The following is a 57,092-nucleotide window of genomic DNA, read 5'->3' on the forward strand; positions in this document are numbered from 1 at the left end:
AGGCTCACCGGCGTCCATAAGAACGGCGCAGTACCTGTGGAAGCGGGCTTGCCCCGCGATGGCCGCGACACGGTCTGGATATCAGCGACCAGTAACAGGCGCCAACCGCTCCAGCGCCTGGTTCAACGCCAACACATTGACCACCGGCGGGCCGACCAATGGCCGCAGAGTGGCCTCATCTACCAGCGCTTGCAAGCGCTCGATGGAGATCTGCCGCGCCGCCGCCACGCGCGGCAACTGGTAGGCGATCGCCTCCGGCGGCAATTGCGGGTCGAGCCCGCTGCCGGAGGTGGTCAACAGGGCCTGCGGCACCGGCCCAAGCTCAGGCTGGTACAGGGCGGCGGCATCACTCCTGACCCGCTCTGCCAGCGCCGGATTGCTCGGTGCCAGGTTGCTCGCGCTGCTGGACACCGTCGCGAAGGCGCCGGCCGAAGGGCGCGACTGGAACCAGCCGTCGCCCTTGAATTCCTGGGCGATCAACGCCGAGCCGCGAACCTGCCCCTGCTCATCGCGCACCAGGCTGCCATTGGCCTGTTCGGGGAAGGCGACCTGGGCGATACCGGTCACCGCCAGCGGGTACAACGCGCCGGTGACCAGGGTCATCAGCAGGACCAGGCTCACGGCCGGGCGTACGTAGGTGCTCATGTTCGTCTCTCCTTCAGACCAGGTGCAGTGCAGTGAGCAGCATGTCGATCAGCTTGATCCCGGCGAACGGCACGAGGATGCCGCCTACGCCGTAGATCAGCAGGTTGCGCCGCAGCAGGTGCGCGGCACTTGCCGCCTGCACGCGCACACCGCGCAAGGCCAGGGGGATCAATACGATGATGATCAGCGCGTTGAAGACGATCGCCGAAAGGATCGCGCTTTGCGGACTGCTCAGGCGCATCAGGTTGAGCACACCCAGTTGTGGGTAGATCGAAGCGAACAGCGCCGGCAGGATGGCGAAGTACTTGGCCACGTCGTTGGCAATGGAGAACGTTGTCAGTGCACCACGGGTCACCAGCAGTTCCTTGCCGACCTGGACCACATCCAGCAGCTTGGTCGGATCGCTGTCCAGGTCGACCATGTTGGCCGCCTCGCGCGCCGCCTGGGTACCGTCGTTCATGGCCATGCCGACATCCGCCTGGGCCAAGGCCGGGGCATCGTTGGCACCGTCACCGCACATGGCGACCAGGCGGCCGTCATTCTGCTCCTGGCGAATGCGCGCCAGCTTCTTCTCGGGGGTGGCCTCGGCAAGCACGTCATCGACACCGGCCTCGGCGGCGATGGCCGCAGCGGTCAGCGGGTTGTCGCCGGTCACCATCACGGTGCGGATACCCAGTTTGCGCAACTCGGCGAAACGCTCACGGATGCCGGGCTTGACCACGTCCTTGAGGTGAATCACCCCCAGCAGGTGGCGGTCGACGCATACCAGCAAGGGGGTGCCGCCGCTCTGGGCGATGCGTTCGACTTCACGGGCCAGCGAAGCCGGCATTTCCAGGCGTTGCAGGCCGACGAACGCCAGCACCGCGTCCACCGCGCCCTTGCGGTAGTGACGTTGCCCGAAGTCGATACCCGAAAGGCGCGTCTCGGCGCTGAAGGCGATGGCGCTGTACTGCGCGGCAGCCGGCTCGTCGAAGTCGTGCAACTGGCGCAGGTAGTCGACGATGGACTTGCCCTCGGCCGTGTCGTCGGCCAGCGAGGCAAGCAAGGCTCCCTCCCCCAGCTCCTTGGCGGTAACACCCGGCGCGGCGTGCAGGGCACTGCAGCGGCGGTTGCCGAAGGTGATGGTGCCAGTCTTGTCGAGCATCAACGTGTGCACGTCGCCCGCAGCCTCCACCGCACGCCCGGAGCGGGCGATGACGTTAAGGCGCACCAGGCGATCCATACCCGCGATACCGATGGCCGACAGCAGGCCACCAATGGTCGTCGGGATCAGCGTCACCAGCAGCGCGGCAAGGAAGATCAGCGGCAGGCTGCCACCCACGAAATGGGCGAACGGCTGCAAGGTCACCACCACGATCAGGAAAATCAGGGTCAGGCCGATCAGCAGGATATCCAGGGCAATCTCGTTGGGGGTCTTCTGGCGCTTGGCGCCTTCGACCAGGGCGATCATGCGGTCCAGGGTCGACTCACCGGGGTTGCTGGTGATGCGAATCAGCAGCCAGTCGGAAACCAGCCGGGTATTGCCGGTCACCGCCGAACGATCGCCACCGGACTCACGGATCACCGGCGCCGACTCGCCGGTGATCGCTGCCTCGTTGACGGCGGCGATGCCTTCGAGCACCTCGCCATCACCCGGGATCAGTTCACCGGCCACCACGCGCACCACATCGTCCTTGCGCAATGCGGTGGCAGCGACGGTTTCGAAGCTGCCATTGGCCAGACGGCGCTGAGCGGTCAGGCCCTGGCTGCCGGCCTTGAGGCTATCGGCACGGGCCTTGCCCCGGCCTTCCGCCAAGGCTTCGGCAAAGTTGGCAAAGAGTACGGTGAACCACAGCCACAGGGCGATCTGCACCGCCACGCCGGTGCTCACACCGCTGCCGGGCACCAGGCACAGGACCGTGGTCAGCACAGCCGTCAGGGCGACCACCAGCATCACCGGCGAGCGCTTGAGCTGGCGCGGATCGAGCTTGACGAAGGCCTGCACCAGGGCCGGGCGCCAGAGCGCGGCGAAGCGGGTCTGGTCGACGGCGCGGGGAGCTTTCACTTCAGAAATGGGCATGTTCATGTTCGGATCCTCAGAAACCCAGGCTCAGCTGTTCGGCGATCGGCCCCAGGGCCAGGGTCGGCAGGAAGGTCAGTCCACCGACCAGCAGGATGGTCACCAACAGCAGGCCGGCGAACAGCGGGCCATGGGTGGGGAAGCTGTTCTGGCCCTGCGGCGCGCTTTTCTTGGCGGCCAGGCTGCCTGCAAGGGCCAGCACTGGCAGGATGTAGCCGAAGCGCCCGATCAGCATGGCCAGGCCGATCATCAGGTTGTGGAACACCGTGTTGGCACTGAACCCGCCGAAAGCCGAGCCGTTGTTGGCGGTGCCGGAGGTGTAGGCATACAGCAACTGGCTGAAACCATGCGGCCCCGGATTGCTCACCGCACCTGCCGGCCCCGGCAGGCTGGCGGCGATGGCGCCGAGCACCAGCACGCCAACCGGCATCACCAGCAGTGTCGCGACCAACAATTGCACTTCACGGGCCTGCAACTTCTTGCCCAGGTATTCCGGCGTGCGACCGATCATCAACCCGGCCAGGAATACCGCGATCAGCACGAACAGCAGCATGCCGTAGAGGCCCGCACCGACGCCGCCGAAGATCACCTCGCCGACCATCATGTTGACCATCGCCACCATGCCGGTCAGCGGGTTGAGGCTGTCGTGCATGGCGTTGACCGAGCCGTTGGAGGCGGAGGTCGTCGTCACGGCCCACAGCACGCTAGCGGTGGTGCCGAAGCGGCTTTCCTTGCCTTCCATCGGCGCACTTTGCTGCACCTGAGCGCTGTCCAGGGCCGGGTTGGGCTGGTACTCGGCCCACAGGCCGACCGCACCGCCGATCAGGAACAGGCCCAACATGCATGCCAGGATCGCCCGGCTCTGGCGCAGGTCCTTGACGTAATGGCCGAAGGTGAACACCAGTGCCACCGGAATCAGAATGATCGAAGCCACCTCGAACAGGTTGCTCCAGGCCGTGGGGTTCTCGAACGGATGCGCCGAGTTGACGCCGAAGAAGCCGCCGCCGTTGGTGCCCAGTTGCTTGATCGCGATCTGGCTGGCGGCAGGGCCCAGTGGGATGCTCTGGTCGGCACCTTGCAGGGTGACGGCATGGGCGTAGTCGGCGAAGGTCTGTGGCACACCCTGCCACACCAGCAGCAACGCCAGCACGATGCACAGTGGCAGCAGGCCATAGAGGGTGGCACGGGTCATGTCGACCCAGAAGTTACCCAGGTTGTGGGTGGAGCGCCGGCCGATACCACGGCACAGGGCGACCAGCACGGCAAGGCCGGTGGCAGCGCTGACGAAGTTCTGCACGGTCAGGCCGATCATCTGGCTCAGGTAGCTGAGCGAGGCCTCACCGCTATAGGCCTGCCAGTTGGTGTTGGTCATGAAGCTGACAGCGGTGTTGAATGCCAGCGACCATTCCTGGCCCGGCAGGTGCTGCGGGTTGAGCGGCAGCGAGCCCTGCAGCAGGAGCACGGCGAACAGCACCAGGAAGCCCACCAGGTTGAAGGCCAGCAGCGCCAGGGTGTATTGCTTCCAGTTCTGCTCCTGCTCGGCGCGCACCCCGGACAACCGGTAACAACCCTGCTCTACCGGGCCGAGGACCGGCGACAGCCAGGTGCGCTGACCCTCCATGACCTTGTAGTAGAACCGCCCAAGCCAGGGTGCTGGTAGCAGCACAAGGGCTAGAAACGCCAGCAGCAATGCGAAGTCGTAGCTGTGCATGGCCGCTCCCTAGCTGCGATCGGCGCGCAGCAGCGCCACCAGCAGGTAAATGGACAACGCCACTGCCAGCAGCAGTGACACTCCGTCGAGCATGTTCATCGGTGGATCTCCCCGTCTTGCGGCGTCGGCCGCTTTGGGGAAATTGTCGGGGCGGGGGGCGTAAAGGGACGAGATCGGGGGGGCGGGATGGGAATAAAGAATGCGTAAAGTTTGGCTTCTGGATCATCAATACCGGCCTCTTCGCGGGCAAGCCCGCTCCCACAGGGATTGGGCTGGTCTTTAAATTTTGAGCAAGACAGAATCTCCTACAGCAGATCGCGGTGCCTGTAGGAGCGGGCTTGCCCGCGAAGAGAACGCTGCAGGTCAGCGCTGAACCTGCCCCGAATGCCGGCTCCAGTCCAGCAGCAGGCTGTAGCCGACGGCAAGCAGGGTCGGCCCGATGAACAGCCCGATGAAGCCAAACGCGATCAACCCGCCAAACACGCCGAGCAGCACGATCACCAGCGGCAGGTTGCCCCCCCGGCTGATCAGATACGGCTTGAGCACGTTGTCCACGCCACTGATGATGAAGGTGCCCCATATCCCGAGGAACACCGCCATCCCATACTCGCCCTTCCACACCAGCCAGCCGGTGGCAGGAATCCAGGCCAGTGGCGGCCCCATCGGGATCAGGCTGAGCATGAAGGTCACCAGGCCCAGCACGATTGCCCCGGGCACGCCGGCGATCAGGAAGCCGATCAACGCCAGCAGCCCTTGCGCTGCAGCAGTACCTATCACACCGTTGACCACCCGCTGTACGGTACCGGCCACCAGGTCGATGTAGTACTCGGCGCGCTCGCCCACCAGGCGCTGCAGCAAGCGTTGCACGAACGCGGCCAGGCGTGGGCCGTCGCGGTAGAAGAAGAACACGAAGACGATACTGAGCGTAAGCTCCAGCACGCCGCTGCCGATCTGGGCGCTACGCGCCAGGAACCAATTGCCGACCTGGCCGAGGTACGGTTTGGCCGAGGCAATCAGGGCCGCACCCTGCTGGTCGAGGGACTCCCACCAGTTGACCAGGCGCTCGCCGATGAAGGGAATGCCACGCACCCACTCCGGCGCATCCGGCAAACCCTCCAACTGCACGTCACGCACGAAGTTGGTGGCGTCACGCACATGGTCGGCCAGGTTGAAGCCCAGCCACACCAGCGGCAGGGCAACCACCAGGATCCACACCGTCGTGAGGATGCTGGCCGCGAGGGTTTCGCGCCCACCCAGCAGGCGCGTCAACAAGCGCATCAGCGGCCAGCTGGCAAAGGCCAGAATCGCCCCCCAGAGTAGCGCCGAGATGAACGGTGCCATGACCCACAAGGCGGCGCCCAACAGCGCCAGCAACAGAATCTGGACCAGCAGACGGTCATTGTTGGCCATGATGGCCCTCGTTCAACGAATCAGTTCCAGATGCAGGCCATCGGTAGGCGCCGTACCCACTTCGAGACGGGCACTGCGTACACCGGCCTTGACCAGTTGCTCGCGCCAGGCTTCGGCCGCCTGGCCGCTGAGGCTGGCACGCAGGGTGCTGTCCAGGTTCAGGCTGCGGGCCAGCAGCGAAACCCACGCAGGCTGTGGTGCGCTCAGGTCAGGGTAGTCGAGCTTGCCGGTATCGCGCATCTCACGCAGCACCGTGGCGGGTGTCGGCAGCACTTCGCCCAGCGGGCTGTCAGCGACGAATTCCTCGACATGCAGGTAGGCGCGGCGATTGCCGCGAGTGACGCTGTACAGGGCGACCAGCGTGTCGGCCTCTTCGGCCGAGCGGCGCAAAAGAATGAAGGCCTGCTGCTCGTCGCCACCATTGAGACGGGCGTTGTTGAACACATCGTTGGCCCAGATGCTGGCCTCGCCGCAGTCACGGCCCTGGCACCAGAACAGCGGATAGCCACCGTCACGCTGCAGCTCCTCACGCGCGCTGGTAAAGGCCTCGCGGGCAGTGCGCTCCACCGGCAGTTCGTAGGTGACCGAGCTGACCTGGCCACGGCTCTCGACCTTGCCCTCGACGCGCAGGCGACCGCTGATCTTGCGTACCGGGCCCATGGGGTAGACCCTCTCCCCCTCCACGACCGGACGCTGGTCGACCACCTTGGCGTCGGCCGGCACCGGCAGGCTCCCGGCCCACAGCAGCGGGCTGGCGAGTGTGAGGCAGGCGGCGATGGCACTGCGAACGAGGAACGGCGCGCTCATCGGCCGTCCTTGCGGCGCCGGGCGCCGTGGCGAAGATCGTGAATGTCTGGCATGTATGGTTGTCTCCCTGTTCAACCCGCCAAGCCTCGACACTTGTCCAGTGCAAGTCAAGCAAAGCCAAAGAAGCGATTGAAACAGTCTGCGACAAGGGCCGCGCCCTGCGCATCGTTCAAGTGCAGATGATGACCACCGGGCAAGGCCACCTGCTCGAAGGGTAGCTGCTCCAGCAGACTTGTGTGGCGCGCCAGCATGCCGTCCTCGGCGATCACCAGGCAGGTCGGGCAGCTCACCCGGTGCACAAAGGCCATGGCCTGCGCCTCGTTCAGGCGCACTGGCGACGGCAAGGTCAGGCGAATGTCGCTGCGCCAACTGAAACCGCCAGGCACTGGCATGAGCCCACGCTGGGCGAGCAGTTCGGCAGCTTCGCGGCTAACTGCGACCATGCCCTTCATCCGCGCCTGCACGCCCGCCTCCTGAGTCGGGTACACCGACTTGCGCTTGCCATCCAGGCGCAGTTGCGCCTGCAGTGCCATACCCAGGCGCTCGGCGGCATTCTGCTCGGCGACCGTAGGCGGGATGACGCCATCGATCAACGCCAGATGGCTGATCCGTTCAGGCAGTGCGCCCGCCAGCTGCACCGAGATGATCGCCCCCAGCGAATGCCCAAGCAGGCCAAAGCGCTCCCAGCCCAGTTGCTCGGCTACTCGCAGCACGTCATGGGCATAATCGGCAAGGTTGTAGCTCGCCCCGGCCGGACGATGCTGTGAATAGCCGTGCCCGGCCAGGTCGAGCGCGACAATGCGCAGGCCTTTCAGGCGCGGGGCCAGATGGGCGAAGCTGTTGGCGTTATCGAGCCAGCCGTGCAGAGCGATCACCGGCAGGCCGTCGGCAGGGCCGAACAGGTGTGCAGCCAGTTCGATATGGCCCAGGCTCAGGCGAATCTCCTCGACCTGAGCGCTCATGTCTGGCTCCAGCGATCGAACAGGCCCTTGATCAGGCTGGCAGTATCGGTGGGCCGCTCCAGTGGAAACATGTGCCCGCCCGGAACGCTGTGATACTCCCCCTGCGGCATCGCACGTACCGCCATGGCGTGGTGCTTGCGGATCACCCGACTGCGATCGCCACGCACCATGGCCAGTGGCACCTGCAGTTGACGCGCAGGGGCCGGGCTGACATGCGGAATGCTGCGGTAGATGCGCATCTCGGTGCTGGGGTCGAAGCGCAGACGCACGCCCTCCTCCACCGTTTGCAACCCGTGCTCGAGATAGGCTTCGAGGCAATCGGGATCGAACTGGCGGAACAGCGTCTTGCTGGCGAAATAACTGCGCGCGCTGTCGCGATCAGGAAACGCCTCGCGCCGTCCTTCGGTTCGCCCGGCTGGCGTGATGCGATCGATGAAACCGAAGCGCTTGGCGGTGCGGATCAGCCACTGGTCAGCGCGGGTCAGCACCGGCGAATCGAGCATCACCACACCGCGGTAGAGCTCGGGTCGGCGCAGGGCGGCGTGCAGGTGCAGCACACCACCGAGGGAATGACCGACACCCCAGACCGGTGCCGCCTGCTGCGCCAGATGGTGCAGCAGTTCGTCGACCAGGTTCTGCCAGTTGTCATCCACTGGAAAGCGCGGGTCGTGGGCATGCTGCTCCAGGTGACAGACCTGGTAGTCCGGGGCCAGGGCCGCGAACAGCTTGCCGTAGGTGGCTGAAGGGAAACCGTTGGCATGGGCGAAGAAGATCTGCTGCGACATGACCGCCTGGTCCGACTGGAGAGTGATAGCCCATTGTCAGCAACCTGCCGGTTGGCGGCAACGTTCTGAAAGGTCATCGGCAAGGGCTATCAGGTCACGGCGCGCTATCGAGGCGACGCAACACCACGCTGCGCCAGAGCGATACCTGGTATTTCTGTCAGTTTCACCCGTTTCTTGCCTGGTTCACACTGAGCCATAAACCCCGGGAAACCTGAGGAGTCGACGATGTCAACCGCTGAGGGCAAGCAGCAACTGCATACGCGCAACCCGGTCTCGCGGCCTCTGACTTTCAAGGTCACACGCAGCGCCGAGACAGACTACCCCAAACCTTCCGTACTGCAGGCAACGGGCGACAGGCTCGATCCCATCGACGTGCTCAACGGCGCTACCGTAAGGGCACAGTATCCGGCCATGCTACCCAGTGACATCCTGGCAGTGAACTGGTCCGGGAGCACTGCTGCAGACAGTTGGCAGAGCGACCAGCAACCCGGAAGTCTATTGGGTTATGTCGATTTCCAGGCGCCTGTCAGCGTGGTGGCTGCCAGCCAGGGCAAGACGGTCACCCTGCGCTACGCAGTAGTACGCAGTGGTCAGGCCGCGAAATTATCCTCGCCACTGCTGCTGGCGGTAGGAACCCTGGCGCAAACCCATTTGCCTGCCCCTGTGATCCCCCAGGCCAACGCAACCACCAAGGTACTCGACCTCAACAACTTCACCGGTAATGCACAGGTCAAGGTTGAACCATGGCCATTGATCGCGGTGGGTCAACGGGTATGGGTCCGCTTGGACGGGACCCTCGAAAATGGCTCGACCCATACCTTTTACCTGACCCGAGGCGTAGAGGTCATCGCGGACCAGGTAGCCGCAAGACTGGACCTGATCTTGCAACGCAGCGAACTGGAGGCGCTCAAGCATGGCTCCAGCCTCACGGCAACGGTGTCGGTAACATTCGACGCCACCAACAACGAGGGACAGGCCCGAGTTTTCCCGGACGTGCTCTACACGCTCGAGAAGATCATCGCGGTCAGGCCCACCATCGTTTCCGTGAAAGACAACAACGGATTAGAGGTGCCGCACGGCAGCTCGACGACCTCGCCGAACCTGGTATTGAGCGGTCAGGCATCAGCCAACCAGCAGGTCGAAGTGCTCGACGGCGCCAGCGTGATAAGCACCGAGCCTGTCGCAGCGAACGGCAGTTGGACAAGCACACTGACAAGCTTGGGCGTGAAGACCTATGACTTCAAAGTCCGGGGCCTATACGCAGGCAATCCTGAGTCTGATGTATGGACCGTACACAGGATCCAGGAGCTGGTCCTTGCAAGACCGGTCATCCCCCTGGCCCCAGGCGATGTACTACCACCTCAAGCCGTCCCCTCCACTGGCCTGCCCGTCCTGGTCGAAGTCTACGGTGGCATGGCCATCGGCGATGCGGTGTCGGTGACTTTTGCGGGGATCGCTGGCACCCCGCAGACTGTTGGCAGCGTAAGTCGGCTCACGTTTTCTGTTCCCAAGGCTCAGGTAGACGGCAATGCGGGCAGAACGGTGGCTGTTCAGTACCTGGTCACCCGAGTCTCTGGAGGGGCGGCGGTCCCCTCGCCTGCCGTGAACCTGCGGATCAACGCGCTAACTCCGCCCCTGACCATCGACACAAGCCCCGTAACACTCAACGGCACCATTATCCGCGACTCGTCCATACCCACCAATCCTCCTGCTGGATCGCATGTGACTCGTACGGCCACCGGAGGGAAACCGCCATACCGCTACGCTGCCGAAAATCCAGCAATTGCTGATGTCAATCAGAGCTCAGGTAAGGTGATCTCTCTCAAAAGCGGAACCACCAGGATCATGGTTACGGATCAAGCAGGAGATACCGTCAGCTATTCAGTGACCTGTTCGAACATTCAGCTCCTGTTTGGGCTCGGCTCGTTCGGTTCATACGATAACGCTGTGCGACATGCTGCTAATCAAGGAGGGCGTTTACCAAGCGCCAACGAATGGAATAGTGCCAGGACTAACGGTGCCGCCAGCAGTGACCGATGGTGCTGGACAGCCGACGCCTCCGGCCTCTTGCGGATCGCAATCATTCCCGTCACCGGACAGCAACAGGCCCGAAACAAGAACACATCGACCGATGGATGGGGGATCAAGGCCAACTGACGTGCTCGACGCCAGGGCTATGCTTGCGGATCACCCCGCTGTGATCGCCACGCACCGTGGCCAGTGGTACCTGCAGGCCGGACTGACATGGGAATGCTGCGGTAGGTGCGCATCTCGGTGCTGGGGTCGAAGCGCAACACACACGCTTCTCCACCGTTTCATCGAAAACGCATCGAAACTGGCAAACAAACGCCAAGTGCAAAGCCGTTAAAGACCCAACGGCTTTCGTCCCTCTCCCCTTGCCAAAATGGGCGGACTATTAGCCGCAGAAGGCATGATGCAAAGTGCGCAGGGTCATCAGCCCCGCCAACGGCCAATCCCCTTCCAGCTCCGCCAAGCTGGCAGTACCCAGCGGCGCAGGCTGCTGAGCATGGCCATGCTCAAGCATACCCACCAAAGAACCCACCAGCGGCTGGTGGCTGACCAGCAACACATGTTCCAGCCCCAGGCGCTCAAGCTGCCCGATCACCTGCTGTACATTGCTCTCCGGCGTCAGCCAGGGCACGGTGCGCACCGATTCGGCGAAGCCCAGGGTGTCGTGTACCAGGGTGGCCGTCTGCTGGGCGCGCACGAAGGGGCTTGCGTAGATCGCCTGCAGTGGTTGGCCTAGCAAGCGCGCAGCACTGTGCAGCACTTGCTCGCGACCATGGGCCGTGAGGCGACGCTCGGCGTCGGTGTTGGCCCGTGGCTCTGCCTCGCCATGCCGCAGGATCCACAGCTTCACAGCTTGGGCTCCTCGTCGCGCACCGGGTGCGGTGCCGGGGCAACCGCATGCGGCGCCTCGCCTTCAGGGGCACGGGGGCCAGGCCAGTCGGCAAACGGCCAGGGTTTCTGGTCGGTGTGGAAGGTGCCGAAGCGACCGATCTGCGCCAGATACTGGCTGAGGCTGTCGCCGAAGTTCATCAGGCTGGCACTCGGCGCGCCATACACCAGACGGTAGATCAGTTGCACCAGCACCAGCCCGCCCAGCAGCAGCTCGGCCAGTTGCCAGACCACCAGGAACACCAGCATCCACAGCACCCGCAGGATGATCGACTCGCGCTGGGCGCGCTCGGGCGTATCGTTCATGTGTCGCTCCTTGCTCTGATTTGGAGCCGCTGACGGCTCAGTTGAAACCGCTGGTGGAAATGAAATCGACGTCGGTCTTGGGCTCTGCACGCATCAGGTGTTCGATCACCTGGGCCAGGGTTCGCCCCTCGAACAGAATCGCGTGCAGCCCGGCCACCAGCGGCATGTAGACCTGCACTTCCTGAGCCTTGGCCTTGAGCACTTTCAGGGTATTCACCCCTTCGGCCACTTCGCCCAGGCGGCTGACTGCCTCATCCAGGCTCAACCCCTGCCCCAGGGCATGTCCGACCTGGTAGTTGCGGCTCTTGGGCGAGGAGCAGGTGACGATCAGGTCACCCACCCCTGCCAGCCCCAGGAAGGTCATGGGGTTGGCGCCCTGGCTCACGGCGAAGCGGGTCATTTCGGCCAGCGCCCGGGTGATCAGCATGCTCTTGGTGTTCTCGCCCATCTCCAGCGCCACGGCCATGCCGGCGATGATCGCGTAGACGTTCTTCAGCGCGCCTCCAAGCTCCACACCGAAGCGGTCGGCGCTGGCATAGACGCGGAAGGTGCGCCCGTGCAGGACATCCTGCACGCGCTGGCACAGCGCCTCGTCCTCACTGGCAACCACAGTGGCGGTCAAGGCATGCTCGGCGATCTCACGGGCCAGGTTCGGCCCGGACAGCACGCCGATACGCGCCTGGGGGGCGATCTCTTCGAGAATCTGGCTCATCAGCTTGAAGGTCTGCGCCTCGATGCCCTTGGTCAGGCTGACCAGGCACTTGCCGCGCAGCAGCTCGGCATGTGGCGCGAGTACGCTGCGCAAGGCGCTCGACGGCAGCGCGACGAACACCAGGTCGCTCGATTGCAGGGTCGCCAGCAGGTCATTGACCGGCTCGACGCCGTCATGCAGGCGAATGCCTTTGAGGTAACGAGGATTCTCGCGGTTGGCGCGCATGGCCTCGGCCTGCTCCGGGTCGCGCATCCATTGACGCACCGGATTGCCGTTTTCCGCCAGCAGGTTCGCCACGGCGGTACCGAAGCTCCCGCCTCCCAGAACTGCAACAGGTTGCTGTTCAGTCATATTCAATCCGTTAAAGCCATTAAGTTGAGTGGCGACGCGGGCATTATACGGCTCGTCTGCTACAGAACCAGTGTCGGCACCAGCCTCTTCACAGGCAAAGCCGCCTGCACGGCGCGCGTACGCATGCCCTGCCGGAGGGGATTTATCCGAAAGAGGGTGGCAAATCCAGCGCAGATCACTGGAAAAACCCCCACGGTCGGTTACCATGCCTGGTTTATCCCGCACACAAGGCCGTCACGTGTTCCCAGGCACGCCTCCTGCCCCTCGCCTGCTGTTGCTGACCGCCCTGCTCGGGGGTTCGGCCATGGCCGATGACCTGTTCATCGACAACCAGGACCTGCCGCAGGTTCTGACCGCCACACGCCTGAAACAATCCCCGGCCGCGGTGCCCGGCAGCATGACCGTGCTCGACAGCGAACTGATCCGCGCCAGCGGTGCACGAGACATCCCCGAGCTCTTGCGCCTGGTGCCCGGCATGATGATCGGCTACGGCGCCGGTAACCAGCCGACCGTCAACTACCATGGCAGCAACGTCAACGACGCCCGGCGCATGCAGGTGCTGATCGACGGCCGTTCGGTGTACCGCGCAGGCCTCGCCACCGTGGACTGGAGCGACATCCCGCTGGCGATCGAGGATATCCAACGCATCGAAGTGTTCCGCGGCCCCAATACCGTCAGCTATGGCGCCAACGCCCTGATGGCCGTGGTCAACATCCTCACCCGCAGCCCCGCCGACAGCCACGGCACGCGATTGAAGATCACCCAGGGCCAGGATGGCATCAACGATTTCTATGCCAGCCAGGGCTTCGGCTGGGAAGGCGGCGATCTGCGCCTGTCGATGTCCGGCATGCAGGACGATGGCTTCGACAAGAACCAGTACGGCCAGGACTACCGCGACAGCCGCCGGCTGACCCGCTTCAACCTCAGCGCCAGCCACACCCTGGCGCCCGACCAGACCCTCGAATGGCAACTGGCGGCCAAGGAAGGCAGCAACCAACGCCCCTACACCTATACCCCGGTGTTCCCCTTCATCACCGGACGTGGCGACAACGCCGACCTCAACGCCAAGGATTACGCAGGCTCGGTGCGCTGGAACATCGACTTCAGCCCCGAGCACAGCCTGTACGTACAAGGCTCGGCGCAGCAGTTCGACCGCCAGCAGGTATGGCGTGCCTGCGATGCGACGCTGGCCTTCAGCCCCGAGTTGACCCGGCTGTGGCAACTCAATCCAGACTACGCCGAACAAGTGGCGCGCAACGCCAACAACCCGCCCAACAACAACGACCCGGTATTGCAGAGCCTGCGCAACCAGATCAAGAGCCAGTGGGACAACGGCGGTAACCGTGAAGTCTGCGGTGATGTCGACCAGAGCACCCGCGAAACCCGCTACGACCTGGAAATCCAGGATACCCTGAGCCTCACCGACACCCTGCGCCTGCTCAGCGGCTTCAACTACCGCTATGACCGTGCCGACTCGCAGACCTACTTCAACGGCAGCCTCGACGACCGCACCTGGCGCTTGTTCGGACAGCTCGAATGGCGTGCCGACGAACACTGGATCCTCCAGGGTGGGGCCATGTTCGAGGACAGCGAGTTGTCCGGCAGCTCGCTGACTCCGCGCGTGGCGGTCAACTACCTGATCACTCCGCGCCACGGCCTGCGTGCGGTGTACTCCGAGGCCGTACGTTCGCCGGACATGTTCGAGAACAACGTCAACTGGAGCTACACCGTCAAGAACCTCACGCCCAATGCGCTGGGTTTGCAGAACGGTGAATACTTCGTCAAGACCCGTGGCCCGGGCAACCTCGACCAGGAGCGTATGCGCTCGCGCGAGCTGGGCTACAACGGCTACTTCGCGGACATCGACCTGAGCCTGGACGTCAAGCTGTTCTACGACGAAATCACCGGGATGATCAGCGAGCCACTGAAGAACAACCAGTACATCGCCAGCAATGCCAACAAGGCCCGCTTCAGCGGCACCGAGACACAATTGGACTGGCGCCTGAGCATGCGCGACCGTCTGCGCCTGACCTATGCCTACGTTGACGCCTGGGCCAGCAACCCCGACGACCGCCGCCTCAGCGCACGCAACAGCGGCTCGGCCGGCTGGATGCGCGACTGGGGCCAGGGATGGTCGAGTGCCCTCTTCTATTATGGCGACGACGCTCTCAACCAATACCGCTACGAGCGTATAGACCTGCGTGTGGCCAAGCGCCTGCGGGTGTATGGCAGCTCGCTGGAGCTCGCCGCGCTGTGGCAACAGCGCCTGGACGACCAGCCCACCACCATCGAGCAGAACCGCTACGACAGCCGCCATCGCCTGAGCTTCAGCGCGGAGCTGGAGTTCTGATGCTGCGCCTGCTGCGCCTGTTGCTGCTATGCCTGTGGCCGATGGGCGCGCTTTCGGCCAGCGAAATCTTGCTGGTGGGCGGCGAAGACCAGCCCGGAGTGCGCAGTTTCGTCGCCGCACTGGAGGCGCGCCGCCCTCACGACCACGTGCGCTTTCAGACCGTGGCGCAGCTGCCCCGCCCAGCGTTGCTCAAACCCGAGACCCGCTTGATCCTGCTGGACAACGTCGCACTCGACTGGCGCATGGGCGAAACCGCAGGTCCTGCGGCGCTGGCCCTGCGGGTCAGCCGCGTGCAGGCCGAACAGCGCCTGGGAAAGTCGCGCCCCTCCTACCTGAGCCTTCTGTGGAGCGACCCGCCACTGCCACGGCAACTACGCCTGACCCGCTACCTGCTACCGCAAGCGCGACGCATTGGCGTACTGTACGGCCCCGGCAGCCGCTTTCTGATCGATGAGCTGCGCCAGGCTGCGCGTGGACTGGGTCTGGAGATCGTCGCCCAGGACTGGGCCGACCTGCGTGACAGCCGCCCGTTGCAGCACCTGCTGGGCAACAGCGACGTTCTGCTGGGAATCGACGATCCCGAGTTGTACAACTCCAAGACCGCCAAGAACGTCCTGCTCAGCAGCTATGGCCGACAGATGGCGCTGATCGGCCCCAACGCCGGCTTCGTTCGCGCTGGCGCCCTGGCGAGCACCTACAGCGACCAGGACGACTGGCTGGCAGTACTCGACGACTTGCTCGACCAGCCACCGGCACACTGGCCCCGTAGCCTCTACCCCGAACACTACGGGGTCAGCGGCAACCAGCAGGTCGCCCGCGCCCTGGGCCTGGAGCCCATCGATCCGAACGCCGCCGCCCTGGCCCTGGCCGAAGGAGAACCCACCCCATGACCAAGCGCCTGAGCTGGGACATCCACACACGCACCCAGATCATCAGCCTGGGGCCCGCGCTGCTGCTCACCCTGCTGTTGATCAGCTTCTTTACCTTCGTGCGTATCCAGGACTTGCGGCAGGAGCTCAACCACACCGGTCAACTGATCGCCAACCAACTGGCGCCAGCCTCCGAATACGGGGTGATCTCAGGCAACAACGAGGTGCTCGAAAGCTTGATGCGGGCGACCCTGAGCATCCCTCACGTGCGTTTTCTCGAGGTGCAGGACAGCCGCAACCACATCCTGGTCTACGTCGAGCAGTCGGGTGAAAGCGTCAGCCGCGCCCAGCGCGTCGAGGTGTTCCAGGCGCCCATTCGCCTGCAACAGATCCGCCTGGACAACGACTTCCTGCAGGAAGGCAAGACGCCCCCCAGCATTGGCGACGATTACCTGGGGCGAGTGATCGTCGGCATGTCCGACGACGCCTTCAGCGAACGCCAGCAGGAGATCGTGATCAAGGCCGGCATTCCCGCGCTGTTCGCCTTGCTGTTTACCTTCCTCCTCGCCCGGCGCTTGGCCAGGAGCCTGTCCAAGCCGATCAGTGACATGGGGCATGCGGTCGAGGCCATCCAGCAGGGCGAGTTCAACGCCCCATTGCCAGTGGTCGACGATAGCGAACTGGGCCATCTGGCACGCCACATCAACAACCTTGCCAGCGCCCTGGACCAGGCCAGCCACGAGCAGAGCCAGGCCATTGCCCAGTTGACCCAGGCCCGCGAGGAGGCCGAGCAGGCCAACCGCGCCAAGTCCGACTTCCTGGCGATGATGAGCCACGAGCTGCGGACCCCGATGAACGGCGTACTCGGCATGCTGCAGTTGCTGGAAACCACCCCGCTGACCGGTGAGCAAGCCGAATACACGGCCGTGGCCAGCGAGTCTACCGGCCACCTGCTCAAGGTGATCAACGACATCCTCGACTTCTCGCGTATCGAACGCACCAGCCTGGAACTGGAGCACATCGATTTCAACCTTGGCGAGCTGATTGCCAGCAGCGTGCAATCGTTCCAGCACAGCGCCCAACAGCGCAACCTGGCCCTGCACCTGCACCTGCCGCCGGGCATGGACCGCCTGCAAGTGATCGGCGATCCGACACGCATCCGCCAGATCCTGTTGAACCTGGTAGGCAATGCGTTGAAGTTCACCGAGCGCGGCGAAGTGGAGATCGAGGCCCGCTGGCAAATGCTCGACCGTCAGCTGCTCTGGCTGACCTGCGCGGTCCGCGATACCGGCATCGGTATCGACAGCGATCGCCTGGAAACGATGTTCGTCGCCTTCCAGCAAGCCGACAGTTCTATTTCAAGGCGTTACGGCGGCACCGGCTTGGGCCTGTCCATCGCCCGTACCCTGGCCGAGCGCATGGGCGGCAAGTTGCGCGGCGAAAGCCGCGAGGGCATGGGTTCGACCTTCACCCTGGAAGTCCCTCTGATGCTGTCGAGCAGGCCAGCAGCGCGCCTGCTCGGTCACGAGCATGACGCACTGCTGGGTGGCGACGGCCAGCGCGTCCTGCTGGTGGAAGACAATCCGGTCAACCAGAGCGTCATCGAAGCCATGCTGCGCAGCCTGGGCTTCGAGGTCAGCGTGGCACTGGACGGCGCGCAAGCGGTGGAAATGGCGGGCCAGCAAAGTTTTGCGGCGATCCTGATGGACTGTCGCCTGCCCCAGATGGACGGCTACGAAGCCACACGCCGCATCCGCCAGCACGGCGCGCAACTGCCGATCATCGCCTTGACCGCCAATGCCCTGCAGGGCGATCGTGAACGCTGCCTGGCTGCAGGAATGAACGATTACCTGAGCAAACCGTTCAAACGTACCGATCTGCAACGCATTCTGCAGCGCTGGTTGCCCGGCCGGACAGCCGCGACTGGCGATTAATGATAAAGTGCGGCAGTCTTAAAGACTGGACAGGGCCGTCGTTGGCCCTGAAAATAAAACTTTCAGTGCACACCTGTACTTCTTTTGCCAGGTGCGCTGTGACTTTCACCACAACGCAATAGTCTACCTGTAGGCTGCCGCCCGGACTCTCTAGGATTTCGGGTCGGCCGGGAAGATTCATCCCCTGCCACAGGGGGTTATTGAGGAGCTCGCATGACCAAACAACACGCCTTTACTCGGGAAGACCTGCTGCGCTGCAGTCGCGGTGAGCTGTTCGGCCCCGGTAATGCGCAACTGCCCGCCCCGAACATGCTGATGGTAGACCGCATCACCCACATCAGTGAGGAAGGCGGCAAGTTCGGCAAAGGTGAATTGGTCGCCGAGCTGGATATCACTCCAGACCTGTGGTTCTTCGCCTGCCACTTCGAAGGCGATCCGGTGATGCCGGGCTGCCTGGGCCTCGACGCCATGTGGCAGCTGGTTGGCTTTTTCCTCGGCTGGCAGGGCCTGCCGGGCCGCGGTCGCGCACTGGGTTCGGGCGAAGTGAAGTTCTTCGGCCAGGTGCTGCCTACCGCCAAGAAAGTCACCTACAACATCCATATCAAGCGCGTCCTGAAAGGTAAGCTGAACATGGCCATCGCCGATGGCTCGGTCAGCGTCGACGGTCGCGAGATCTACACCGCCGAAGGCCTGCGGGTCGGCGTGTTCACCTCCACTGACAATTTCTAAGGGTTATTCGCATGCGCCGCGTCGTTATCACTGGTCTGGGCATCGTTTCGTGCCTGGGCAATGACAAAGCTACCGTCACCGAAAACCTGCGCAACAGCCGTCCGGGTATCCGTTACAACCCGGAATACAAGGAAATGGGGCTGCGTAGCCAGGTTTCCGGCTCTATCGACCTGAACCTTGAAGAGCTGATCGACCGCAAGGTCTATCGCTTCGTTGGTCACGCCGCCGCCTACGCCTACCTGGCGATGCAGGACGCGATCAAGGACGCAGGCCTGACCGAAGAGCAGGTGTCCAGCCCACGCACCGGCCTGGTTGCAGGTTCCGGCGGCGCTTCGACCCTGAACCAGATGGAAGCACTGGACACCCTGCGCGAGAAAGGCGTCAAGCGTGTCGGCCCGTACCGTGTCACCCGTACCATGGGCAGCACCGTATCGGCGTGCCTGGCTACCCCGTTCAAGATCAAGGGCATCAACTACTCGATCTCGTCGGCCTGTGCCACCTCCGCACACTGCATCGGCACCGCGCTGGAGCAGATCCAGTGGGGCAAACAGGACATCGTCTTCGCCGGCGGCGGTGAAGAAGAGCACTGGAGCCAGTCGTTCCTGTTCGATGCCATGGGCGCCCTGTCGACCAAGCGCAACGAAACCCCTGAGCTGGCCTCGCGCGCCTACGACGCTGACCGTGATGGCTTTGTCATCGCTGGCGGTGGCGGCATGGTGGTGGTCGAGGAGCTGGAACACGCCCTGGCCCGTGGCGCCAAGATCTACGCCGAAATCGTCGGCTACGGCGCGACTTCCGATGGTTACGACATGGTTGCCCCAAGTGGCGAAGGCGCGATCCGCTGCATGCAGCAGGCGCTGTCCACCGTCGACACCCCGATCGACTACCTGAACACCCACGGCACCTCGACGCCGGTCGGCGACGTCGCTGAAATGAAAGGCGTGCGCGAAGTGTTCGGCGACAAGGCACCCAAGATCAGCTCGACCAAGAGCCTGTCCGGCCACTCACTGGGCGCCGCTGGCGTGCACGAGGCGATCTACTGCCTGCTGATGATGGAAAACAACTTCATCGCCGGCTCCGCCAACATCGACGAGCTGGACCCAGAGGTCGCCGACCTGCCGGTACTGCGTCAGACCGAAGAAAACGCCAAGATCGACACGGTCATGAGCAACAGCTTCGGCTTCGGCGGCACCAACGCCACCCTGGTGCTCAAGCGCTGGACTGGCAAGTAAGACGCTGCTGCGACAACGAAAACGCCCCGACTGGTTCGGGGCGTTTTCATTTGTGTTGCCTGCGAAAGGGTCGGAAGCTCAACGCTGCCTGGGCAGCACCGCAAGGAAATTATCCCTCGCCACCTTGCGCGCCACGGCTTCAGGCAACGCATCCAGAAAAGGCGCGAATCCGTGCATCTGCTCGCCGACACTGCCGAACTTGCCCACCACATCCGAACCCAGCATGAATCGATCGGGGAAGCGCTCGACCAGCGCCAGCCACGCCTTGCGGGGCTGGCCCTGCTCATCCAGCAGATAGGGCTTCAGTACACTCCACGACAGGTCGATGTACAGATTCGGATAAGCCTCGAGCATGCGCGCAAGCGTTGGCAGGATGAAGTCCATCTGCGTCTGGTGACGATGGATCTCCATGCTGGTACCGGCATGGGCCCAGATGAAACGCGTATGGGGGTGATTGCGCAGCGGCTCCTCGATCTCCGCCAGGTACAACGGGTTACGCTCACGCTTGGAGGTGATGTTCGAATGCACCAGCACCGGCAAGTCACGCTCGGCTGCCAGGTGATAGATGCGGGTCATCGCTTCGTTGTTGGCTCTCGGCGTGTCACCGCTGGTCAGTGCAGTGAGGTCATCATGCCGGGTGAACACCTCTCCGATGCCCTGCCAGAACCCCGGATGCAAGTCGAGCATGCGCTCGATGTGGCTGACCGCGTTCTTGTCCACCGGGTTGAAACCCGACAGGAATGGATGAAAGCGTTTCTGCTGCTCGGCCGGCAACTTCTGCACCGCTGCCACTACATGGATATCGGTAGCGCTGAACCAGTAGGCATCAGCGTCGTCGCCCGCGTAATAGCGTGGGCGCTTGGGTTCATCCTCATGCCATTTCTTCGCCACCGGGATACCGGAAATCATTGCGTGCTCGACGCCGGCCTCGTCCATGGCTTTCAGCAGTGCAGGCATGCCTTCGGTTTCCTGGAAGAAGTCGACGTAATGCAGATGGGCGTCACTGTAGCGGTAGTCGCGCGCTTGCGCCGCCTGGCACAGGCACCCGGATAACACGATGCAGGCCAGCACTCTGGCAATCATGGAGCAGCTTCCTTGTTCCAGTCAGGAACAGGGTAGACCCGCGCGCCTGCAAGACGGTTCAGCACGCCGCCGCGACCCGCTATGCTAGGCGCACCCCCTGCCCGTCCGGAGCCCGACCATGAGCAGCCCCCTGATCATCCGCCCACGTGCCGAATCAGTGGAGGGCCAACCGATCCTGCGTCCGCTGCCATCGGCTCAGTGCCGCAGCGTCGGCCCCTTCGTGTTCTTCGACCACATGCTGGAAACCGACTATGCACCCGGCAACGGCATGGACATCCGCCAGCACCCGCATATCGGCCTGTCGACCCTGACCTACCTGTTCGAAGGAGAGATCCTGCACAAGGACAGCCTGGGCTCGAATCAGCGCGTGCTACCAGGTGACGTCAGCTGGATGACTGCCGGACGCGGCGTGGCCCATGTGGAACGTACGCCGGCACAAGCCTTCGCCGAGGGCTCGCGGCTGCACGGCCTACAGGTGTGGCTGGCATCGCCCAAGACGCACGAACAGGGCGATCCGAGCTACAGCTACCACCCCGCAAGCAGCTTGCCGGTGAGTGACAACCTGGGGGTACGCATCCGCCTGATCGCCGGCACCGGATTCTGCCTGGAGTCGCCAGTACCGGTGCTCTCTCCTACCCTCTACGCCCAGGTGCAGATGCAGGCGGCAACCTCGCTGATCGTGCCGAACGAGCACGCACAACGAGCACTGTACCTGCTCGACGGCGAGCTGGTGCTAAACGGCGACGAGGTAGAGGCGTGCAGCCTGGTGGTGCTGCCAGAGGGCGAAGCCGTGGAGCTGTATGCCGAAGGCGAGTGCCAGTTCGTGCTGATAGGCGGCGCGCCGCTGGACGGACCCCGGCGGATGAACTGGAATTTCGTTGCCAGTGATCCGCAGTTGATCGAACAGGCCCGGGCACGCTGGGCGGCAGGTGACTGGCCGCAGGTGCCGGGGGAGACCTCCCAGATCGAGCTACCTCGCTAGGTTGGGCCGCTTCGCGGCCGTTCGCCGGCAAGGCCGCTCCCACAAGGATGGAGCAACCCTGACAAGCAGCGCTGCACCTGTGGGAGTGGGCTTGCCCGCGAAGGGCTGCATAGCAGCCCCAATACACTGTCAGTGTGTAAACACTTCTTCCAGCAGATTGTGCATCGCACGGAAGGCCCGCTCCGAGGTGCGACGGTCGTACTGCATCTTGCCCGGCACGTTGGCATTCGGGTCGGTAAACGAATGTACCGCACCGCCATAGCTCAACAGTTGCCAATCGACCTTGGCAGCGTTCATTTCAGCCTCGAACGCCGGCAGTTGCTCCTGGGGCACCAGCGGGTCGGAAGCACCGTGGAGCACCAGCACCGAGCCCTTGATGCGCTTGGCATCTTCAGGGTTCGGCGTGTCCAGGGTGCCGTGGAACGACACCGCCGCTTTCAGATCAGCGCCGGTACGTGCCAGCTCCAGGGCGCAGCAGCCGCCGAAGCAGAAACCAAAGGTACCTACCTTGCCCGGCGCCAGCAGCGCCTTGGACTGCCCGAGCAATTGCGCCAGGGCTTCCTGCATGCGCTTGCGCAACTCGGCGCGGTCATTTTTCAGCGGCATCATCGCCGCACCGGCCTCATCGGCGCTCGACGGACGCACGCCCTGGCCATACAGGTCGGCGATCAGCACCACATAGCCCTTCTCGGCCACTTCCTTGGCGATTCGCTCGGCACCTTCGCCGATGCCCATCCAATTCGGCGCCATCACCAGCCCTGGCCGCCCCAACGCCCCCGGCTCGTAAACCAGACGGCTTTCATAGCCTCTGCCGGAAACGTGATAGACCAGCGACTCGACGATTACCTTGCTCATCAAACTCCTCCTGAACCTGGAACTGTTCCGTATCACGACGTTAGTGTGTACGGTCCCCGGTACAAAAGGCTAGCCGATGCTGGCGATCTTTCATGATTGCACAGGCACCGGTGCAGCGCCGAGCAAGCGCCAGGCGACCACCAGCGCCAAGCCCACGCACACCGCTCCCGCCAGATACACCGACGCCACGCCCCAGGTACTGGCCAGCACGCCAGCCAGGGGGCTGGCAATGCCCAGCGCGATATCGAGAAACGCCACATAAGCGCCCATGGCCAGGCTACGGGTCTGCGGGGGCGCGCGACGCACCGCCTCCACGCCGAACGCTGGAAACGCCAGCGAGTAGCCAAAGCCGGTCAAGGCCGCCCCCAGGTAGGCAACCGCTTCGCTCGCCGCGCCCCAGATGAGCAATTGCCCGATCAGCTCGACTGCCACGCTCACCAGCGCGACGCGCGCGCCACCGATCTTGTCCGGAAGATGGCCGAAGAGGATCCGCGCAACGATGAACGCGACGCCGAAGGCAGTGAATGCCAGCGACGCATCGCCCCAGTCGCGGGCAGCGAACAAGAGAGCGATGAAGGCCGTTATCAAGCCGAAACCGACACTGGACAAGGCAAGGCCAAGACCCGGCGTCAGCACCGCCCCCAGCACCTGGTAGAAGGGTGTACGACGGGTCGCAGTCGGCGCCACACCACGTACACCCATGACGCCAGCAAGTGCAAGCAGCGGGATGGCGATGGTCGCCAGGCTGATCCCAAGGAACCCCCACTGCGCCGCGATCATGACCCCTATCGGAGCGCCCAGCGCATAAGCCGCGAAGATCGCGATACCGACCCAGACCATCACCTTGCCGGCATTCTGTGGCCCTACCCGCCCGACCGCCCAGCCCAACGCCCCGGTCACGATCAGGCTTTCGCCGAGAGCCAGCAGGATGCGACCGAGCAGCAGCAGCCATACAGACGCCTGCGCACTGCTCAGAAACAGCAGCGAGGCCAGGTACGCCAAGCCCGATGCTGCGGCAAACAGCAATCCGAGGAGCACCGCCCGCTTGGCGCCGCGCACATCGGCAAAATTGCCGGCCCAGGCCCTGGAAAGCAGGGCGGCGATGAACTGGCTGCCCACCACCAGCCCGATCACGACCGTGCCCATGCCGAGCCGGTCATGCAAGTGCAAGGGCAATACCGGCATTTGCACGCCGATGGTGAGGAAGCCGATGAAGACGGCCAGGGTGATCGGCAGCAGCGTCAGAAATACACTGCCTGCCGCTGATGGCGAGAAACGCAAGGATTGTTGATTCATTGGGATGATCTTCGTCATGGAATACTGCGGGCACCTTTGCGGTCCCCGGGTTGGTAGGGCTCAGTCGGCGTGATAACCGGGTTGATCGAGCTCGGTGAGCAGGTCGGGCCAGCCGGGTTGCCAGCCCAGCAGCCAGCGAGTGCGGGCGCTGGAGGCCGCCATATCGGCCCCGGCCATCATGGCGAACCAGCCAAAGTGTTCTGCGGGGCGCGGTTCCACCGGCACACCCAACTGGCGCCCGATCACCTGGGCTATCGCCTTGAACGGCACGGCCTCGTCTGCTACGGCGTGGTACACCGGTTGGCTGACGCCTTCCTCCAGGGCCAGGCGGTACAGACGCGCAGCATCCTGGCGGCGCACACCCGACCAGCAATTGCGTCCCTCACCGATGTACGCCGAAACTCCGCTCTGGCGTGCCAACTTCGCCAGGATAGGCACGAAGCCGTGGTCACCCAGACCATGCACCGAGGGCGGCAGGCGCACGGTGGCAGCACGCACACCGCACTCGGCCAAGGCTCGTGCCGCCGCTTCGGATTGGCGCAGCCCGCCGGAAACCGGCCTGTCCGCTTCGACCGCATGACGCGGCAGGCCGGAAAGGCCCGAGGTCACCAGCAAAGGCCGTTGCGAGCCCTGCAATGCACTGCCCAGCACGTCTATCACCTGACGGTCCTGCTCACAGTTTGCGGCGAACCGGGAAAAGTCGTGGTTGAACGCGGTATGGATCACCGCATCGGCCGAAGCTGCTGCCTGGCGCAGGGCATCGTGGTCATCGAGGGTCGCGCAGAGTACGCCTGCCCCCGTGGAAGCCAGGGCGGCGGCCTTCTCGCTGGAGCGGGCAAGCCCGGTGACGCGATGACCGGCCTCGATCAAATCACGGGTCACCGCCGAGCCCAGCCAGCCCGTGGCACCGGTTACGAATACATGCATGAGCTACTCCTGAAGCGATGGTAAACCTGACTGATTCGTCGTATCAGGAGCAAATGGTACGGCCGATGTTCCAGGTTGGATAATCGCCAGGAGAGTCGCATTAGCCATGCAAAACAACCCATTGATAAATATCGATTCATGGGAAGAAATCGACATTCGGGATCGCATTTGCAGTCGCATTTGCGACCAGGCATCGGGTTGAATCAGGCGAACCCGCCCACCTAAGATGCGCACAAATCATCACATCAGCGCCATGGACATGACCCGCAAACGCCCACAGATCACCTCGCGCAAGCACCCTCAGCAGGCCCGCTCGACCGAGCTGGTCTCTGCGATCCTGCAGGCCGCCACGCAGGTGCTGGCCGATGAAGGCGTCACCCGCTTCACCACGGCGCGGGTAGCGGAAAGAGCCGGCGTGAGCGTGGGATCGCTGTACCAGTACTTTCCAAACAAGGCGGCGATCCTGTTCCGGCTGCAGGTCGAAGAATGGCGCGAAACCAGCGAGATGCTCAGCAGCATTCTCGAGGATGTCGGCAAACCCGTATTCGAGCGTCTGCGCATGCTGGTGCAGGCGTTCATTCGCTCGGAGTGCGAGGAGGCGTCGATGCGCGTGGCACTGAACGATGCAGCCCCCCTTTACCGCGATGCGCCGGAGATCCAGCAGGCGCGCGCGGCGGCAGACCTGACCTTCGAGCGTTTCATCGAGGAAGTGCTGCCCCAGGCCAGTGCTCAGACCCGGGCCCTGGCAGGCGAGCTGATCGTCAGCACCTTCGCCAGCGCTGGCAAAAGTTTCTCGGAACAGCCGCGCACCGAGGCGCAGATCAAGGCCTACGCCGATGCGATGGCCGATATGTTCTGCGCATACCTGACAAGCTTGCGCTAGCGCTCGGCGGGCACAAAAAAACCCGCCGAAGCGGGTTTTTTCATGAAGCTCGAACTCAGGCCGACAGCTCGACCAGCAGCTTGTTCAAGCGACGTACATACGCCGCCGGATCCTTCAGGCTGTCACCGGCAGCCAAGGCCGCTTGGTCGAACAGGATGTGCGACAGCTCCGAGAAGCGGTCCTCGCTCTGCTCGTTGTCGAGCTTCTCGATCAGCGGATGAGTCGGGTTGAACTCGAAGATCGGCTTGGAATCCGGCACTTTCTGCCCACTGGCCTCGAGGATCTGGCGCATCTGCAAGCCCAGGTCCTGCTCGCCAATGGCCAGGATCGCCGGGGAGTCGGTCAGGCGGTGGGAAACGCGGACTTCAGCCACGCTGTCACCCAGCGCACTCTTCAGACGCTCGACCAGCCCTTCCTTGTCCTTGGCGACTTCTTCCTGGGCCTTCTTGTCCTCTTCGGAATCCAGCTTGCCCAGGTCCAGGTCGCCACGCGCGACGTCAACAAAGCCCTTGCCTTCGAACTCGCTCAGGTAGCTCATCAGCCACTCGTCGATGCGATCGGTCAGCAGCAGCACTTCGATACCTTTCTTGCGGAAGACTTCCAGGTGCGGGCTGTTCTTCACCTGCGCATACGACTCACCGGTGAGGTAGTAGATCTTGTCCTGGCCTTCCTTGGCGCGGGCCAGGTAGTCCGCCAGGCTGACGCTCTGTTCGCCGCTGTCGTCGTGGGTGGAGGCAAAGCGCAGCAGGCCTGCGATCTTCTCCTTGTTGGCGAAGTCTTCCGCCGGGCCTTCCTTCAGCACCTGGCCGAAGTTCTTCCAGAAGCCTTTGTACTGCTCGGGCTCGTTCTTGGCCAGCTTCTCCAGCATGTCCAATACGCGCTTGGTCAGGGCCGACTTCATCGAGTCGATGATCGGGTCTTTCTGCAGGATTTCACGCGACACGTTCAGCGACAGGTCGTTGGAGTCGACCACACCCTTGATGAAGCGCAGGTACAGCGGCAGGAACGACTCGGCCTGGTCCATGATGAACACGCGCTGCACATACAGCTTCAAGCCGCGCGGCGCTTCGCGCTGGTACAGGTCGAAGGGGGCGCGGGCCGGTACGTACAGCAGCGAGTTGTACTCGAGCTTGCCTTCGACCTTGTTGTGGCTCCAGGCCAGCGGGTTCTCGAAGTCATGGCCGATGTGCTTGTAGAACTCTTGGTATTCCTCGTCCTTGATCTCGGTACGCGAACGGGTCCACAGGGCGCTGGCGCGGTTGACGGTTTCCCATTCCTCGGCCGGCTGTTCTTCGCCTTCGGCGGCAGCAGCCTGCTCCTTGGGCAACTGGATCGGCAGGGCAATGTGGTCGGAGTACTTCTTGACCACGTTGCGCAGACGCCAGCCGTCGGCGAACTCCTGCTCGTCCTTCTTCAAGTGCAGGACGATGCGAGTGCCGCGCTGCGGCTTGTCGATGGTGGCGACTTCGAAGTCGCCCTCGCCTTTGGACGACCAGTGCACGCCTTCGGCTGCAGGTGCGCCGGCACGACGGCTGAAGACATCGACCTTGTCGGCGACGATGAAGGCAGAGTAGAAGCCCACACCGAACTGACCGATCAGGTGCGAATCCTTCTTCTGGTCGCCGGTGAGGTTCTTCATGAAGTCGGCGGTGCCGGACTTGGCGATGGTGCCCAGGTGCGCGATGACATCAGCGCGGCTCATGCCGATACCGTTGTCCTCCAGCGTCACGGTGCCAGCGTCCTTGTCGAAGCTGACGCGAATCTTCAGATCGGCATCGCCCTCGAGCAGCTCAGGCTTGGCCAGGGCTTCGAAACGCAGCTTGTCGGCAGCGTCAGAGGCGTTGGAGATCAGCTCGCGAAGGAAGATCTCCTTGTTCGAGTACAGCGAATGGATCATGAGGTGCAGCAGTTGCTTGACCTCGGTCTGGAAGCCCAGGGTTTCTTTTTGAGTCTCCACACTCATCGTCTTCAAACTCCGATCTGTTGGTCATTGCACCCGACGGCAATTGCGCATGGCCGGGCAGATGTTCAGCAGATGGGGGCATGTCCGACTATTTCAAGGGCTTATGCGGTTCGATCTTGAAATGCGCCCGGGCAGTGGCGATAGGCGAGTCGCGATCGCCTTGCCAGGCGGTGATCGCCACGTTGGTCACTCGACGGCCCTGGCGCCAGAGCTGGCACTGGGCGTAGGTGTCGCGATAGTGGCCGGCGCGCAGGTAGTCGATGGAAAAGTCGATGATCTTGGGAATACTGAGGCTCTCGCTGAAGATCAGCAGATAGAGCGCCGCCGAGAGTTCCATGAATCCTGCAATCACGCCGCCATGGATGGCTGGTAGCAAAGGGTTACCGATGTTGTCCTGATTGGCCGGCAGGCGGAACAGCAGATCATCGCCCTGGCGCTCGCATTCGATGCCGATCAGCCCGGCATAGGGAATCAGCGCCAGCAACGGCGCATAGTCGCCGCGGGCGTGGGCCTGAGTCAGCTGCTTGCGAACTTCCTCGGGAATCATGCCCTGCCCTCCTTGAGGCCGCTGCCGAAACGGATACCACCACGGGCCTCCTGCCCAAGACGCATGAAGGTGCCGACCACCTGACAGATCGGCTGAGCAGGGTCGTCCTGATAGGCCGTGCCGCGGGTGAAGATCACATCACGCGTGACGCGATAACACTGGGCATGGCCATGGATGTCCTTGCCAGGCTGCGCAGGATGCATATAGTCGATACGCAGGTCCAGGGTCGGGCAGACTTCGAACTGCGGCAGTACACAAAGGGTGGCCATGCCGCAGGTGGTGTCCATCAGCGTGGTCAGCACGCCGCCATGGACGGCGCCAGTCTGTGGGTTGCCAACGATCGCTGCCGACCAGGGCAGTATCAGGGTCATGCCCTCGGCATCAGCGTGATGGACACGCATCTGCAACACCTGGCAATGCCTGAGCGCTGAAAGAAAACGTCCAGCCATCGCCATCAAGGCCGTCTCACTCATGGTCCGCATACTCCTTGCCGACTCGACATTTCACAAATCAACGGAAAAGTCGATATAGAACGGGGTGTTATATATCTTCAACCTGCGTTGAACTTATGGCTGGCGGATGGACTCGAAGGTTTCAAGTAAGTTATTCCACCAAGGAGAAACACCCCATGCGTAAACCTTTTGCTTTTGCTCTGATGCTGGCCGCTGCCATGGGCCTGGCTGCTTGCGACAAGGCGAGCGAAGACAAAGCCCAGGACGCACAGCAACATGCCGAGCAAGCCCAGGAGAAGATGGGCGAGGCTCAGGATAAAGTGAACGAGGCCGCCAAGGAAAACGCCGAAGCCGCCAAAGATCAGGCCGAAGCGCAGCAGAAAGCCGCCGAGGAAGCCCAGCCTTCCACTCCGGCACCTTCCACTGCTCCGGCCGAACCTGCCAAGCAGTAATTATGCTGAACGGAAAAACCCGACTAGCGTCGGGTTTTTTTGTGCCTGCAACTAACTGATGAAACGCTTCAGTGAGTGTTTATCAATTCAGATGTACCGAAGTGTCCTTGCTCGCTTCGCCCTGCACACTTTCGGTGGGTGTGAAGACCATCACTTCCAGTACATGGGAGTGGAACTCCCGTCGGTACAGAATGAATACGACTCCGATACTCAGCACCATGAACATCCACGGACTGACGAACCAACTGAGCATGGCCATGCCGAAGTAATACGAGCGCAGCCCCAGGTTGAACTGGTTGGCCGCCAGCGAAAGCACCCTCGCCGCGCGTGAAGCGAAGGCTTTGCGCTCCAGCTCGCTGACCTGCCGCTCACCGATCATCGGCGCCGAACCCACCAACACCGCAGCGAAATTGTATTGGCGCATGCACCAGCTGAAGGTGAAGAAGGCATAGACGAACACCAGCGCCAGGCACAGCAGCTTGATCTCCGACATCCCCTGCGAGGCCTGCTGCACCAGCGGCAGGTCGGCCAGCAGCGACAGCGCGCGATCGGAGGCGCCGAGCACGGTGAGGATACCTGCCAGGATGATCAGGGTGCTCGAGGCAAAAAACGAGGCATTGCGCTCCAGGTTGCCGATCACGCTGGCGTCGGCGATGCGGTTGTCGCGCAGCAGCATACGGCGCATCCAGTCTTCCCGGTAGAGATGCAGGACGCTGGCCAGGCACGCTGTGTCGCGCCCCTTCCAGGTGGCGTAGCGGGTGTAGCCGCCCCAGCATAGCGCGAACCAGGCGATGGCCAGCAGGTTGTGGAGATTGCTTTGGATGAAGGTCATGCCGGGTTCCAGAGGCCAGGTGCATGGAAAGGTTAGAATCCGAATTCGACGTTGGCTATCGGCGAAAGACACATGCGGGCTCTGAAAACCTCGTTGCCAACAAAAAGCCCCGCATCCTTTCGGATACGGGGCTTCGGGTTCAAACACCCAGCAAGTGCCAATGGGCTTGTGGCCAGCACTGCTGCAGGCTTCAACCCATCAGGCCAGCGCCTCGCGTGGCTTGCCGAGCAGACGATCACAGACCACCGCGGCGGCCAGGGCGATCACCGAAGGCACCAGCCAGGCTAAGCCCTGCTCGCTCAGCGGCAAGTGCGCCACCGCGTCCGGCAGGATGTGCGCCAGGCTGCTGCCCTTGATCGCATCGACCATGCCGAACAGCAGCGAAACGAGCATGACCGGCGCGAGAATGCGTACCGGCGAGTTCCACAGGTCCTTCACGAAGCTCAGGCCCACGACCACGATGCATGGCGGGTAGATGGCGGTCAGCACCGGGATCGAGAACATGATCAGCTTGGTCAGGCCCAGGTTCGAGATCAGCAGCGAGAAGCCCGCCAGGATCACCACCAGGGCACGGTACGACAGCGGCAGGATCTGGCTGAAGTACTCGGCACAGGCGCAGGTCAGGCCCACGGCAGTGACCAGACAGGCCAGCGCGATCAGCACGGCCAGGAAACCACTGCCCAGCGAGCCGAAGGTGTGCTGCACGTAGGCATGCAGAACCGCAGCACCGTTGCTCGCATTCGCAGCGATCTCATGGCTGCCGGCGCCGAGGCGGAACAGGCTGATGTAGACCAGGGCCAGGCCGACACCGGCGATCAGGCCGGCGATGATGGCGTAGCGAGTGATCAGCTTGGGCGACTCCACACCGCGCGAGCGAATGGCGTTGACGATGACGATGCCGAACACCAGGGCACCGAGGGTATCCATGGTCAGGTAGCCATTGATGAAGCCTTGGGAGAACGGAGCTGCGACGTAAGCTGGCTGCGCGTCACCAATCGAGCCCGCTGGCAGCGCGAAGGCAGCAATGCCGAGCACCGCCAGGGCGATGATCTTCAACGGTGCCAGGAAGCGACCGACGGTATCGAGCAGCTTGCCCGGATACATCGACACGGCCAGCACCACAGCGAAGTACACCAGGCTGTAGATGAACAGCGCCAGCGGGCTTTCACCGGTCAGTGGCGCCACACCCACCTCGAACGAAACGGTCGCGGTGCGCGGGGTAGCGAACAGCGGGCCGACCGAGAGGTAGCAGACTGCCGCCAACAGGCCGCCGAAGAACTTGCCGATCGGGCTGCTCAGGGCATCCATCCCGCCACCGACCTTCGCCAGGGCAACCACGGTAATGACTGGCAGACCCACGGCGGTGACCAGGAAGCCCAGCGCCGCCATCCACACGTGCGGACCGGACTGCAGACCAACGATAGGCGGGAAGATGATATTGCCCGCACCGACGAAAAGCGCGAACGTCATAAAGCCAAGCGCCAGGATGTCCTGGCCTTTTAACACTTTCATTTAAGGAAGTACCACACTGCTGAAATCGGGATTCGAGAAGGGATTTCCACATGGATGAGGGAAATGCTGCCCGGCTTGATGAGCCAGACCCGTTTAGCGTGTCGTTCCCTTTTGGGGTACGGGCACAGAGTGAACGCGTAGGTTACAGAATTTGCCGGGCAAACGCACTGCAATGGTGCTGGTTGTCCGATGTGCGTATGTGTTTGTCGTCTGCGTGACCGAGGATGGCTGGATTATCCTCGGATTGAAACCATCGTCTGCTGGAAAAATCCTATGGGCCCGATCGAATAATCTGAGTTGTCATTTCCGGGCCCATCGCGGGACGACCCAGAACGACAAAGGCCACCCGAAGGTGGCCTCTGTGCGCGTGGGGGGTATAGCGTGTTACTTACTTCTTGGCTTCCCAGCCAGTCAGCTCGGCCAGGGCCTTGCCGATGTCAGCCAGGGAACGCACGGTCTTCACGCCAGCGTCCTGCAGTGCAGCGAATTTCTCGTCTGCAGTGCCTTTGCCGCCGGAGATGATGGCGCCAGCGTGGCCCATACGCTTGCCCGCAGGTGCGGTAACGCCAGCGATGTAGGAAACGACAGGCTTGGTGACGTTGGCCTTGATGTAGGCAGCAGCTTCTTCTTCAGCCGAACCGCCGATCTCACCGATCATGACGATCGCTTCGGTCTTCGGGTCTTCCTGGAACAGCTTCAGGATGTCGATGAAGTTGGAGCCTGGGATCGGGTCACCGCCGATGCCGACGCAGGTCGACTGGCCGAAGCCGGCGTCGGTGGTCTGCTTGACCGCTTCGTAGGTCAGGGTGCCGGAACGGGAAACGATACCGACCTTGCCTGGCAAGTGAATGTGACCTGGCATGATGCCGATCTTGCACTCGCCCGGAGTGATGACGCCTGGGCAGTTAGGGCCGATCAGGGTGACACCCAGCTCGTCGCACTTGACCTTGGCGTCCAGCATGTCGAGGGTAGGAATACCTTCGGTGATGCAGACGATCAGCTTGATGCCGCCAAAGGCCGCTTCCAGGATCGAGTCTTTGCAGAACGGAGCCGGAACGTAGATGACCGAAGCGTCAGCGCCGGTTGCTTCCACAGCTTCCTTGACGGTGTTGAACACCGGCAGGCCCAGGTGGGTGGTGCCACCCTTGCCTGGGGTGACGCCGCCGACCATCTTGGTGCCGTAGGCGATGGCTTGTTCGGAGTGGAAAGTACCCTGCGAGCCGGTGAAGCCCTGGCAGATGACTTTGGTGTCTTTATTGATCAGGACGCTCATTACTTGCCCTCCGCAGCTTTGACAACTTGTTGAGCAGCGTCGGTCAGGCTGGTTGCCGCAATGATGTTCAAACCGCTTTCTGCCAGTACTTTAGCGCCCAGTTCGGCGTTGTTGCCTTCGAGGCGGACAACGACCGGTACTTTCACGCCGACTTCTTTCACTGCACCGATGATGCCTTCGGCAATCATGTCGCAACGAACGATACCACCGAAGATGTTGACCAGAACGGCCGCGACATTGCTGTCGGACAGGATGATCTTGAACGCTTCGGTAACGCGTTCCTTGGTAGCGCCGCCGCCAACGTCGAGGAAGTTGGCTGGCTTGCCGCCGTGCAGGTTGACGATGTCCATGGTACCCATGGCCAGACCGGCACCGTTGACCATGCAGCCGATGTTGCCTTCCAGCGCTACGTAGTTCAGTTCGAACTTGGCAGCGTGGGCCTCACGGGCGTCGTCCTGGGACGGGTCGTGGAAGGTCTTCAGCTTAGGCTGACGGTACATGGCGTTGGCATCGATGTTGATCTTGGCATCGAGGCAGTGCAGGTCGCCGTCGGCCTTGATCACCAGCGGGTTCACTTCCAGCAGGGCCAGGTCGTGATCCTTGAACAGCTTGGCCAGACCTACGAAGATCTTGGCGAACTGTTGTACTTGCTTGCCTTCCAGGCCCAGCTGGAATGCCAGCTCGCGACCCTGGAACGGCTGAGCGCCGACCAGCGGGTCGATGGTAGCCTTGAGGATCTTCTCAGGAGTTTCGTGAGCGACTTTCTCGATGTCCACGCCACCTTCGGTGGAAGCCATGAACACGATACGACGGCTCGAACGATCCACTACAGCGCCCAAGTACAGCTCTTTGGCGATGTCAGTGCAGGATTCGACCAGGATCTTGGAGACTGGCTGACCGTTGGCGTCAGTCTGGTAGGTAACCAGATTCTTGCCCAACCACTGCGCAGCGAACGCCTTGGCGTCTTCCTTGCTGCGAACCAGCTTGACGCCGCCCGCTTTACCGCGACCACCAGCGTGGACCTGGGCTTTGACAACCCACTCGGAACCGCCGATCTTGTCGCAGGCTTCTGCGGCTTGCTCAGGGGTATCTACAGCGAAACCCTTGGAAACTGGCAGGCCGTACTCAGCGAACAGCTGTTTACCCTGATACTCGTGAAGATTCATGCTTTTTACCGTCTTCGTTAGGTACTGCGCTTCGGCGCTGCGCTGTTTCCAGAGCCGCGCCACCTGTGACCGTTAACCCCGGATTTTTCCGGTGGCCCGGTCCGGCGGACATTCCGCGGTGGATCTTGCACGCAAGACCCACGACGGGCAGCCCGCCGTGGTTTTTATAATTAACGCTTCTTACGGTTGGCCACGTGAATGGCACCGCCATTCACAGCCAGCGCTGCTTCATGCAACGCTTCGGACAGGGTCGGATGGCTGAAGACCATCATGCCCAGGTCCTCGGCACTGGTGCCGAATTCCATTGCGATCGCGCCTTGCTGAACCAGCTCGGCAGCCGATGGGCCGATCACGTGAACACCCAGGACGCGGTCGGTCTTGGCATCGGCGATGACCTTGACGAAGCCACCGGTGTCGTTGGCAGCCATCGCACGGCCGCTGGCCGCGAACGGGAAGGTGCCCACGTTAACCTCAACGCCTTCGGCTTTCAATGCTTGTTCGGTCTTGCCGACCCACGCGATTTCCGGGTGGGTGTAGATAACCGAAGGGATCAGGTCGTAGTTCATCTGAGCCTTGTGGCCCTTGATGCGCTCGACGACCATGATGCCCTCTTCCGAGGCCTTGTGTGCCAGCATCATGCCGCGAACCACGTCGCCGATGGCGTAGACGCCCGGCACGCTGGTGGCGCAGTAGTCGTCGACGAAGATGTAGCCACGCTCGTCGATGTTCACACCGCTGTCGGCAGCCAGCAGATCAGTGGTCACAGGACGACGGCCGACCGCAACGATCAGCTTGTCGAAGACGATCTTCTGCTCGCCTTCGGCGTTGGTGTAGGTGACTTCGACTTCGTCGCCGTTGACTTTGGAGCCAGTGACGCGCGCGCCCAGCTTGATGTCCAGGCCTTGCTTGGTCAGGGTCTTCTGAGCTTCTTTCGAGACGGCGGTGTCGGCAGCCATCAGGAAGGTGTCCAGCGCTTCCAGCACGGTCACTTCAGCACCCAGGCGGGCCCAGACCGAGCCCAGCTCCAGGCCGATGACGCCAGCGCCGATCACGCCCAGGCGCTTGGGTACCGATTGGAATTCCAGAGCGCCGGTGGAGTCGACGATGACATTCTGGTCGACCGGAGCCGGCGGAATGTCGATCGGACGCGAGCCGGAGGCCAGGATCACGTTCTCGGCTTCGATGACTTCGGTAGTGCCGTCAGCCTTGGTGACTTCGACTTTCTTGCCAGCCAGCAGCTTGCCGTGGCCCTGGATCGAAGTAACGCCGTTGGCCTTGAACAGGGTGGCAACGCCACCGGTCAGGTTCTTGACGATACCAGCCTTGCGGCCAACCATCGCGGCGACGTCCATCTTCACTTCGCCAGTGGAGATGCCGTGGACGTTAAAGCTTTCTTTTGCTTCCTTGTATTTCCAGGAGCTGTCCAGCAGCGCCTTGGAAGGAATGCAACCTACGTTCAGGCAGGTGCCGCCCAGGGCCAGCTTGCCCTCGGCGTCGGTGTACTTCTCGATACAGGCAGTCTTCAGACCAAGTTGGGCAGCCTTGATGGCAGCAACATAGCCGCCAGGACCCGCACCAATCACCACTACGTCGAATTTCTGGGTCATAAAAGATTCCTTATCAGCTTCAAGCTACAAGCCGCACGCGGCAAGGCGACCTGCTCCGGTCGGGAGCCTGTCGCCTGCAGCGTGCAGCTGCGTGATTAGATGTCCAGCAGCAGACGGGACGGATCTTCCAGCAGGTTCTTGATGGTCACCAGGAAGGTTACCGCTTCCTTGCCGTCGATCAGGCGGTGGTCATAGGACAGCGCCAGGTACATCATCGGGCGAATGACCACTTGGCCATTGATCGCCATCGGACGCTGGATGATGTTGTGCATACCCAGGATCGCGGCCTGCGGCGGGTTGACGATCGGGGTCGACATCATCGAGCCGAAGGTACCACCGTTGGTGATGGTGAAGGTACCGCCGGTCATCTCTTCGATCGACAGCTTGCCGTCACGGGCCTTCTTGCCGAAGGTGGCGATGCCGTTCTCGATCTCGGCCAGCGACATCGACTCGGCATTGCGCAGCACCGGTACCACCAGGCCACGGTCGCTGGAGACGGCAACGCCGACGTCCGCGTAGCCATGGTAGACGATGTCGTTGCCATCGATCGAAGCGTTGACTGCCGGGAAGCGCTTCAGCGCCTCGGTGGCGGCCTTGACGAAGAACGACATGAAGCCCAGGCGTACGCCGTTGTGGGTCTTCTCGAACAGGTCCTTGTACTTCGAACGCAGGGCCATGACTTCGGTCATGTCGACTTCGTTGAAGGTGGTCAGCATGGCCATGCTCGACTGGGCTTCGACCAGACGCTCGGCGATCTTGGCGCGCAGGCGGGTCATCGGCACGCGCTTCTCGGTGCGATCGCCAGCAGCGACGACAACCGGAGCAGCGGCAGCAGCAGCCGGCTTGGCAGCAGGTGCGGCAGGGGCCGACTTCTTGTTGGCGACTGCAGCCACCACGTCTTCCTTGGTGATGCGACCGCCTTTACCGGTACCGGAAACGGTCGCCAGGTCGATGCCGTTCTCTTCGGCCAGCTTGCGCGCGGCAGGGGCGGCAACCGGGTCGTCTTCGCCAGCGTCGGCGCCAGCAGCGGCCGGAGCGGCAGCAGGAGCAGCGGCGGCGGCAGGAGCTGCAGCAGCAGTGCCACCTTCAACGATCGAACCCAGGACTTCGTCGGACAGGACGGTGTCGCCCTCGCCCTTGACGATGTCGCCCAGCACGCCATCGGCGGTGGCCAGGACTTCCAGGACGACCTTGTCGGTCTCGATGTCGACGATCAGCTCGTCACGCTTGACGGCTTCGCCCGGCTTCTTGTGCCAGGTGGCAACGGTGCCATCGGCAACCGATTCCGGGAAGGTTGGGGCTTTGATCTCGATAGCCATTATCAGTGTTTCCTTAAATTCGGTTTCAGGTGCGCGAAGGCATTAGACAGTGAACGCGTCTTGCAGCAGCTTTTCCTGCTGTTCGGCGTGCTTCGATGCGTAACCACAGGCTGGCGCGGCAGAAGCGTCGCGACCGGCGTACTCCAGGACCAGCGCCTTGTTGTGGCGGCCCAGGATACGGCGCATGTGATGCTGGCTGCTGTACCAGGCACCCTGGTTCATCGGCTCTTCCTGACACCACACTGCATGCTTGAGGTTGGTGTAAGGCGCCAGGATCTCGACCAGGTCGTCCTCAGGGAACGGATACAGCTGCTCGATACGCACGATGGCGATGTCTTCGCGGCCTTCGGCACGACGTTTTTCCAGCAGGTCGTAGTAGACCTTGCCGCTGCACAGCACCAGGCGCTCGACCTTGGCCGGATCGATGGCATCGATTTCCGGGATCACGGTCTGGAACGAGCCTTCTGCCAGATCTTCCAGCGTCGAGATGGCCAGCTTGTGGCGCAGCAGCGACTTTGGCGTCAGCACGATCAGCGGCTTGCGCAGCGGACGGATGACCTGACGACGCAGCAGGTGGTAGATCTGCGCCGGCGTGGTCGGTACGCACACCTGAATGTTGTGCTCGGCGCACAGCTGCAGGTAGCGCTCCAGACGCGCCGAGGAGTGCTCGGGACCCTGGCCTTCGTAGCCGTGTGGCAGCAGCATGGTCAGGCCGCACAGACGACCCCACTTGTGCTCGCCGCTGGTGATGAACTGGTCGATCACCACCTGCGCACCGTTGGCGAAGTCACCGAACTGAGCTTCCCAGATCACCAGTGCGTTCGGCGTGGTGGTGGAGTAGCCGTATTCGAAGGCCAGTACAGCTTCTTCCGAGAGGTAGGAGTCGTACAGTTCGAACTTCGGCTGGCCCGGGAACAGGTTCTTCAGCGGAACGTAGGTGCTGGCGTCCTTCTGGTTGTGCAGCACCGCGTGACGGTGCGAGAAGGTGCCACGGCCGATGTCCTGGCCGGTCATGCGGATCGGGTGACCTTCGAACTGCAGAGTGGCGTAGGCCATGGTCTCTGCGTAACCCCAGTTGATCGGCAAGCCACCGGCCTGCATCTTCTGGCGATCTTCGTAGATCTTGGCGACCTGGCGCTGGACGACGAAACCTTCCGGCAGCTCGAGCAGCTTGGCCGACAGCTCCTGCAAGGTCTTGAGGTCGAAGCGCGTGTCGTGACGCGCGGTCCAGGCATGGCCCAGGTACGGACGCCAGTCGACGAACAGCTCGCGGTTCGGTTCCTTGACCAGGCTCTTGACCACGTGCAGGCCATTGTCCAGCGCGTTGCGGTACTCGTCGATCTTGGCCTGAGCGCGCTCGGCGTCGATACGACCGGCTTGAATCAGCGCGTCGGCGTACAACTCACGGGTGGTGCGCTGCTTGGTGATCTGCTGGTACATCAGCGGCTGGGTGCCGTTCGGCTCGTCGGCCTCGTTGTGGCCGCGACGACGGTAGCAGACCAGGTCGATCACCACGTCACGCTTGAACTGCATGCGGTAGTCGATGGCCAGTTGCGTCACGAACAGCACAGCTTCCGGATCGTCGCCGTTCACGTGCAGGATCGGCGCCTGGATCATCTTCGCCACGTCGGTGGCGTACTCGGTGGAGCGCGCGTCCAGCGGGTTGCTGATGGTGAAACCGACCTGGTTGTTGATCACGATGTGCACGGTACCGCCGGTCTTGAAACCGCGGGTCTGCGACATCTGGAAGGTTTCCATGACCACGCCCTGGCCTGCGAAGGCCGCGTCGCCGTGGATCGAGATCGGCAGGACCTTGTCGCCGACAGTGTCGTTGCGGCGGTCCTGGCGGGCACGAACCGAACCCTCTACCACTGGCGAGACGATTTCCAGGTGGGACGGGTTGAACGCCATTGCCAGGTGGACTTCACCACCGGCGGTCATGACGTTGCTGGAGAAGCCCTGGTGATATTTCACGTCACCGGAGCCCAGCTCGTTCATCTTCTTGCCTTCGAACTCGTCGAACAGCTCGCGCGGGTTCTTGCCGAAGGTGTTGACGAGCACGTTCAGACGGCCACGGTGGGCCATGCCGATCACGACTTCCTTGGTGCCGTAGGAGCCGGAACGCTGAATCATTTCGTCCAGCATCGGAATCAGGCTTTCGCCGCCTTCCAGACCGAAGCGCTTGGTACCCGGGTACTTGGTGCCCAGGTATTTCTCCAGGCCTTCACCCGCGGTAACGCGCTCGAGCAGGTGAGTCTGCACGTCAACGGAGAAATCAGGACGGCCACGAACGCTTTCGAGGCGCTGCTGGAACCAGCTGCGTTGCTCGGAATCGACGATGTGGGTGAACTCGGCGCCAATGGTGCGACAATATGTCTTCTGCAGCGCCTCGAAGATTTCGCGTAGGCTCGCTTCCTCTTTGCCGATGAACAGGTCGCCGGCACGGAAGGTCGTATCAAGGTCGGCATTGGTCAAGCCGTAGTGATTGATCGACAGGTCTACAGGCGCAGGGCGCTGCCACAACCCCAACGGGTCGAGCTTGGCAGCCTGATGGCCGCGCATACGATAGGCCTGGATCAGTCGCAGCACTTCAACCTGCTTCTTCTCGTGTTCACTGCTCACGCTCCCGGCGGAAACCGGTTGGGCGCGGCGCTGGTTCTTTGCCAGCAGTACGAAATGGTCGCGGATCGTAGAGTGCGATACGTCGGTAGCGGTGCTGCCGTCGGCGGGCAACTTCTGGAAGTAGGTGCGCCACTCTTCTGGCACAGCGTTAGGGTCGTGCAGGTAGAGCTCGTAGAGCTCTTCCACATATGCAGCGTTACCACCTGAAAGGTGGGCGCTTTCCCACATGCGCTGCATCACGCTTTCTTGCATGCTTGGTCACCCTCGGTTAGGGGACGGATCGGCAAGAACCACGCAAACCTGGAAAAGTCCGAACACAGCGACTAACCACGCCACCTGGATCCTGCAGATTTTCCGGGTACCAGCCCGGAAGCCCCTGCTGGTCTCATATCTTCATAGGTAATGAGCGCGGGCTTTTTGGGCCCTTGCTCGGGTTTTACCTCGGCGCGGGCTCACCACCCGCGCTTCGGCTTACTGCTGGTGCAACATTTTTGAATCAGGTGCCGCTCTGCAGCAGCATGTTACGTACGTGGCCGATCGCCTTGGTCGGGTTCAGACCCTTCGGGCAGACGTTCACGCAGTTCATGATCCCGCGGCAGCGGAACACGCTGAACGGGTCATCCAGCGACGCCAGACGCTCTTGCGTCTTGGTGTCACGGCTGTCGGCCAGGAAACGATAGGCCTGCAGCAACGCGGCGGGACCCAGGAACTTGTCCGGGTTCCACCAGAACGATGGGCAGGAGGTCGAGCAGCAAGCGCACAGGATGCACTCGTACAGACCGTCCAGCTTGTCGCGATCTTCCGGCGACTGCAGACGCTCGATGGCCGGAGCCGGAGTGTCGTTCTGCAGGAATGGCTTCACCTTCTCGTACTGCTTGTAGAAGATGCTCATATCGACGACCAGGTCACGAATGACCGGCAAGCCTGGCAGCGGACGCAGGACCAGCTTGTTGCCCTTGACCACACCCGACAGCGGGGTGATGCAGGCCAGGCCGTTCTTGCCGTTCATGTTCATGCCATCGGAACCGCAAACGCCTTCACGGCAGGAGCGACGGTACGAGAAGCCCTCGTCCTTCTCCTTGATCAGCGCCAGCACGTCCAGCACCATCAGGTCCTTGCCACCGGTATCGACGTCGAACGACTCCATCTTGGGCGCCGAGTCGGTGTCCGGGTTGTAACGATAAACTTCGACTTTCAACATAGCGGCCACCCTTAGTAAGTCCGGACTTTTGGTTCGAAGGCAGGAACTGTCTTCGGCGCAAAGTTGACGCCACGCTTGGCGACGCGCTTCTCACCCGGGTAGTACAGGGTGTGGCACAGCCAGTTCTCGTCGTCACGGTCTTCGAAGTCTTCACGGGCGTGCGCGCCGCGGGACTCTTTACGGGCTTCGGCTGCGATGGCGGTCGCTTCGGCAACTTCCAGCAGGTTCTGCAGCTCCAGCGCTTCGATACGCGCGGTGTTGAAGGCCTGGGACTTGTCGTTGATCTTGACGTTGGCAATGCGGTCACGCAGGCCGGCCAACTGCTCGATACCCTTCTGCATGTATTCGCCAGTACGGAATACACCGAAGTAGTTCTGCATGCAGCTCTGCAGCTCGCGCTTGAGGCTTGCGACATCTTCGCCAGTGGTGCGCTCGTTGAGCTTGTTCAGGCGGTTCAGGGCAACGTCGACATCGGTGTCGCTCGCGTCGCGGTACTCGACGCCGTCGCTCAGTGCCTTTTCCAGGTGCAGGCCGGCAGCGCGACCGAATACCACCAGGTCGAGCAGCGAGTTGCCGCCCAGGCGGTTGGCACCGTGAACCGATACGCACGCCACTTCACCCACAGCGAACAGGCCTGGGATGATCTGGTCCTTGCCTTCGGCGTCCATGGTGATGGCCTGGCCATGAATGTTGGTGGCAACGCCGCCCATCATGTAGTGGCAGGTCGGCACGACCGGAACCGGCGCGACAACCGGGTCGACGTGGGCGAAGGTCTTGGACAGCTCGCAGATGCCTGGCAGGCGGCTGTGCAGCACTTCCTCGCCCAGGTGGTCCAGCTTCAGCAGTACGTGGTCCTTGTTCGGGCCCACGCCGTTGCCGGCGATGATTTCCTTGACCATGGAACGGGCGACCACGTCGCGGCCAGCCAGGTCCTTCGCGTTCGGCGCGTAACGCTCCATAAAGCGCTCGCCGTGGGCGTTGATCAGGTAGCCACCCTCACCGCGGCAACCTTCGGTGACCAGTACACCGGCGCCGGCGATACCGGTCGGGTGGAACTGCCACATCTCGATGTCCTGCACCGGCACGCCTGCACGCAGGGCCATGCCGATACCGTCGCCGGTGTTGATCAGGGCGTTGGTGGTGGAGGCGTAGATACGACCTGCACCGCCGGTGGCCAGAACGGTGGCCTTGGACTTGATGTACATGGTTTCGCCGGTTTCGATGCAGATCGCGATCACACCGACGAACGCGCCGTCCTGGTTCTTGACCAGGTCAACGGCGTAGTACTCGTTGAGGAAGGTGGTGCCCGCCTTCAGGTTGCCCTGATAGAGGGTGTGCAGCAGGGCGTGACCGGTACGGTCGGACGCGGCGCAAGTACGCGCAGCCTGGCCGCCCTTGCCGAAGTCCTTGGACTGGCCACCGAACGGACGCTGGTAGATACGGCCGGTTTCGGTACGCGAGAACGGCAGGCCCATGTGGTCCAGCTCGAAAACCGCAGCCGGGCCTTCCTGACACATGTATTCGATAGCGTCCTGGTCACCGATGTAGTCGGAACCCTTGACGGTATCGTACATGTGCCAGCGCCAGTCGTCGTTCGGGTCGGCCGAAGCGATGGCGCAGGTGATGCCGCCCTGGGCGGATACAGTGTGCGAACGGGTCGGGAACACCTTGGTGACTACTGCGGTCTTGTGGCCGCCTTGAGCCAGCTGCAGTGCTGCGCGCATGCCCGCACCGCCGCCACCGATGATGATGGCGTCGAACGAAATGGTTGGAATGTTAGCCATGAATCAGATACCCCAGAGAATCTGCACACCCCAGACGAAGTAAGCGAACATCGCAACGCCGCATACCGCCTGGAACAGGAAACGAATCGCAGTCGCCGACTTGCCGAACGACATCGGCGTCAGGTAGTCGGTGGCAATGGTCCACATGCCGACCCAGGCGTGAGCGCCCAGGGCAACGAGTGCCAGCAGACTGAAGATCCGCATCGCGTTGTTGGAGAACAGAGCGTGCCACTGGGCATAGTCGATGCCCGGGTGGATCGCGAGGTAGCCGATCAGGAAGATGAAGTAAGCCGCGAGAACGACCGCCGAGACGCGCTGCGCCATCCAGTCATAGAGGCCCGAACGCGACAGGTTCGTGACATTAGTTACCATACCCAAACTCCCGCCAGAACGATCAGCACCACGGAGATGACGATCACGATTTTCGAGCCCAGCTTGCCGCCTTCCAGCGTCTCACCGACACCCATGTCCATGATCAGGTGGCGAACACCTGCGACGAGGTGATACAGCAGGCCGGACAGCAGGCCCCAGGTCACCAGTTTGGCCAGCGGACTGGTCAGACACGCCTTCACCTCGGCAAAGCCTTCCTCGGAACCCAGCGACTTGCTCAATGCGTACAGCATGATGGCAAGGCCGAGGAACAGGATGACGCCGGAAATACGGTGAAGAATGGACGTGTACGCGGTGATCGGGAGTTTGATGGTCCTTAGGTCTAGGTTTACAGGTCGTTGGCTTTTCACGGCTTTTTTCACACTGAAGAGCCCCTAGCGAACAGGGCAAAGTTGTTGGTAAGTGTACTGGTCAGGTACCCACCACCGAAGAGAACACGACACCCAGCAGGGCGGGCTGGAAAGCCCCTGGGAGTCGGCTGCCGAGTATAGACAGTTAGGCTGCTTATGACAACGTAAGGGGCTAGCCCGAATAGCGCATTGCCTTTAGCGAACAAAAGGCGTAAACGGGCGGCAATTTCGTGAAAATCATGGGCTTGGAGGGTGTTTCAACCAGCCTTTAGGCAAATTGACATTCGAATTTATCCCTCTATAGTGGTGCGGGCCCTGCGTGGGGGGTCTGTCTGATGATTTCAAGCATTAATAGGAGGCCACATGGCTGACAAAAAAGCGCAGTTGGTCATCGAGGGCGCAGCCCCCGTAGAGCTGCCCATTTTAACCGGCACCGTTGGTCCCGATGTTATCGACGTCCGCGGGTTGGGGGCATCCGGTCACTTCACCTTCGACCCCGGTTTCATGGCGACCGCCTCGTGCGAGTCGAAGATCACCTACATCGACGGCGACAAGGGCGTGCTGCTGCACCGCGGCTACCCGATCGAACAGCTCGCCGAGCAATCGGACTACCTGGAAACCTGCTACCTGCTGCTCAACGGCGAATTGCCGAACGCAGAGCAGAAGGCCCAGTTCGTCAGCACCGTGAAGAACCACACCATGGTCCACGAGCAGCTGAAGTCCTTCTTCAACGGTTTCCGCCGCGACGCCCACCCGATGGCCGTCATGTGCGGCGTGGTCGGCGCCCTCTCGGCGTTCTATCACGACTCGCTGGACATCAATAACCCGCAGCACCGCGAAATCTCCGCCGTGCGCCTGGTCGCGAAGATGCCGACGCTTGCAGCGATGGTGTACAAGTACTCCATGGGCCAACCCATGATGTACCCGCGCAACGACCTGTCGTACGCGGAAAACTTCCTGCACATGATGTTCAACACCCCGTGCGAGATCAAACCGATCAGCCCGGTGCTGGCCAAGGCGATGGACCGGATCTTCATCCTCCACGCCGACCACGAGCAGAATGCCTCCACCTCCACCGTGCGCCTGGCCGGCTCCTCGGGTGCCAACCCGTTCGCCTGTATCGCCGCCGGTATCGCCGCACTGTGGGGCCCTGCCCACGGCGGTGCGAACGAAGCGGTCCTGACCATGCTCGATGAAATCGGCGATGTCTCGAACATCGACAAGTTCATCGCCAAGGCCAAGGACAAGAACGATCCGTTCAAACTGATGGGCTTCGGTCACCGCGTCTACAAGAACCGCGACCCGCGCGCCACCGTGATGAAGCAGACCTGCGACGAAGTCCTGCGCGAGCTGGGCATCAAGGACGATCCGCAGCTGGAACTGGCGATGCGCCTGGAAGAGATCGCCCTGACCGATCCGTACTTCATCGAGCGCTCGCTGTACCCGAACGTCGACTTCTACTCGGGGATCATCCTCAAGGCGATCGGCATTCCAACCAGCATGTTCACCGTGATCTTCGCCCTGGCACGTACCGTGGGCTGGATCTCGCACTGGAAGGAAATGCTCTCCGGCCCGTACAAGATTGGCCGTCCGCGCCAGCTGTACACCGGCGAGCCGCAGCGCGACATCACCGCACTGAAAGACCGCAAGTAAGCCGCCCAGGCCGAACGCAAGAAGGCTGCCCTCGGGCAGCCTTTTTCATTGGGCCATTCGACGAAAGAACCTCAGTTCTTCTCGGCCCGCTCACGCAAGCCTTTCAGCGTATTGAACGGCGCATCCACCACGAACTTGTTGGCCAACCACGAAGGCACGCTACCACCTGGCTCGGTGTGCACCTGATAAGTCACCTCGGTGCTGTCGCCCTTGGGCACCAGCTTCCAGAAGCCCTCGACCTGCGCCACGCGCACGAAGCCCTTCTCCTCCGGCAGGTACTTCGGATCGCCCTCGAGCTTGCGGGTCAGGCTACCGTCGGCTTCCTGCACCGTGGTCACGTGCAGGATCGAATCGCGCGGCGTCACCGGCCAGGGCGTATTGAACTGGGTGTAGGTCCAGCTCTGGTCGCCCTCATGCTTGAGCAGCTTTTGCGACTTGCACTCATGCACCCAGGCGCAGGCGCCGGCTACATCCTCCTGCAGCGCCTTGACCTTGGCCAACGGCGCCTTGATGACGGTCACCCCACGGTAGGCCTTGTACTTGGAACCCGACACCTCGCTGAGGGACACCTTGATGCCCTCCTCGTCCCTGGCCACCTGCCAGCTCTCGGCCCAGGCCGCCGGCGCCAGCAAGACACCCATGCCACACAGCAGTACAACGCGCTTGATCGATCTCATCATCTTGTTCCTTTTGTCGAAGATCCAAACGTCACGCCGCCGTCATCTGCTCCAGCCAGCCAATGATCCTGATCGCATCGTCGCGATCACTGCCGCAGACATCCACCTCGGCCTTGAACCCGCCACAGACCTTTGGCCGTTCGGGCTTGCCGAACAAGGCGCAGAGATAGTCCACGGACAGGTGCAGGCAACGCTCGCCCGCCGGCTTGCCCTGAGGCATACCGGGGATCGGCGAACTGATGGACGGGGCAATGCAGCAGGCACCGCAGCCCTCACGGCATTTCATGACAACTGGACTCCCTGGAACTGGACGGGACGGACATCCCTGGATACTAACCGCTCAAACATATGTTTGAAATTACCGAACCGATGAAATCCGCGGTGACTCGGCAGTCAGTTGCGAAATTCGAAATCGATGGCGGCACCCTCGACATCACGGCGACTGTCGTTGCGCAACTGCAACTGCATTTCGTTGCTGATGAGCCGGCCGTTGAGCTGGAACGGGCTGTCATCGGACGCGGGCTTTTCGGGGAACATCGATGGCAGCAGGGGTTTGCGCGTCGACGAGGCATTGCCGACATCCGGCTTGAGGTTCTTCACCATCTCGGTCGGCAGGCTCAGATCGAGCTTGGGATTGGGCAGTGGCTTGCTCGCCGCCTTGCTGACCGGCTTGCTCTTCGGCTTTGGCTTAGGCTTGCTTGCGGGTTTACTGGCCGTCTTCGCCGGGGTCTTGACCGCCGGTTTGGCGGTCTTGCTCTGGGAGACTTCGCTCTTGGCCTGCACCTGCGCAGCCCGCACCGACGCACCCGGCAACCAGGGCAGCGCAAGACACAGCATCAGGGCAATAGGGCGAAACGCATTCATGGGCATCAAGAGCATGGCATCAAAATGCCTATGCTCCCTGTTCCCTGCCCTTATGACAAGCTACAAAATCGAGACAGCGGACTCTCGACACAATTGTTGGGCCAGCAGCCCCAAGGTCATCACCGCCCGCTCTGCCTCCTTGCTCCAGGGAATCCCGCAATTGAGGCGGATGCAGTGATTGAATTGCTCGGTGTTGCTGAAGATCAGGCCAGGCGCGATGCTGATGCCCTGCTCCAGCGCCCGCACATGCAACTCCTGGGTATTGACCCGCCCCGGCAGGCTGACCCAGAGAATGAACCCACCCGTGGGCCGGGTCATCTGCGTGCCGTCCGGGAAGTGCTGCTGCACCGCCAGCTGATAGGCACTGAGATTTTTGCGGTACTCCTGGCGAATGAAACGCAGGTGGCGGTCGTAGCCGCCATTCTCGAGATAGGCCGCCACACCCATCTGGGTGACACTGCAGGCCGAATGCGTGGTGAAGGTCTGCAGGCGCTGGATCTCGTCCTGGTAGCGCCCAGGAATCATCCAGCCGACCCGAACCCCTGGCGACAGCGTCTTGGAGAAGCTCGAACAGTAAATCACTCGATCCAGCCGGTCGAACGCCTTCAGCGCCTTGGTTCGCCCCTGCTCGAACATCAGCTCGCCATAGATGTCGTCCTCGACGATCTGGATATCGAAGTCTGACGCCAGGCGCAGCAACTGTTTCTGCCGCTCTTCCGGAATGGTCCCACCCAGAGGGTTGCTCAGGCGCGCCGTCAGCACCAGGGCCTTGATCGACCACTGGTTGGCCGCCAGTTGCAGCGCCTCGAGGCTGATGCCGGTGGACGGGTCGCTGGGAATCTCGATCACCTTCAGGCCCAGCAAGTCCGCCAACTGCAGCAGCCCGTAGTAGGTCGGCGACTCGGCGGCGATCAGGTCGCCGGGACGCGTCAACACGCGCAGCGCCATTTGCAGGGCATCGACACAGCCATGGGTGACAATCACCTCGCGCGGGTCGACCAGCACGCCAGCGTCACGCATGCGAATGGCGATCTGCCGGCGCAGCGGCTCGAACCCCGGGCTGAACATGTAGCTGAAGGCACGCGGGCTGTGGAACCGCGTCACCTTGGCGATCTGCTGGTGCAGGGCCCGAACCGGCAGATAGTCCACATGGGGAACAGCAGCGCCAAACGGGAACACGCCATCGCGGCGCGCTTCAGTGAGCACTTGCTGGATGATACTGGCCCGGGTGACCAACCCAGGGCGCTCGACCCGGGCGATATCCGGCGTCTGCGCGGTCAGGGCGGGCGTCTGGTGGACATAGTAGCCAGACTGCGGGCGGGCACGGATCAGCCCCTGATCCTCGAGGTTGGCGTAGGCCTGCAGCACCGTGGCATGACTGACATTGAGCTGGGCGCTCATCTTGCGCACGGAAGGCACGCGCTCGCCTGGCTGGTAGACACCGCGACGGATGTCATCGGCCAGTTGCTGGGCAATGCGCTGGTACAACAGCAGGTTGGTCATGGTGATTCTCGAAGCGCGGACGGGTTCGTTGTTCTTGTACGACTCACAGTCGAGACAGAATACCGTAACAGTTGCAAAGTGTACTGGGACAGTTCCGAGAATAGTTGACATTACACTTGCTTGACAGCGGCGAACAGACGAACCGTCAGCGCGGGTGCCAGGCAGCACCCGAACAGCACTCAGCGCGGCGGCGCGAGCTTGCCCTTCTCATCGGAGAACACGATCTCCACACGGCGGTTCTGCGCCCTGCCCCGCTCCGAGGCGTTGACCTCGACCGGGTACTGATCGCCATACCCCTCGACCTCGATCCGCTTTTCATCGATGCCCAGGTCGACCAGCATGTCCGCCACGGACTGCGCACGGTCACGGGACAGCTTCAGGTTGTCTTCGGACGCCCCGGTGCTGTCGGTGTAGCCCTCGATCCGCACCACGCGGCGCGGGTTGAGCTGCAGGAACTGCACCAGCTTGAGCACCGTGCGACTGGCGGAGTTCTTGAGCTCCGCCTCGCCGGTGTCGAACAGCACGTCCCCCAGCGTCATCACAAGGCCGCGATCGGCCTGCTCCGATGCCAGGGCGGCGATCTGCGATTCGACCCACTTGCCCTGCTGCTGCACGCTGGCCAGCTTCGCCTCACGCAGCGCCAGTTGCAGACGCTGGCGCTCCAGATCGAGCTTGGCCAGGCGCTCCTGGTTCAGTGCCAGATTGGCGTGCTCGCGGGCGATCTCGCTGTAGCGCTGGCTGAGGTAGGCATAGTGACGTACATCGGTGCCGCTGCCGACATAACTGGCCAGACGCTCTGCACGCGCCAGCGACTCACCGGCACGGATCACATCGCGCGGTGCACTGCGCAGCACGTCGGAGTTGTCCTTGACCTTCTGGAACGCAGCCGTGGCATCGTCCAACGCCGACTCGCTGCGCTGGCTCGCGCAACCCTGCAGGCCGACGGCCAACGCCAGCACGACCAGGGCAGCGCCGGGCTTGAATGTACGGCTCATGGCTGCACCTCCAACTGCTTGCGCAGGCGCTTGATACGCGACTCGGTCACCTTCAACTGTTCTTCGCTTTTCTGGGTCAACACCTGAGCCTCGGCCAGGCGTGCATCCAGCTCGGCCTGCTCGGCGCGCATGCGCGCATCACGAAAGTCTTCGCTGACCATGTTGGTCTTGGCTCGGGCGAACTTGTCTTCGGCCAGCTTGAACGCCTCGACCTGCTCGGTCGCGCCGACAGCCTTGGCCTGCTCCAGCGCCTGCTCGGACAGGCGCATCTGCTCATGAGGAGCCGGATCGTTGGCACAACCGGCCAGGGCTGCAACAGCCAGGACCAGGATCAGTGGTTGGATTCTCACGCATTCTTCCTACTGTTTGGGGGCGTCCCCGGTCATCTGCATCTGCGCTTTCCAGCGCTCCACATTCCGCTGCAGCACCGCCTCGGAGGCGCCAGAGATCGGCAATTCTGTCAGCTTTTTCGCCAGTTGCCCACGCAGCCAGGCATCGTTACAGGCCGAATTGTGCGACACCGCCAGGTACAGCCCCGGACGATCCACTGGCAGGCCGCGTGCTACGAGGTCGTTGCTCATGCCCAGGCTCTGGGTCATGGCCATCCCCGAATAGCGCCCCGCCAATACGTAGTCGACCTGCCCCAGCACCAGCTTCTGGAAGGCCTGGGTGAGATTCTGCGCAGGCACCAGCTTGAGCTGGGACTTGGCGAACGCCTCGAACGCCGGGGTCAGCCGGGCCTTCTCCGAAAGGCTGCCCTGATAGCGGGCCAGATCCGCCGGACCGTCGAAATCCAATGCCGAATCATGGCGAGTCCAGACCAGGTATTCGTTGAGCTGCAAGGGGGGATGGATGTAGTCCAGCGCGGTCAACTGACCGACTTGCATCGGCGTGTCCAGCAACAGGTCCATGCGCCCGCTGCGCACTTCCTCCAGCGCCTGCTCGCGGCGCCCGGCATGCAGCACCTCGACCCTCACCCCCAACTCGCCCGCCACCTGGCGCAACAGGTCGACATTGGCACCGATCAGGTGCCGGGGGTCTTGCGGGTCCTGCCAAGAGTACGGCGGTGCATCCGGGCTGCCAGTGGCCACCAGCTTTTCACACTTGCCGGCGGCCATCGCCTGCGAGGATAACAAGGCCACCATGCAGGTCAGCAAGCGACCCGTTCTGCCAAACGCCATTACCTTACTCCTTGCCAGCCATGCAAAAAAAAGCCCGACCCCTGTCACGAGGGTCGGGCTTCTTTATAAGTGAAGCGCTCGGATCAGACTAGCTTTTCCAGCTCCGGCACCGCCTCGAAGAGGTCGGCAACCAGGCCGTAGTCGGCCACCTGGAAGATCGGGGCTTCTTCGTCCTTGTTGATCGCGACGATCACCTTGGAGTCCTTCATGCCCGCCAGGTGCTGGATCGCGCCGGAGATACCGACGGCGATGTACAGCTGCGGTGCGACGATCTTGCCGGTCTGGCCGACCTGCATGTCGTTCGGCACGAAGCCTGCGTCGACCGCAGCGCGCGAAGCGCCGACAGCGGCGCCAAGCTTGTCGGCCAGGGCGTACAGGTGCTTGAAGTTGTCACCGTTGCCCATGCCACGGCCGCCGGAGACGACGATCTTGGCAGCGGTCAGCTCGGGACGATCGGACTTGGCCAGCTCTTCGCCGACAAAGGCCGACTTGCCGGCGTCGTGGGCAGCAGCCACGGCTTCCACCGCAGCCGAACCACCTTCGGCGGCCACGGCGTCGAAGCCGGTGGTACGCACGGTGATGACCTTGACCGCAGCGCTCGATTGCACGGTGGCAATGGCGTTACCGGCATAGATCGGACGCTTGAAGGTGTCGGCGGATTCGACCGAGACGATCTCGGAGATCTGATCGACGTCCAGCAGCGCAGCGACGCGCGGCAGGATGTTCTTGCCGTTGGTGGTGGCCGGGGCCAGCACGTGGCTGTAGCCCTTGGCCAGCTCGACGATCAGTGGCGCGACGTTTTCAGGCAGGGCATGGGCGTAGGCGGCATTGTCAGCGACCAGCACCTTGGCAACGCCAGCGATCTTGGCCGCAGCCTCGGCTACGCCGCCGACGTTCTGGCCTGCGACCAGCACGTGGACGTCGCCACCGATCTTGGCGGCAGCAGCGACAGTGTTCAGGGTGGCCGGGGCTACGGCACCGTTCTCGTGTTCAGCGACAACCAGGATAGTCATTTAGATTACCTTCGCTTCGTTCTTCAGCTTCTCGACCAGTTCGGCCACCGACTTGACCTTGATACCGGCGCTGCGTGCAGCAGGCGCTTCGACTTTGATGGTCTTGGTGGTGGAGGCGGTGGATACGCCCAGCGCATCTGGAGTCACGGTCTCCAGCGGCTTCTTCTTGGCCTTCATGATGTTCGGCAGCGACGCATAGCGCGGCTCGTTCAGACGCAGGTCGGTGGTGACGATCGCCGGCAGATTCAGCGCGACGGTCTGCAGGCCGCCATCGATCTCACGGGTGACGTTCAGCTTGTCGCCAGCCACTTCGACCTTGGAGGCGAAGGTACCCTGGGCGTAGCCGGTCAGCGCAGCCAGCATCTGGCCGGTCTGGTTGTTGTCACTGTCGATGGCCTGCTTGCCGAGGATGACCAGCTGCGGCTGCTCTTTATCGACGATGGCCTTCAGCGCCTTGGCCACGGCCAGGGAATTCAGCTCCTCGCTGGTCTCGACCAGAACGGCACGATCGGCACCCAGTGCCAGGGCGGTACGCAGTTGCTCCTGGGCGGCGGTCGGGCCGACGGCAACGGCGACGATCTCGGTCGCAACGCCCTTCTCTTTCAGGCGTACGGCTTCTTCGACGGCGATTTCGCAGAAGGGGTTCATGGACATCTTGACGTTTGCAAGGTCGACGCCGGAGTTGTCCGCCTTGACGCGAACCTTGACGTTGTAGTCGACCACTCGTTTGACAGCTACAAGAACCTTCATGGATTCCTCGTTACTCTCCGGTGAAAAGAATGTCGCCTGGGGCGTGCCCGGCGAATGCGCGTGGGTACAAGGACACCTCTGAAAACGTTCCGGGTCGAGCGAAATTTGCCATGACCGATCAGTCCTGTGCGGACTGGCGGGGCAAAACCCGCGGGTCATTTCCTGTCGTGGCGTGTAGACTCCACTACAAAAAGGGTTTCGGCCTGTATTCCCTGCTCTACGCCTGGTTTTTAGAGGTGCACCTGCGCCCGACGGTCAGCCTACGGCGAGCGTAAAACCGCTCGTATCTTGACCGTAACACCCAATCCGGTCAATACGGCAAATTGGCCAGCCTCCAGCCGCCCTCCTGTGATTTTACTGGGCTGCGGCAAATTCAAACAAACGTTTGTATTGGACCCGCCAAGTGGTGTAGATATAATGCGCGGCCAAGACAAAACGGTGTAGTCCGCCACCGGCACGGCTACAGCTGCCCCGACCGTGAGCGGGCATCCGACACCCATAAGACAAGCAACGCGATGAGCCTTGAGTAGGAGAGAACCTGTGGAACGCGAATACATGGAATTCGACGTGGTCATCGTCGGCGCAGGCCCGGCGGGCCTGTCTGCCGCCTGCCGCCTGAAGCAGAAGGCCGCCGAAGCCGGTAACGAGATCAGCGTCTGCGTGGTCGAGAAAGGCTCCGAGGTCGGCGCCCACATCCTCTCCGGCGCGGTCTTCGAACCCCGCGCGCTGAACGAGCTGTTCCCCGATTGGAAAGAACTCGGCGCCCCGCTGAACACCGAGGTCAAGCGCGACGACATCTATGTGCTCAAGGACCAGGGCAGTTCGGTCAAGGTGCCGGACCTGTTCGTGCCCAAGACCATGCACAACCAGGGCAACTACATCATCTCGCTGGGCAACCTGTGCCGCTGGCTGGCCCAGCAGGCCGAGAACCTGGGCGTGGAAATCTACCCGGGCTTCGCCGCCCAGGAAGCGCTGTTCGACGAGAGCGGCGTAGTCCGTGGCATCGTCACCGGCGACCTGGGCGTCGACCGCGAAGGTCAGCCCAAGGACGGCCTGTACACCCCCGGCATGGAGCTGCGCGCCAAGTACACCCTGTTCGCCGAAGGTTGCCGCGGCCACATCGGCAAGCAGCTGATCAAGCGCTTCGACCTGGACAGCGAAGCCGACGTGCAGCACTACGGCATCGGCATCAAGGAAATCTGGGAGATCGACCCGAGCAAGCACGAGCAAGGCCTGGTCGTGCACACCGCCGGCTGGCCGCTGGATGTGGTGAGCGCCGAGAACACCGGCGGCTCGTTCCTCTACCACCTGGAGAACAACCAGGTAGTAGTTGGCTTGATCGTCGACCTGTCCTACGCCAATCCCTACCTGTCGCCGTTCGACGAGTTCCAGCGCCTGAAGCACCACCCGGTGATCAGCCAGTACCTGGAAGGCGGCAAGCGCATCAGCTACGGCGCCCGCGCCATCTGCAAGGGCGGCCTGAACTCGCTGCCGAAGATGGTGTTCAACGGCGGCGCGCTGATCGGCTGCGACTTGGGCACCCTGAACTTCGCCAAGATCAAGGGCAGCCACACGGCGATGAAGTCCGGCATGCTGGCCGCCGATGCAGTGGCTGATGCCCTGTTCGCCGGCAGCGAAGGTGGCGACGCCCTCAACAGCTACGTCGAGGCGTTCAAGGCCAGCTGGCTGTATGAAGAGCTGTACGCCAGCCGCAACTTCGGCCCGGCCATGCACAAGTTCGGGCCACTGTTCGGCGCTGCGTTCAACTATGTCGACCAGAACTGGTTCGGCGGCAAGCTGCCGTTCACCCTGCACGACACCAAGCCCGACTACGCCTGCATGAAGCTGGCTGCCGACGCGAAAAAGATCGACTACCCCAAGCCCGACGGCAAGCTCAGCTTCGACAAGCTCAGCTCGGTGTTCCTCTCCAGCACCAACCATGAAGAGGAACAACCCTGCCACCTGAAGCTGACCGATCCGAACGTGCCGATCGCCACCAACCTGCCACTGTACGACGAGCCGGCCCAGCGTTACTGCCCGGCCGGGGTCTACGAAGTGGTCACCCAGGAAGACGGCAGCAAGCGCTTCCAGATCAACGCGCAGAACTGCGTGCACTGCAAGACCTGCGACATCAAGGATCCGTCGCAGAACATCACCTGGGTCACCCCAGAAGGTGCCGGCGGCCCTAACTACCCCAACATGTAAGGCCCGCGCCGCATGTAAAAAAGCCCCCTGGCAGCGATGCCAGGGGGCTTTTTCATCTGCTGCCGATACTCAGGACAGCACCACCGCGTCCTGCTCGAACAACGTCCAACCACCCTTGCCATCGACCTCCAGCCGGTGGCTGTGAAAGCCAGCCAGCGTGCTGCGGTGCCCGACACTCACCAGCAAGGTTTCCGGCATTTCGTTGCGCAGCAGCGAATACAAGGCATGTTCCAAACCTTCATCCATCGCCGAAGTGGACTCATCGAGAAACACCACATGCGGCTGGTTGAACAGCACCCGGGCAAACGCCAGGCGCTGCTGCTCGCCGATCGACAGGATGCGCGTCCAGTCGCGGCTTTCCTCCAGGCGCTCGGCCAGATGCGCCAGGTTCACTTGCCGCAATGCCTGCTGCATCCGCGCATCCTGCTCCTGGCCGACCTGGGCCGGGTAGGCGATGGCGGTGCGCAGATCCCCCAACGGCAGGTAAGGCCGCTGCGACAGGAACAGCGCCTGCGCCCCCAAAGGCCTCGCGACCGCCCCTTCTGCATAAGGCCACAATCCCGCCAGGGCTCGAAGCAGCGTGGTCTTGCCGCTGCCCGAAGGCCCCTTGATCAGCAATGCCTGCCCGGCCTGCAGGTTCAGGCTCAGGTCGGCAATCAACCGGTGGCCATCAGGGCGCAGCACCTGCAAACCAGCGATATCCAGGGCCCGCGGCAGCTCGCGGGTTGCCACGTGCGGCAGCTCGCTGGCCTGGTGGTTGGCATCGAGAAAACCGGTGAGACGATCGAGGGTCGCGCGGTAGCTGGCAAAGGTGTCGTAGGACTCACGGAAAAACGATAACGAATCCTGCACCTGCCCGAACGCCTGCGACGTTTGCATCACGTCACCCAGCTTGATCGCTCCGCTGAAGAAACGCGGCGCCTGTAGGATGAACGGGAACACCACCGCCACCTGGCTGACACCCAAGTTGAAACCGTTGAACTTCAGGCTCCGCCAGACCAGTGCCCAGACATTGCCGATCAAGGCGAAGAAGCGCCCGAGCAACGTGCCCCGCTCGACCTGCGCGCCCTGGTAGAAGGCAATGTTCTCGGCATTCTCGCGCAAGCGCATCAGTGCGTAGCGAAAGTTCGCCGTGAGCTTCTCGTTGAGGAAATTCAGGCGAATCAACGGCCGCCCAAGGCGGAAAGCGATCCAGGTGGCGATGAGCACATAGACGTACACCGCAAACACCATCGCCCGTGGCACCTCGACACCAGCCACTGCCAGTGGCGCCGACAGCCCCCAGAGAATACCGGTGAAGGCAACCAGCGAGACCAACGCACTCACTGCCCCGAGGGCCAGCGACACCGAGCCAGTAACGAAGGCATTGACGTCCAGCTCGATACGCTGGTCCGGGTTGTCCACCGGCTCTTCGAGGAACTGCCCGCGGTAGTAGGCATCGCCATGCATCCAGTCGGCGGTCAGGCGCTCGGTCAGCCAGACCCGCCAATGGATGTTGAACGACTGGGTGACGTAGTAGTTGAACAGAGAACGCAGCACATGAATGGTCGCCAGTACCGCGAACACCCCGAGCAGGTACCAGAACGCCGTCTGGTCCAGGCCCTGCAGGGCGCTATAGAAACCGTTGTACCAGAACGAGAACAGCACGTTCATGCGCACCGAGAACAGCGCCAGGAACAGCAGCAGGGCGAACACCAACAGCGGACGCCAGCTGCGCCTGAAGCTGAAGTAATCGCCTGCCAGTTGCCAGAACTGCTGGCCCCAGCGAGTGAAGCGCACCGCCAGGAAAGCGGCGGCGGTGAAGCCGACAAGGGTGATCAATGAAGCGACTGCAAGCCAGCTCAGGCTCTCTTGCAGGGCCTGGTGCCAGTTCATTTCCATGGTGGGGTTTCCGTGGCGAGTATTTACTCGAGCCTAGCACCGGCCGGGGCTGGCGAAGATGACGGAGGTTTCATGTTGGGCATGCCATGAACGCTAAACAGGCGACAAGCCGATGATGGTCCGCCCGATGCACTTGTCGAAAACCGCTTCCAGCGGCGAATAATCGCAAACAACTGCCGCTATGTTCGCAGCCACCCACTCATCAGGATCGACCGACCACCAGTCGATTTCAAAACCCGCGTTCAAGATCACGTGTTCGTAAAGAATCCGCTGAGCTCGCCCATTTCCCTCGCGAAATGGATGGACCATGTTCAAATCGCCAAAGCTTTCTGCCACGGCGCGGATCAGATCCGCACGCGAATAGCCCTCATACCAGCTTTGCCGTGCAAGGCTGCTGAATACTTTTGAAGCTTCGGCTTCAATGCGACTCATATTGCAGAAACGCGTGTGGCCTTTGGAAATATCGAGCGTGCGGATTTCTCCAGCCCACGCATAAATATCCTGAAAAAGCGCGCGATGAAGCCTCTGGAGATAGGGAAGATCGTAAGGAGGAAGCTCGAATGGGAGCTGGCTGGCGGCGAGCTCGGAAAAGTCCCGCTCGGCCCTGGCAAGCGCTGACTCATCACGAAGATCAAGTAGATTGCACAGGACGACCGTACCGGGATAACAGTAGGCGTCCTGTCCGACACCGTACTTGTCCAAGGATCAAACCTGCTTGCGGTAGTGACGCAACAACTCTTCCTTGGACGGGAGCTTACGCTCCGCGGAGTCAGGCGTGACATCAAAACCCTCAAGGCGCAGACTGGCTGCGTAGTTCGAGCGGCGAGTCTTTTCCCAAGCTGCTTTTTTGGTTTCCAAGCTGATGCCTTTCACCGTTCAACGCCTCTCACGGGGTGATGGAAGTTCGATTATAGCGAAAACGGCTAATGCCTGCGCGGCCTCGGCATGGGTCATGCCGAGGCCCGATCACTATCCCAACGCCTCCCGCACCTTCGAATCGAGCCCCTCCCCCGCATGGGCCTCGCTCCATTCGCTCAACTGCCGGCGCATCGCTGGGGTCCAGAAACTCTGCAAGTGCTGCCTCACCCCCTGC

General features: G+C 62.4%; 53 protein-coding genes (1 of these 53 running past the window's edge). 11 read left to right on the top strand and 42 right to left on the bottom strand.

Features of this window, described 5'->3' with window-relative positions; translation table 11 throughout:
- Positions 1–81: 81 nt before the first annotated feature.
- The 8 genes from kdpC to APH44_RS20095 all read right to left on the bottom strand — a co-directional run bounded on the left by kdpC (position 82) and on the right by APH44_RS20095 (position 8,379).
- Positions 82–645, bottom strand: a complete 564-nt coding sequence (gene kdpC, locus APH44_RS20065; RefSeq protein WP_054894224.1) for a potassium-transporting ATPase subunit KdpC — start codon at positions 643–645, stop codon at positions 82–84.
- Between the two features lie 13 nt (positions 646–658).
- The gene (kdpB, locus tag APH44_RS20070; RefSeq protein WP_054894225.1) at positions 659–2,710 is read right to left on the bottom strand and encodes a potassium-transporting ATPase subunit KdpB; all 2,052 of its coding nucleotides are present in this window, start codon (positions 2,708–2,710) and stop codon (positions 659–661) included.
- A 10-nt stretch (positions 2,711–2,720) separates the two neighbouring features.
- A complete protein-coding gene (gene kdpA / locus APH44_RS20075) occupies positions 2,721–4,415 on the bottom strand; it encodes a potassium-transporting ATPase subunit KdpA (RefSeq protein ID WP_054894226.1) in 1,695 nt (564 codons plus the stop codon).
- A gap of 9 nt (positions 4,416–4,424) precedes the next feature.
- Positions 4,425–4,514, bottom strand: a complete 90-nt coding sequence (gene kdpF, locus APH44_RS29315; protein WP_082421007.1) for a K(+)-transporting ATPase subunit F — start codon at positions 4,512–4,514, stop codon at positions 4,425–4,427.
- Positions 4,515–4,778: 264 nt separating this feature from the next.
- On the bottom strand, positions 4,779–5,825 hold the full coding sequence (locus APH44_RS20080; protein WP_054894227.1) for an AI-2E family transporter: 1,047 nt from the start codon (positions 5,823–5,825) through the stop codon (positions 4,779–4,781).
- Between the two features lie 12 nt (positions 5,826–5,837).
- A complete protein-coding gene (locus tag APH44_RS20085; protein ID WP_054894228.1) occupies positions 5,838–6,632 on the bottom strand; it encodes a DUF4892 domain-containing protein in 795 nt (264 codons plus the stop codon).
- 107 nt (positions 6,633–6,739) lie between these two features.
- Positions 6,740–7,594: an alpha/beta fold hydrolase gene (locus tag APH44_RS20090; RefSeq protein ID WP_054894229.1), complete on the bottom strand. Its 855-nt coding sequence runs from the start codon at positions 7,592–7,594 to the stop codon at positions 6,740–6,742.
- Complete coding sequence (locus APH44_RS20095; protein ID WP_054894230.1) at positions 7,591–8,379, bottom strand: alpha/beta fold hydrolase; 789 nt, start codon at positions 8,377–8,379, stop codon at positions 7,591–7,593. The genes APH44_RS20090 and APH44_RS20095 overlap by 4 nt, the downstream gene beginning before the upstream one ends.
- Positions 8,380–8,604: 225 nt before the next feature.
- Between APH44_RS20095 and APH44_RS20100 the strand changes: the two genes are divergently transcribed.
- The gene (locus APH44_RS20100; RefSeq protein ID WP_054894231.1) at positions 8,605–10,536 is read left to right on the top strand and encodes a hypothetical protein; all 1,932 of its coding nucleotides are present in this window, start codon (positions 8,605–8,607) and stop codon (positions 10,534–10,536) included.
- 259 nt (positions 10,537–10,795) lie between these two features.
- On the opposite strand, the gene sixA is transcribed toward APH44_RS20100, so the two are convergent.
- From sixA to APH44_RS20115, 3 genes are read right to left on the bottom strand one after another with little or no spacing between them, the layout of a single operon-like run.
- Positions 10,796–11,260 (bottom strand): phosphohistidine phosphatase SixA, encoded by a 465-nt coding sequence (sixA, locus tag APH44_RS20105; RefSeq protein ID WP_054894232.1) that lies wholly within the window; start codon positions 11,258–11,260, stop codon positions 10,796–10,798.
- Positions 11,257–11,604, bottom strand: a complete 348-nt coding sequence (locus APH44_RS20110) for a DUF4389 domain-containing protein (protein ID WP_054894233.1) — start codon at positions 11,602–11,604, stop codon at positions 11,257–11,259. Before APH44_RS20110 ends, sixA begins: the two co-directional genes overlap by 4 nt.
- A 37-nt stretch (positions 11,605–11,641) precedes the next feature.
- Positions 11,642–12,667, bottom strand: coding sequence for an NAD(P)H-dependent glycerol-3-phosphate dehydrogenase (locus APH44_RS20115; RefSeq protein ID WP_054894234.1), 1,026 nt, complete (start codon positions 12,665–12,667; stop codon positions 11,642–11,644).
- A gap of 238 nt (positions 12,668–12,905) precedes the next feature.
- On the opposite strand from APH44_RS20115, the gene APH44_RS20120 reads away from it, so the two are divergent.
- The 5 genes from APH44_RS20120 to fabB all read left to right on the top strand — a co-directional run bounded on the left by APH44_RS20120 (position 12,906) and on the right by fabB (position 19,781).
- Complete coding sequence (locus tag APH44_RS20120) at positions 12,906–15,017, top strand: TonB-dependent siderophore receptor (protein WP_054894235.1); 2,112 nt, start codon at positions 12,906–12,908, stop codon at positions 15,015–15,017.
- Positions 15,017–15,907 (top strand): ABC transporter substrate-binding protein, encoded by an 891-nt coding sequence (locus APH44_RS20125; RefSeq protein WP_054894236.1) that lies wholly within the window; start codon positions 15,017–15,019, stop codon positions 15,905–15,907. The genes APH44_RS20120 and APH44_RS20125 overlap by 1 nt, the downstream gene beginning before the upstream one ends.
- Positions 15,904–17,820, top strand: a complete 1,917-nt coding sequence (locus APH44_RS20130; protein WP_054894237.1) for a response regulator — start codon at positions 15,904–15,906, stop codon at positions 17,818–17,820. The genes APH44_RS20125 and APH44_RS20130 overlap by 4 nt, the downstream gene beginning before the upstream one ends.
- A 213-nt stretch (positions 17,821–18,033) precedes the next feature.
- Complete coding sequence (gene fabA / locus APH44_RS20135; protein ID WP_054894238.1) at positions 18,034–18,549, top strand: 3-hydroxyacyl-[acyl-carrier-protein] dehydratase FabA; 516 nt, start codon at positions 18,034–18,036, stop codon at positions 18,547–18,549.
- A gap of 11 nt (positions 18,550–18,560) precedes the next feature.
- Positions 18,561–19,781, top strand: coding sequence for a beta-ketoacyl-ACP synthase I (gene fabB, locus APH44_RS20140; protein ID WP_054894239.1), 1,221 nt, complete (start codon positions 18,561–18,563; stop codon positions 19,779–19,781).
- Positions 19,782–19,859: 78 nt separating this feature from the next.
- On the opposite strand, the gene APH44_RS20145 is transcribed toward fabB, so the two are convergent.
- Entirely contained in the window at positions 19,860–20,864 is a 1,005-nt protein-coding gene (locus APH44_RS20145) for an amidohydrolase family protein (protein ID WP_054894240.1), read from the bottom strand.
- A 118-nt stretch (positions 20,865–20,982) separates the two neighbouring features.
- Between APH44_RS20145 and APH44_RS20150 the strand changes: the two genes are divergently transcribed.
- The gene (locus APH44_RS20150) at positions 20,983–21,846 is read left to right on the top strand and encodes a pirin family protein (protein WP_054894241.1); all 864 of its coding nucleotides are present in this window, start codon (positions 20,983–20,985) and stop codon (positions 21,844–21,846) included.
- Between the two features lie 129 nt (positions 21,847–21,975).
- Here APH44_RS20150 and APH44_RS20155 read toward each other — a convergent pair whose 3' ends face one another.
- From APH44_RS20155 to APH44_RS20165, 3 genes are all read right to left on the bottom strand, one after another.
- Complete coding sequence (locus APH44_RS20155) at positions 21,976–22,701, bottom strand: dienelactone hydrolase family protein (protein ID WP_054894242.1); 726 nt, start codon at positions 22,699–22,701, stop codon at positions 21,976–21,978.
- 90 nt (positions 22,702–22,791) lie between these two features.
- On the bottom strand, positions 22,792–23,997 hold the full coding sequence (locus APH44_RS20160) for an arabinose transporter (RefSeq protein WP_054894243.1): 1,206 nt from the start codon (positions 23,995–23,997) through the stop codon (positions 22,792–22,794).
- Positions 23,998–24,057: 60 nt separating this feature from the next.
- Positions 24,058–24,924 carry an SDR family oxidoreductase gene (locus APH44_RS20165; RefSeq protein ID WP_054894244.1) on the bottom strand — a complete coding sequence of 289 codons (867 nt, stop codon included), beginning with the start codon at positions 24,922–24,924 and terminating at the stop codon, positions 24,058–24,060.
- A 226-nt stretch (positions 24,925–25,150) separates the two neighbouring features.
- Between APH44_RS20165 and APH44_RS20170 the strand changes: the two genes are divergently transcribed.
- The gene (locus APH44_RS20170; RefSeq protein ID WP_371105606.1) at positions 25,151–25,807 is read left to right on the top strand and encodes a TetR family transcriptional regulator; all 657 of its coding nucleotides are present in this window, start codon (positions 25,151–25,153) and stop codon (positions 25,805–25,807) included.
- Between the two features lie 55 nt (positions 25,808–25,862).
- On the opposite strand, the gene htpG is transcribed toward APH44_RS20170, so the two are convergent.
- From htpG to APH44_RS20185, 3 genes are all read right to left on the bottom strand, one after another.
- Positions 25,863–27,770 carry a molecular chaperone HtpG gene (gene htpG / locus APH44_RS20175; RefSeq protein ID WP_054894245.1) on the bottom strand — a complete coding sequence of 636 codons (1,908 nt, stop codon included), beginning with the start codon at positions 27,768–27,770 and terminating at the stop codon, positions 25,863–25,865.
- 88 nt (positions 27,771–27,858) lie between these two features.
- Positions 27,859–28,317 carry a PaaI family thioesterase gene (locus APH44_RS20180; protein ID WP_054894246.1) on the bottom strand — a complete coding sequence of 153 codons (459 nt, stop codon included), beginning with the start codon at positions 28,315–28,317 and terminating at the stop codon, positions 27,859–27,861.
- A complete protein-coding gene (locus tag APH44_RS20185; protein ID WP_054894247.1) occupies positions 28,314–28,790 on the bottom strand; it encodes a PaaI family thioesterase in 477 nt (158 codons plus the stop codon). The genes APH44_RS20180 and APH44_RS20185 overlap by 4 nt, the downstream gene beginning before the upstream one ends.
- A gap of 155 nt (positions 28,791–28,945) precedes the next feature.
- On the opposite strand from APH44_RS20185, the gene APH44_RS20190 reads away from it, so the two are divergent.
- Positions 28,946–29,221: a hypothetical protein gene (locus tag APH44_RS20190; protein ID WP_054894248.1), complete on the top strand. Its 276-nt coding sequence runs from the start codon at positions 28,946–28,948 to the stop codon at positions 29,219–29,221.
- Between the two features lie 82 nt (positions 29,222–29,303).
- Here the strand turns inward: APH44_RS20190 and APH44_RS20195 are convergent, their stop codons facing one another.
- From APH44_RS20195 to sdhC, 11 genes are all read right to left on the bottom strand, one after another.
- Positions 29,304–30,053 (bottom strand): DUF599 domain-containing protein, encoded by a 750-nt coding sequence (locus tag APH44_RS20195; protein ID WP_054894249.1) that lies wholly within the window; start codon positions 30,051–30,053, stop codon positions 29,304–29,306.
- A 198-nt stretch (positions 30,054–30,251) separates the two neighbouring features.
- Positions 30,252–31,565 (bottom strand): branched-chain amino acid transport system II carrier protein, encoded by a 1,314-nt coding sequence (brnQ, locus tag APH44_RS20200; protein WP_054894250.1) that lies wholly within the window; start codon positions 31,563–31,565, stop codon positions 30,252–30,254.
- Positions 31,566–31,953: 388 nt separating this feature from the next.
- Entirely contained in the window at positions 31,954–32,838 is an 885-nt protein-coding gene (gene sucD, locus APH44_RS20205; RefSeq protein WP_016393102.1) for a succinate--CoA ligase subunit alpha, read from the bottom strand.
- The gene (sucC, locus tag APH44_RS20210; RefSeq protein ID WP_011534748.1) at positions 32,838–34,004 is read right to left on the bottom strand and encodes an ADP-forming succinate--CoA ligase subunit beta; all 1,167 of its coding nucleotides are present in this window, start codon (positions 34,002–34,004) and stop codon (positions 32,838–32,840) included. The genes sucD and sucC overlap by 1 nt, the downstream gene beginning before the upstream one ends.
- Before the next feature lie 170 nt (positions 34,005–34,174).
- Positions 34,175–35,611: a dihydrolipoyl dehydrogenase gene (gene lpdA, locus APH44_RS20215; protein ID WP_054894251.1), complete on the bottom strand. Its 1,437-nt coding sequence runs from the start codon at positions 35,609–35,611 to the stop codon at positions 34,175–34,177.
- A gap of 95 nt (positions 35,612–35,706) precedes the next feature.
- On the bottom strand, positions 35,707–36,930 hold the full coding sequence (odhB, locus tag APH44_RS20220) for a 2-oxoglutarate dehydrogenase complex dihydrolipoyllysine-residue succinyltransferase (RefSeq protein WP_054894252.1): 1,224 nt from the start codon (positions 36,928–36,930) through the stop codon (positions 35,707–35,709).
- Between the two features lie 42 nt (positions 36,931–36,972).
- Positions 36,973–39,804 (bottom strand): 2-oxoglutarate dehydrogenase E1 component, encoded by a 2,832-nt coding sequence (locus tag APH44_RS20225; RefSeq protein WP_054894253.1) that lies wholly within the window; start codon positions 39,802–39,804, stop codon positions 36,973–36,975.
- 244 nt (positions 39,805–40,048) lie between these two features.
- Positions 40,049–40,753 carry a succinate dehydrogenase iron-sulfur subunit gene (locus tag APH44_RS20230; protein WP_012315348.1) on the bottom strand — a complete coding sequence of 235 codons (705 nt, stop codon included), beginning with the start codon at positions 40,751–40,753 and terminating at the stop codon, positions 40,049–40,051.
- 11 nt (positions 40,754–40,764) lie between these two features.
- Complete coding sequence (gene sdhA / locus APH44_RS20235; protein ID WP_054894254.1) at positions 40,765–42,537, bottom strand: succinate dehydrogenase flavoprotein subunit; 1,773 nt, start codon at positions 42,535–42,537, stop codon at positions 40,765–40,767.
- Positions 42,538–42,540: 3 nt separating this feature from the next.
- Entirely contained in the window at positions 42,541–42,909 is a 369-nt protein-coding gene (sdhD, locus tag APH44_RS20240; RefSeq protein WP_054894255.1) for a succinate dehydrogenase, hydrophobic membrane anchor protein, read from the bottom strand.
- Positions 42,903–43,289, bottom strand: a complete 387-nt coding sequence (gene sdhC / locus APH44_RS20245; RefSeq protein WP_177339348.1) for a succinate dehydrogenase, cytochrome b556 subunit — start codon at positions 43,287–43,289, stop codon at positions 42,903–42,905. The genes sdhD and sdhC overlap by 7 nt, the downstream gene beginning before the upstream one ends.
- 351 nt (positions 43,290–43,640) lie before the next feature.
- Between sdhC and gltA the strand changes: the two genes are divergently transcribed.
- Complete coding sequence (gene gltA, locus APH44_RS20250) at positions 43,641–44,930, top strand: citrate synthase (RefSeq protein WP_054894257.1); 1,290 nt, start codon at positions 43,641–43,643, stop codon at positions 44,928–44,930.
- A 71-nt stretch (positions 44,931–45,001) separates the two neighbouring features.
- On the opposite strand, the gene APH44_RS20255 is transcribed toward gltA, so the two are convergent.
- The 9 genes from APH44_RS20255 to APH44_RS20295 all read right to left on the bottom strand — a co-directional run bounded on the left by APH44_RS20255 (position 45,002) and on the right by APH44_RS20295 (position 51,913).
- Positions 45,002–45,610: an START domain-containing protein gene (locus tag APH44_RS20255; RefSeq protein ID WP_371105607.1), complete on the bottom strand. Its 609-nt coding sequence runs from the start codon at positions 45,608–45,610 to the stop codon at positions 45,002–45,004.
- Between the two features lie 28 nt (positions 45,611–45,638).
- Positions 45,639–45,893, bottom strand: a complete 255-nt coding sequence (locus tag APH44_RS20260) for a YkgJ family cysteine cluster protein (RefSeq protein ID WP_054894259.1) — start codon at positions 45,891–45,893, stop codon at positions 45,639–45,641.
- A 107-nt stretch (positions 45,894–46,000) separates the two neighbouring features.
- Complete coding sequence (locus tag APH44_RS20265; protein WP_054894260.1) at positions 46,001–46,471, bottom strand: hypothetical protein; 471 nt, start codon at positions 46,469–46,471, stop codon at positions 46,001–46,003.
- Positions 46,472–46,531: 60 nt separating this feature from the next.
- The gene (locus tag APH44_RS20270; protein ID WP_054894261.1) at positions 46,532–47,974 is read right to left on the bottom strand and encodes a PLP-dependent aminotransferase family protein; all 1,443 of its coding nucleotides are present in this window, start codon (positions 47,972–47,974) and stop codon (positions 46,532–46,534) included.
- Positions 47,975–48,153: 179 nt separating this feature from the next.
- The gene (locus tag APH44_RS20275; RefSeq protein ID WP_054894262.1) at positions 48,154–48,969 is read right to left on the bottom strand and encodes an OmpA family protein; all 816 of its coding nucleotides are present in this window, start codon (positions 48,967–48,969) and stop codon (positions 48,154–48,156) included.
- Positions 48,966–49,319 carry a DUF4398 domain-containing protein gene (locus tag APH44_RS20280; protein ID WP_054894263.1) on the bottom strand — a complete coding sequence of 118 codons (354 nt, stop codon included), beginning with the start codon at positions 49,317–49,319 and terminating at the stop codon, positions 48,966–48,968. Before APH44_RS20280 ends, APH44_RS20275 begins: the two co-directional genes overlap by 4 nt.
- A gap of 9 nt (positions 49,320–49,328) precedes the next feature.
- Positions 49,329–50,150: an ABC transporter substrate-binding protein gene (locus APH44_RS20285; protein WP_054894264.1), complete on the bottom strand. Its 822-nt coding sequence runs from the start codon at positions 50,148–50,150 to the stop codon at positions 49,329–49,331.
- 83 nt (positions 50,151–50,233) lie between these two features.
- Entirely contained in the window at positions 50,234–51,163 is a 930-nt protein-coding gene (locus tag APH44_RS20290; protein WP_054894265.1) for an electron transfer flavoprotein subunit alpha/FixB family protein, read from the bottom strand.
- Positions 51,164–51,913 carry an electron transfer flavoprotein subunit beta/FixA family protein gene (locus tag APH44_RS20295; protein WP_054894266.1) on the bottom strand — a complete coding sequence of 250 codons (750 nt, stop codon included), beginning with the start codon at positions 51,911–51,913 and terminating at the stop codon, positions 51,164–51,166.
- A 540-nt stretch (positions 51,914–52,453) separates the two neighbouring features.
- Between APH44_RS20295 and APH44_RS20300 the strand changes: the two genes are divergently transcribed.
- Positions 52,454–54,118 (top strand): electron transfer flavoprotein-ubiquinone oxidoreductase, encoded by a 1,665-nt coding sequence (locus tag APH44_RS20300; RefSeq protein WP_054894267.1) that lies wholly within the window; start codon positions 52,454–52,456, stop codon positions 54,116–54,118.
- Positions 54,119–54,187: 69 nt separating this feature from the next.
- Here the strand turns inward: APH44_RS20300 and APH44_RS20305 are convergent, their stop codons facing one another.
- From APH44_RS20305 to APH44_RS20315, 4 genes are all read right to left on the bottom strand, one after another.
- Positions 54,188–55,999 carry an ABC transporter ATP-binding protein/permease gene (locus APH44_RS20305; RefSeq protein ID WP_054894268.1) on the bottom strand — a complete coding sequence of 604 codons (1,812 nt, stop codon included), beginning with the start codon at positions 55,997–55,999 and terminating at the stop codon, positions 54,188–54,190.
- Between the two features lie 93 nt (positions 56,000–56,092).
- Positions 56,093–56,701 carry a Fic family protein gene (locus APH44_RS20310; protein WP_054894269.1) on the bottom strand — a complete coding sequence of 203 codons (609 nt, stop codon included), beginning with the start codon at positions 56,699–56,701 and terminating at the stop codon, positions 56,093–56,095.
- A 3-nt stretch (positions 56,702–56,704) separates the two neighbouring features.
- On the bottom strand, positions 56,705–56,872 hold the full coding sequence (locus APH44_RS29320) for a YhfG family protein (protein WP_081255289.1): 168 nt from the start codon (positions 56,870–56,872) through the stop codon (positions 56,705–56,707).
- Positions 56,873–56,968: 96 nt separating this feature from the next.
- Positions 56,969–57,092 carry the 3' portion of a formate dehydrogenase subunit delta gene (locus tag APH44_RS20315; protein ID WP_054894270.1) on the bottom strand. Its footprint extends 80 nt past the window's final position, so 124 of the gene's 204 nt are visible here — the last part of the coding sequence; its start codon lies beyond the right edge, outside the window; the stop codon is at positions 56,969–56,971.

The sequence above is a fragment of the Pseudomonas sp. NBRC 111143 genome, assembly GCF_001320965.1.
Lineage (GTDB): Bacteria > Pseudomonadota > Gammaproteobacteria > Pseudomonadales > Pseudomonadaceae > Aquipseudomonas > Aquipseudomonas machongensis.

What these genes read in the sequence shown, in the direction of transcription:
- APH44_RS20130 (WP_054894237.1), top strand. Translation starts at nt 15,904, where the DNA reads ATGACCAAGCGCCTGAGCTGGGACATCCACACACGCACCCAGATCATC.
- kdpA (WP_054894226.1), bottom strand. Translation starts at nt 4,415, where the DNA reads ATGCACAGCTACGACTTCGCATTGCTGCTGGCGTTTCTAGCCCTTGTG.
- kdpC (WP_054894224.1), bottom strand. Translation starts at nt 645, where the DNA reads ATGAGCACCTACGTACGCCCGGCCGTGAGCCTGGTCCTGCTGATGACC.
- APH44_RS20190 (WP_054894248.1), top strand. Translation starts at nt 28,946, where the DNA reads ATGCGTAAACCTTTTGCTTTTGCTCTGATGCTGGCCGCTGCCATGGGC.
- htpG (WP_054894245.1), bottom strand. Translation starts at nt 27,770, where the DNA reads ATGAGTGTGGAGACTCAAAAAGAAACCCTGGGCTTCCAGACCGAGGTC.
- APH44_RS20170 (WP_371105606.1), top strand. Translation starts at nt 25,151, where the DNA reads ATGCGCACAAATCATCACATCAGCGCCATGGACATGACCCGCAAACGC.
- APH44_RS20100 (WP_054894231.1), top strand. Translation starts at nt 8,605, where the DNA reads ATGTCAACCGCTGAGGGCAAGCAGCAACTGCATACGCGCAACCCGGTC.
- gltA (WP_054894257.1), top strand. Translation starts at nt 43,641, where the DNA reads ATGGCTGACAAAAAAGCGCAGTTGGTCATCGAGGGCGCAGCCCCCGTA.
- APH44_RS20160 (WP_054894243.1), bottom strand. Translation starts at nt 23,997, where the DNA reads ATGAATCAACAATCCTTGCGTTTCTCGCCATCAGCGGCAGGCAGTGTA.
- APH44_RS20125 (WP_054894236.1), top strand. Translation starts at nt 15,017, where the DNA reads ATGCTGCGCCTGCTGCGCCTGTTGCTGCTATGCCTGTGGCCGATGGGC.
- APH44_RS20165 (WP_054894244.1), bottom strand. Translation starts at nt 24,924, where the DNA reads ATGCATGTATTCGTAACCGGTGCCACGGGCTGGCTGGGCTCGGCGGTG.
- APH44_RS20285 (WP_054894264.1), bottom strand. Translation starts at nt 50,150, where the DNA reads ATGGCGTTTGGCAGAACGGGTCGCTTGCTGACCTGCATGGTGGCCTTG.
- odhB (WP_054894252.1), bottom strand. Translation starts at nt 36,930, where the DNA reads ATGGCTATCGAGATCAAAGCCCCAACCTTCCCGGAATCGGTTGCCGAT.
- fabA (WP_054894238.1), top strand. Translation starts at nt 18,034, where the DNA reads ATGACCAAACAACACGCCTTTACTCGGGAAGACCTGCTGCGCTGCAGT.
- APH44_RS20255 (WP_371105607.1), bottom strand. Translation starts at nt 45,610, where the DNA reads ATGATGAGATCGATCAAGCGCGTTGTACTGCTGTGTGGCATGGGTGTC.
- APH44_RS20150 (WP_054894241.1), top strand. Translation starts at nt 20,983, where the DNA reads ATGAGCAGCCCCCTGATCATCCGCCCACGTGCCGAATCAGTGGAGGGC.
- APH44_RS20110 (WP_054894233.1), bottom strand. Translation starts at nt 11,604, where the DNA reads ATGAACGATACGCCCGAGCGCGCCCAGCGCGAGTCGATCATCCTGCGG.
- APH44_RS20180 (WP_054894246.1), bottom strand. Translation starts at nt 28,317, where the DNA reads ATGATTCCCGAGGAAGTTCGCAAGCAGCTGACTCAGGCCCACGCCCGC.
- APH44_RS20085 (WP_054894228.1), bottom strand. Translation starts at nt 6,632, where the DNA reads ATGAGCGCGCCGTTCCTCGTTCGCAGTGCCATCGCCGCCTGCCTCACA.
- APH44_RS20155 (WP_054894242.1), bottom strand. Translation starts at nt 22,701, where the DNA reads ATGAGCAAGGTAATCGTCGAGTCGCTGGTCTATCACGTTTCCGGCAGA.
- APH44_RS20185 (WP_054894247.1), bottom strand. Translation starts at nt 28,790, where the DNA reads ATGAGTGAGACGGCCTTGATGGCGATGGCTGGACGTTTTCTTTCAGCG.
- APH44_RS20095 (WP_054894230.1), bottom strand. Translation starts at nt 8,379, where the DNA reads ATGTCGCAGCAGATCTTCTTCGCCCATGCCAACGGTTTCCCTTCAGCC.
- APH44_RS20115 (WP_054894234.1), bottom strand. Translation starts at nt 12,667, where the DNA reads ATGACTGAACAGCAACCTGTTGCAGTTCTGGGAGGCGGGAGCTTCGGT.
- APH44_RS20080 (WP_054894227.1), bottom strand. Translation starts at nt 5,825, where the DNA reads ATGGCCAACAATGACCGTCTGCTGGTCCAGATTCTGTTGCTGGCGCTG.
- fabB (WP_054894239.1), top strand. Translation starts at nt 18,561, where the DNA reads ATGCGCCGCGTCGTTATCACTGGTCTGGGCATCGTTTCGTGCCTGGGC.
- APH44_RS20265 (WP_054894260.1), bottom strand. Translation starts at nt 46,471, where the DNA reads ATGAATGCGTTTCGCCCTATTGCCCTGATGCTGTGTCTTGCGCTGCCC.
- APH44_RS20270 (WP_054894261.1), bottom strand. Translation starts at nt 47,974, where the DNA reads ATGACCAACCTGCTGTTGTACCAGCGCATTGCCCAGCAACTGGCCGAT.
- sucC (WP_011534748.1), bottom strand. Translation starts at nt 34,004, where the DNA reads ATGAATCTTCACGAGTATCAGGGTAAACAGCTGTTCGCTGAGTACGGC.
- brnQ (WP_054894250.1), bottom strand. Translation starts at nt 31,565, where the DNA reads ATGAAAGTGTTAAAAGGCCAGGACATCCTGGCGCTTGGCTTTATGACG.
- APH44_RS20230 (WP_012315348.1), bottom strand. Translation starts at nt 40,753, where the DNA reads ATGTTGAAAGTCGAAGTTTATCGTTACAACCCGGACACCGACTCGGCG.
- sucD (WP_016393102.1), bottom strand. Translation starts at nt 32,838, where the DNA reads ATGAGCGTCCTGATCAATAAAGACACCAAAGTCATCTGCCAGGGCTTC.
- kdpF (WP_082421007.1), bottom strand. Translation starts at nt 4,514, where the DNA reads ATGAACATGCTCGACGGAGTGTCACTGCTGCTGGCAGTGGCGTTGTCC.
- APH44_RS20195 (WP_054894249.1), bottom strand. Translation starts at nt 30,053, where the DNA reads ATGACCTTCATCCAAAGCAATCTCCACAACCTGCTGGCCATCGCCTGG.
- APH44_RS20145 (WP_054894240.1), bottom strand. Translation starts at nt 20,864, where the DNA reads ATGATTGCCAGAGTGCTGGCCTGCATCGTGTTATCCGGGTGCCTGTGC.
- APH44_RS20275 (WP_054894262.1), bottom strand. Translation starts at nt 48,969, where the DNA reads ATGAGCCGTACATTCAAGCCCGGCGCTGCCCTGGTCGTGCTGGCGTTG.
- APH44_RS20295 (WP_054894266.1), bottom strand. Translation starts at nt 51,913, where the DNA reads ATGAAGGTTCTTGTAGCTGTCAAACGAGTGGTCGACTACAACGTCAAG.
- APH44_RS20225 (WP_054894253.1), bottom strand. Translation starts at nt 39,804, where the DNA reads ATGCAAGAAAGCGTGATGCAGCGCATGTGGGAAAGCGCCCACCTTTCA.
- lpdA (WP_054894251.1), bottom strand. Translation starts at nt 35,611, where the DNA reads ATGACCCAGAAATTCGACGTAGTGGTGATTGGTGCGGGTCCTGGCGGC.
- kdpB (WP_054894225.1), bottom strand. Translation starts at nt 2,710, where the DNA reads ATGAACATGCCCATTTCTGAAGTGAAAGCTCCCCGCGCCGTCGACCAG.
- sdhD (WP_054894255.1), bottom strand. Translation starts at nt 42,909, where the DNA reads ATGGTAACTAATGTCACGAACCTGTCGCGTTCGGGCCTCTATGACTGG.
- sdhA (WP_054894254.1), bottom strand. Translation starts at nt 42,537, where the DNA reads ATGGCTAACATTCCAACCATTTCGTTCGACGCCATCATCATCGGTGGC.
- APH44_RS20305 (WP_054894268.1), bottom strand. Translation starts at nt 55,999, where the DNA reads ATGGAAATGAACTGGCACCAGGCCCTGCAAGAGAGCCTGAGCTGGCTT.
- APH44_RS20260 (WP_054894259.1), bottom strand. Translation starts at nt 45,893, where the DNA reads ATGAAATGCCGTGAGGGCTGCGGTGCCTGCTGCATTGCCCCGTCCATC.
- APH44_RS20090 (WP_054894229.1), bottom strand. Translation starts at nt 7,594, where the DNA reads ATGAGCGCTCAGGTCGAGGAGATTCGCCTGAGCCTGGGCCATATCGAA.
- APH44_RS20290 (WP_054894265.1), bottom strand. Translation starts at nt 51,163, where the DNA reads ATGACTATCCTGGTTGTCGCTGAACACGAGAACGGTGCCGTAGCCCCG.